Source organism: Desulfovibrionales bacterium (assembly GCA_028715605.1).
Classification (GTDB): domain Bacteria; phylum Desulfobacterota; class QYQD01; order QYQD01; family QYQD01; genus QYQD01.
Genome location: JAQURM010000006.1, coordinates 57,672 through 115,342 on the forward strand (window position 1 = coordinate 57,672; position 57,671 = coordinate 115,342).

Genomic DNA, 57,671 nt, shown 5'->3' on the forward strand with positions numbered 1-57,671 from the left:
CCGAAAAAGGCTGAGGGTGGTCGATATCAAGGATGCGGATGTCGTTCTAAAAGGTAAAATACGGTCGATTAACCTGCCGGATATATCCTTTAGCGGCACTTATCTAGGGCTGGAAAGGAAGGCGGTAGTTACGATAGAAGCGGTATTAGAAAGGCGCGACGGCAGCGTACTCTGGCAGAACAAAGACATAATCAGAGAAGAGGTCTATAAGGTAGAAAGCAGCCCCCTTACCACAGAAACCAATAAGCAGACGGCCCTTCATAAGATCGCCACTGACCTTGCCGAGATGATCCACATGCGGATATTTGAAGACTTCTAATCGATGAACTCATAAAAAGTCCAAAATATCACGCAAAGCCGCCAAGGACGCAAAAAGAATAAAATTTGGAACTCAGGAACTCATGAAAAAATCTTTTATTCCTGATTTCTTGATTTCCAGATTTTCTTTTTTCCTTCGCGGTCTTTGCGCCTTTGCGTGAGATATAGACATGGCCTGTACCCGTCTGGATACAGGCTATGTCTATATTGGTATGCCGGAATATTTTCGTCTTAGCTTTGTGAGCCGGATTGAAGGGCGTTTACATGTTTGGTCAAACGCGAAATCTTGCGAGCAGCGTTTCTGTGATGGAGTGTCCCCTTGGAAGCAGCCTTGTCGATGACCGGAATGGCTTTAGCCAAAGACTCCTTGGCCTTATCCGGTGATTTTTCTGCCATAGCAGTCTGGACTGCTTTGATTACATTTTTAACCCGGGTCTTAATAGCTTTATTAATTTCCTGCTTTTTTTCAGCCTGTTTAGCCCTCTTAATCGCTGATTTATGATTAGCCAACTTCCCGCCCTCCTTAAAAAATCCTGAATTATCGTTGAAGTAAAACACCCGTATAAATAATTGGTTAAAGGTATTATGTCAAGGTTTTTCCGACTCTTTGTCGGCGGCTTCGTAAAAAAGTCCCCCAATACCCCGTCCCCTTTTGTTAACATATATCATTTTGGTAGTGCGTATACAGAATCCTGTGCTAAAATAATTTGGAAGCAGAGATATATTTCCGCTGGCTATAGCCGTCTTGGAGATATACAAATTGAAGGCGCTGGAGCGCAGAACTTAACATGCCTGAACTTCCAGAAGTCGAGAATATAGTAAGAGACCTCCGGCCAAAGCTCTGTGGTAAGCTTATAAAAGCGGTTGAAGTTGCTCACCATAGCATAATAACAGGCCGGAAAAATAGTTTTTCAAGACTCATCAGGAATAAGAAAATCAAGGGCCTATCCCGGAAAGGCAAATGTATTGTCTTTGATCTGTCAAATGGCTATGAGCTTAGCATCCATCTGGGCATGACCGGTCAATTATTATACCGGCAGAAGGGTGGGGCGATAGACCGGCATACCCGCATGGTCTTTCATCTTAATGATAATCTACATGAGTTACGTTTTGCCGATATGCGTCGCTTTGGCTGGGTTTCCCTCCGGTCGAAGATGCGCCGGGGCGTGAGGCCGGGTGAAGACAAAAATGCCTATCTGGATAATCTGGGCCCTGATGCCCTGACCCTCGATCTGAAAGGGTTCAAAACCTGTCTCTCTAACCGAACCGGCACAGTAAAAGGTCTCTTGCTCAATCAGCATATTATAAGCGGTCTGGGGAATATTTATACGGATGAAAGTCTTTACCGGGCCGGCATCCATCCGCGAAGAAAGGTAAATACGCTCACTGAACATGAGATCAAAAGACTCCATGAGGCCATCGGGCAGATACTCAAAGAGGCTATTGTCTGTGGTGGTTCTAGTGTCAGCACCTATAGGCTGCCGGATGGAAAAGAGGGGGAATTCCAGAGACAGCATAAGGTATATAAGCGGCAAGGCAGGCCGTGCCCGCGGTGTAGGACGCCTATTGTCAGGATAAAGGTGGCCGGGCGGGGAACCTATTTTTGTCCAAAATGTCAAAGTGAAAATTAGCGTATAACTGAAGTTTTCTGAGTTGTTAGGAAACCCCTTGTGTTTCTGAGCGAAACTTGCTGGAGCAGTCCGCCTTAGGCGGATCGCGGGCGAGCAGGAAGGGGAAAGCCAGCCCTTTAGAGGCTGGAAGGGGCAAACCTTCCCCGCCTGCGAGTCCCGAAAGGGTCGCTGCGCAAGCCGTGAAGCGAAGAAACTAAGGGGTTTCACTTAAGAAATGTAAAATTATAAATAAGATCAAGTAATATGGAATGCGTCTATAAAAACTCAGGAAGATGCTAAATTAATACGAACTCATGTTCGAACCAGCCTACATAGAAACATATAAAAGTGGCGAGATCAAGCCCCGTGTCGAAAAACTTAATAGAATACTTGAAGAATGTTGCCTATGTCCACGAAAGTGCTGCGTTAATCGGATTCAGAACGAAAAAGGGATATGCCGTACAGGCAGACTTCCCATGATCTCCAGTTTTAGCCCGCATTTTGGAGAAGAGGCCCCGCTTGTAGGTCGACATGGATCGGGGGCCATATTTATAACAAACTGTAATCTCCTTTGCGTTTTTTGTCAGAACTGGGAAACCAGTCACCTCGGAGAAGGCGAAGAAATCTCCCTGGAACAATTTGCAATGGTGATGCTATATTTACAGAACATGGGTTGCCATAACATCAATTTTGTCACCCCAACCCATGTTGTGCCCCAGATACTGGAGGCCCTATCCATAGCCATTGAGGGCGGACTTTGCGTCCCCTTGGTTTATAATACGGGCGGCTATGATTCCATCGAGACGATTAAGCTGCTGGACGGTATTTTTGATATCTATCTGCCTGATTTTAAATACTGGGATGAAGAGGTGGCCATAAGACTCTCCAAGGCGCCCGGTTACCCGGAGATAGCCGGACAGGCCATTAAAGAAATGCACCGCCAGGTGGGCGACCTGACTGTAGATTCCAGTGGCATAGCACAGCGTGGACTCCTGGTGCGCCATCTGGTCCTGCCGGATGGTCTGGCCGGGACGCGGGATGTTATGCGTTTTCTGGCCCGGGAAATATCGCCGAATACCTACGTGAATATAATGGACCAGTATCGGCCCTGCGGCGAGGCGTACAAATATCCTCCCATTGACCGGCGTATAACTGCCGAGGAATACCGTGAGGCGATCACGATGGCCGGAGAAGAAGGGGTAACCAGGCTTGACCCGCGGAAACGGACATTTATCCTGTGCTGACGGCTTCGTAAGAAGTCAATTTCTCACGCAAAGGCGCAAAGACCGCGAAGTAAAAATGAAAATCTGGAAATCAAGAAATCAGGAATAAAAGATTTTTTCATGAGTTCCTGAGTTCCAAATTTTATTCTTTTTGCGTCCTTGGCGGCTTTGCGTGATATTTTGGAATTTTTACGAGATCATCAACATTGAAGTCTTAAGCTTATGAGCGATAGGCGTATATTTGCGGTTGGGGATATTCATGGATGTCTGGATAAGCTGGAAGGGTTAATGGGTACCCTGCCGGTTAACCTCGGACAGGATGCTCTTATCTTTCTTGGAGATTATATTAACCGCGGTCCGGCTTCCCGTGAAGTCATCGACTATCTCTTAGATTTAAAAGATAAGGCAAATCATATAGTATTTCTTATGGGTAACCATGAAAAGATGTTCCTCGATTATCTTGACCGGGTCAATCCCTTTTTATTCATCCTGAATGGAGGCCAGAAGACCATCGATGCCTATAGCAAAAAGGGGGAGTTTTCCCTGCCCCCGGATCATCATGATTTTTTTCGTTCGCTGCGCCTTATACATGAGACAGAGGACTATATCTTTGTTCATGCCGGCCTTCGGCCTTATTTACCGTTAGAGGATCAAAAAATAGAGGACATTCTCTGGATAAGAGAGGCCTTTTTTTCTTCTATGTACGATTTTGGCAAGAAAGTCGTCTTCGGTCACACGCCATTTGGTGAGCCGCTGGTGATGGGAAACAAGATAGGCATTGACACCGGTGCAGTTTACGGCAATAAACTGACATGCGTTGAGCTACCCGCACAGAAGTTTTATTCTTTTTGACCATATTTATACCCCTTTGTCGAGCAATCAGTATTCAGCTTAAGATGCTGTTCGTCGTATTCTTTTGGCTGACGGCGGATGGCGGATAGCTGAAAGCTTGAAGTTCGTCTCGGTAAATTTGTTCGCCCAGGGCCGGATGAGCGCTGACTACAACCCGTCAGGAATTTTCAATCAGGATTTAAGAAAAAAACTCCTCATGCCGATGCAAAAAACAGTGGTAGTCCCATTATGTATAGTCAAATAAGGAAAACCTAGAGGGATAGAGATGGACAACGAACTCAAAACCTTGCAGGAGATATTAGATGATATCGCGCTTAAGGCTATAATGCTGACCCCGGGCAATCTAGTTGAGTTAGGGGAGCTCCTCTCCAAGATCGAAGAGGTTATGGCCTATGAGGATACAACCCTCCCGGCGGCTGTAAAGAAGATAGGCGGGGGACTCAAACTTATTATAGAAAAGATCATATTGGGCGAGCTACCCGACACGGACGTAGTCTATGAAAAAATAAGCCAGGCCATCTCTATCTTACAGGATATTTGCAGAGAAAAAGACCAGGAGCAGGCCGGCGCTTCTCTTAAAAACTTTAATGGACTGCTTAAAGAATTAAATCTTGCGGATACGGAAGTGCAAACAGCGGGACAAGATGACACAACAATGGAAGAGGAGGCAACCCCTGAGGTTTCTGTGACCAAAAGCAAACCGGTTATAGACATTACTCAAGATAAAGAATTGCTTGCCGGATTTATCAGCGAGAGCATGGAACATCTTGAACAAATTGAGGTGGACATCCTCTCTCTTGAACAGTCTCCCGATGATAAGGACTGCATAAACACTATTTTTAGACCATTCCATACTATAAAAGGTGTCTCAGGCTTTTTGAATCTACAGGATATTAATAAGTTAGCACATGAAACGGAAAATATCCTGGATAAAGCCCGAAACGGCGAGCTTTCGATCTCCTCAGAAATTATTGACCTTATCCTGGACGCCTGTGATGTCCTGAAAAGGATGATAATGGACATAAAAACGGCCCTGGAGACAGGTACATTGGAGCAAAAGGATTACGACCTGGACAGTTTTATCAACCGGATAAGGGCCGCGCAGGAAGGGGTGGTAGGAGAAGAGGCCACCCTGCCGGAGCCTAAATTAGTAGGGGAGATACTGGTCAAAAAGGGTGTGGCCGATACAGAGGCCATAGATAAGGCCCTGGAAAAACAGCGAGATTCCGGTGAAAAAATCGGGGAGATTATCATCAGAGAGGCCGCTGTTAAACCCAAAGAGGTCGCCCATGCCCTGCGTGAACAAAAAGCTATGACCTCCATTGCTTCTGCCGGGACTGCCAATAGTGCCGTCAAGGTGGACATCGGCAAGCTCGATAACCTGGTAGATATGGTCGGTGAGCTGGTCATCACCCAGTCCCTTATCTGGCAGAATTCCCACGTCCAGACCATACGGGATCAGAAACTTATGCGTGATTTCTCCCAGCTAAGCCGTATTACTACCGATCTACAGAAGACAGCCATGTCTTTGCGAATGGTGCCCATAAAACAGACCCTTCAGAAGATGATCCGGTTGGTACGGGATCTGGCCAAAAAATCTGAAAAACAAGCTGATCTTCAGATGAGCGGTGAGGATACAGAGATCGACCGCAATATGGTTGACGCCATTTACGATCCCCTGGTGCATATGATACGTAACTCTATAGACCATGGCATTGAGATGCCGGATGAAAGAGCAACTAAAGGCAAGCCGGCCACCGGCACTATCTGGTTAAGGGCTTATCAAAAAGGCGGTAACATTGTGATTGAGATCGAGGATGACGGACAGGGCCTGAACCGCGAGAAGATATTAAAAAAGGCCAAGGAAAAGGGATTGATTAAAAACACCGAGGGTCTCTCCACATTTGAAATTGATAATCTTATATTCCAGGCCGGATTTTCTACAGCCGATAAGATAACCGATGTCTCCGGCCGGGGCGTAGGGATGGATGTAGTAAAGAAAGCCATAGAGAAGTTGCGCGGCAAGGTGGAGATAAGTTCGCGCCCCGGGCAAGGTTCCACATTCACCATTAAGGTTCCGCTTACCCTGGCTATTATCGACGGCATAATAGTAAAGGTAGGGGTGGAACGTTATATAGTGCCAACAGTGGTCATTAAAGAGACTATAAGGCCGCGGCAGGAAGAATATAGCACTGTCCATGGCAAGGGCGAGATGATTAAGGTCAGGGGAAATCTTATCCCGTTAGTAAGATTATATAAGATGTTTGATATTGATGCCGAACATAAAGACCCTTGCGAGTCTCTGGTGGTTGTGGTTGAAAACGAAGGACGGCAAAAATGCCTGCTGGTTGATGACCTCCTTGGCAAACAAGAAGTGGTCATCAAGAGTCTCGGAGACCACATGAAAAATGTCAGAGGACTGGCTGGAGGGACTATTTTAGGAGACGGGAAAGTAGGGCTGATTTTAGATATAAACGGCATATTTAGTGTGGCTGAAGAACAAAATTTGGGGATGCTGCATTAATTATAGTGAATGTCATTAGTCAATAGTCATTTGTCACTGGTAAAAGAGATCAATCTTCCACCTTCAACCAATGACCGATGACTAATGACCAGTGACCTTGCCTATAAGCTGAAGGCTTATATATGAAAAAGGGGAGTTAACTTATGCCAGCAGATAAGAATATGAGAATATTGGTGGTTGATGACTTTAACACCATGCGCCGTATAGTAAAAAACATTCTGAAACAACTGGGATTCGAAAATGTAGGCGAGGCCGAAAACGGTCAAGAGGCGCTTGAGGTCTTGAAAAAGGAAAAATTTGACTTCGTAATAACCGACTGGAACATGCCGGTTATGACCGGTCTTGATCTGCTTAAGGCAATCAAGGCGGATGCCGCATTAAAGGACATCCCCGTAATGATGGTCACTGCCGAGGCACAGCAACAGAATATCGTGGAGGCGGTTAAGACTGGGGCCAGTAACTATATTGTCAAGCCATTTACGGCCGAAGTTCTGGAAGAAAAGATAAGCAAGATATTCAAGTAATCTGATGTTCGACGACCTTACCGATAACGAATTCGAACTCTTCAGTAAGCTCGTCTATACTAAGTCCGGCATTAACCTCCACACAGGCAAGAAGGAATTACTGCGCGCTAGGCTGGCCAAAAGGCTGAGAAGCTCTAATTTTCAGAGTTTTCAGGAATATTATGATTACGTGTTGCAGGATAAGAGTGGGGAGGAACTGGTTCGGCTGCTGGATAGCGTGTCCACCAACCTGACCAGTTTTTTTCGTGAATCCAAGCACTTTCAATTCCTGGCAGATGAGGCGCTGCCAAGCCTGCTTGCAGATAAAAAAAGGGGCGGAAGGATAAAAATCTGGAGCGCCGGTTGTTCATCGGGCGAGGAGCCTTATTCTCTTGCAATAACTATTTTAGAACATACGGCAATTACCCCGGCGTTGAACCTAAAAATATTGGCAACCGATATATCTACAAGGGTCTTAACTACAGCCGAGCAGGGGATATACCCGGAAGAACGATGCAAAGATATTGATATTAATATCCTGAAAAAATACTTCCAAAAAGGACAGGGCCGGTGGCAGGGATACGTCCAGGTTAAGCCTGTGGTCAGGAACTGCATCCAGTTTATGAGATATAACCTCATGGAACCATGTCCATGTAAGGAACCTATGGACATAATTTTTTGCCGTAATGTGATGATCTATTTCGATAAGAACACACAGGAAAAAGTAGTAAACGGTTTTTATTCGGCGCTAGGTGAAGGAGGCTACCTTTTTATCGGGCACTCAGAAAGCCTGACGGGTATAAAGCATGCCTTTAAATATGCGCGTCCGACTGTCTATCAGAAAAAATAGAAAAAGGATCGGTTGTGGCCAGCAAACTCGTCGTCGGTATTGCAGATATGTGCGTAAGCAAGGACCCATCGGCTATTTTAATTACTTACTCCCTGGGGTCCTGCATCGGCGTGTCCATTTATGATCCTGTAGTCAAGGTGGGGGGATTGCTTCATCTAATGCTTCCGGAATCAAAGATAGCCCCTGATAAGGCAGAAAAAAATCCGTGCATGTTTGCAGATACAGGCGTGCCCTTGCTTTTCAAAGAGGCATATAAATACGGCGCTGATAAGAAACGCATGATAATTAAAATAGCCGGGGGGGGGCAGGTTATGGATGCCAGCGGCTTTTTCAATATCGGCAAACGTAACTACATGGCCCTTCGCAAGATCTTTTGGAAAAATGACGTTCTTATAAGCAAAGAAGACATAGGTGGTAATGTCAACCGCACTATGCGCCTTGAGATAGGCACGGGGCGCGTCTATCTCAAGGTATCGGACAGCGGAGAGATAGAACTATGAAAGATATCAGGACCATTACTAAAGATATCAAGGAATTGCCGCCACTTCCGGAAGTAGCTCAAAAGGTATTTTCCTTACTACATGACCCTAAAAGCAATGTTCAGGATCTGGTCAAGGTTGTACAGCTTGATCAGGCTATGACGGCTAATATATTGAAATTATGCAATTCTGCATACTTCGGCCTGAAGAGAAAGATCAGTTCTTTGCAGGAGGCCCTGGTCTTGCTCGGCCATAAAAAATTACACGAGATTATTATGACAGACAACAGCAGTAAATATTATAAAAAAGTCGGCCTGGGTTATAACCTGGAAAAAGGCGAGCTCTGGAAACATTCTGTGGCCTGCGCCCTTCTTTCTCAGATATTGGTGCGAAAAACAGGCTTACCCGAAGATCCTTTCTTATTTAACGCCGCCCTCCTTCACGATATCGGCAAGGTGATACTCAGCACTTACGTCAAGACAGAATATGATCAAATAATCAGGTTGGTTAAAGAACAGCAATATCCCTTTTTGCAGGCAGAAAAAGAGGTTATCGGGATTGATCACGCCGAATTAGGGGGACGAATCGCTGAGGAATGGAATTTCCCCGGCGCCCTGGTAGAAGCGATTGCCCAACATCATACGCCTGATGCGGAGAATTACATCTCCTGCATCGTTCATCTCTGTAATCTGATGACTATCATGATGGGTATCGGCACGGGTTATGGCCTCGCTGACTATGGGAAAGATGCTGTCATGAAAAAATTAGGTCTGAAAGAAAGACATCTCGAATCATGTATGGTTGAACTATGGCATGAACTCCAGAAGGCGGAAGACCTGCTCAAATGTTAACTCAATAAATGCCTGCCTGACGGCGGGCAGGGAGGCGGCTTCTTATGGCCTTTAATATCTTAATAGTCGATGACTCTATGGCCATGCGCAGCGTTATACGCAAGGTCATCTCGATTTCCGGCTTCGATGTCGGGACCTTTTTTGAGGCCGGCAATGGAAAAGAAGCGCTCGAAGTCCTTAATGGGCAGTGGATAGACCTGGTTCTAAGTGATATTAATATGCCGGAGATGGATGGCCTCACCTTTGTAAAAAAGATGAGAGGGCATGAGATCTATAAAAACATCCCGGTAGTTATGATAACCACCGAAGGCTCCCAGGCCTGTATAGATGAAGCCATGTCTTTGGGGGTTAAGGGGTATATCCAGAAGCCGTTTATGCCTGAGGTAATCAAGGAAAAACTCGAAGAGATTATGGAGAAGACCCGATGAATCCTACATATAGAAATATTTTAACCGTTGTGGTTCAAGAGGTGTTTGAAACCATGTTTTTTACCTTCGTTGATCCCATAGGCGAAGACGAAATGGGCCAGGTTACGTCACTCCCCGGCCCTTATTTTCATGGTAAAATCGGGGTAAAAGGCGAGGACCGGAAGAGGGTCCTGGATATCTTTATTCCCGAAAAGATGATCGGCAGCCTGACCGAAACCCTTCTTCGCAAGGAAGAAGATAAAAGTGTTAGTAAAGAAGAACTTATTGATACGACTAAAGAAATAGCAAACATGGTCCTGGGCAATATCCTGAATAAAACCAATAAAGAAGGAACCCAACGATTAACCACGCCCACTGCTGAATTAGTCGGGGACATCTCTCCCTTTGTCAAGGATTCAGGTGTGGAGCGCATATATTTTGAGACCGATTGGGGAATAATAGTCATTCTCTTTACCTGCGGTTAATATTCCGGAGTTACAAGATTATGAACACATCCAAGATAAAGGTATTGATAGTCGATGACTCGGCCATTGTCCGAAAGATATTTTCTGAAGAATTATCTAAAGAACCGGATATTGAAGTCGTCGGAACGGCGCCAGATCCTTATGTGGCCCGGGATAAGATAGTTAACCTGAAGCCGGATGTAATCACCCTGGATATTGAAATGCCCCGCATGGACGGACTGACTTTCCTGGGTAAGCTCATGAAGTACTATCCGCTACCGGTCATAATCGTAAGCTCGCTTACGTCTGCCGGCGGCAAATTGGCTTTAGAGGCCATTGATACAGGGGCAGTAGAGGTCATTGCCAAGCCCGGCTCCGCTTACAGCGTCGCTGATATGACGGTTCAACTCCTTGATAAGATAAGGGCTGCGGCCCACATTAAGGTAAACCAGCGCGCGGCCTCCACCAAAGAGAGTTGCCAGGCAACCTCGGCAGTCCCGCATCCGTCTTTAGCCCTTGCGGAGACTACAAACAAGGTTATAGCCATTGGGGCCTCTACGGGCGGGACGGAGGCCATAAAAGAGGTTCTTATCCAGATGCCGCCCAATATACCCGGTATAGTCATTGTCCAGCACATGCCGGCAAATTTTACCACCGCCTTTGCCAATCGCTTAAACGACATTTGCCAGATTCAAGTAAGGGAGGCCAAAGACGGCGATTCGGTAATAAACGGCACCGCGCTGATCGCTCCGGGAAACTACCACATGTTTTTAAGGCGCAGCGGGGCACGGTATTACGTCACGGTCAAGCAAGGGCCACTGGTATGCCATCAAAGGCCGTCTGTGGACGTGCTTTTTAGTTCAGTTGCGCAATATGTGGGAAGTAATGCCATAGGCGTAATCTTAACTGGCATGGGGGCAGATGGGGCAAGGGGTATGTTAGAGATGAAACAGGCTGGAGCAAAAACGATAGCCCAGGATGAAAAGAGCTGTGTCGTCTTTGGCATGCCTAAAGAGGCCATAAGATCCGGCGGAGTAGATATTGTGACGCCGTTAAAAGATATACCCAACGAAATTTTTAGGTTATTCGAGTAAGATGACCTTGCAAGAAGTATTTCATTCTATAAAAGTTGACATAATATATCTTATCCGACATTACGCAGGGTATGCAAAACTCTTCTTATTTCTATATTGCTCCGGCAGTTAAGTACATGAAAAATGTCATGCCGGATCCCCGGTCAAGTTGAGGACAGGCTTTATCCGGCATCCAGTTCCTTGCTGGATTCCCGCCCTGCCTCCAGCGGACCATGGGCAGGGTCGGACCTGGACGGTTTTCGCGGGAATGACGGCATCGAGTATTTTGTTGCCGGAGTAATAAGACCTCCAACTGACAGATAATCACATATTATTATTATCCATAAAATCAATATAATATCAAATATATATAATGTTATACATTATAATTCATGTTAAAGTATTTGATATTACGTTAATTAATTAATTCTATTTAAACCATGGAAAATTTTTTCCGTTTTATAAGAAAATTTTTTCCACTTTTTTTAAAAAAAATTCCTTTTAGTCGATAAAATAAGATATAGTATAAGACATGGAGACGGCATCCAGTATGGATATTATGGATATGATAGTTGGTGAAAGTGAGCCAATTACAAGAATAAAAGAACTTATTAAGCAAATAGTCGATACCGATCTGACGGTTGTAATTTACGGAGAAAGCGGTGTCGGCAAGGAATTAGTTGCCCGGTCTTTGCATTTCCAGTCTCACCGCAAGGATTTCCCATTTGTTAAGGTCAATTGTGCCGCCCTTCCCTCCGAGCTCCTGGAAAGTGAATTGTTTGGCTATGAAAAGGGCGCCTTTACCGGGGCTGACGGACTGAAACCTGGTAAATTTGAACAGGCAAATGACGGCACCATATTCTTAGACGAAATTGGAGATATGCCGTTAACATTGCAATCAAAATTATTGCAGGTACTTCAGGATGGCGAATTTTCGAGAATTGGCGGCAAAAAGGATGTCAAGGTGAATACCTGGATAGTCTCAGCAACCAACCACGACTTGGAAAACGAGGTTAAGCGAGGTCTTTTTAGAGAAGACCTTTTTTATCGTTTAAATATCATAAAAATCCTGGTGCCTCCTCTCCGCGACAGAAAGGAAGATATACCCATTTTATTTGAGCATTTCCTCTCACGCTATGGTGAGCAGTTTAATCCTGATTTCGTTCTGGATAAAGAAGTACTAGATATCTTTTCCAGTTACCACTGGCCTGGAAATGTGCGAGAAATGGAAAACTACATAAAAAGACTCCTGGTCCTGAATGATTGGGAACAATTAAAGGAAGAAATCCTCGATAAAATCCACGCGGCGCCCACAAGAAGAGATATGTCCATAGCCACGCCGGATGTAAAAGCAAAAGAAAAAATATCCCGGGATGTTCTGGAGAAGTTAATAGATCTGGGTGAAGAAAAAGAGAGGATTATTTCCCTTCCTTCCCTTAAAGAAATTAAAAAACAGGCCCTCCTGAAGATCGAAAAAGAGGTGATAGAGGAGGTTTTGAAGAGAACGAACTGGAATAAGAAGCTGGCCGCACGACATCTTAAGATCAGTTATAAGGCCCTGCTCTATAAAATAAAGGAGGCGGACATAAAAAAACCACCCGATTTAGACAAGGAAAGAAAATGAGGTAGTATTCACTATAAGACTTGCAGATGAGAAAAATATTTCCACTACCAGGAGAAAAAATTTCCACAATAAGTTACCACTATTTCCATTTACGTCTTAAACGTTTCTGTCCGGTATTTACACATATAATTAAATCATTCATAATATCCAACAGTTATTAATTGTCTATGGCCTATAAAAGTTCTGGCACCTTTTTTGCTCAATATTGGAAGCGTTCAAAATAGTTATGTCACCGGCACTCTTATGTTAAGTTTAGTCCGGACTTAAAGAAAGTGGTGTTAATATGCACTTAGATGGTGAAAGAAGAAGACATTTTCGTATCCCGTTACGGCTTCCCGTCCGTCACCGTGTTGCCGGCAGAGATTTTGAAGACAGTATTGCCTTAGATATTCATCAAAACGGGGCGTTTATTTTATCGGAAGAACTACCGGACGTTGGAACCGCCATAAATCTGAATTTTACCATTCCGGAAACGGACCAGTTAGTCAGAGTCAAAGGCGACGTACGCTGGGTCATTGATCGTCAACCCAATCATGAATCCGGTATGGGCGTTAAATTTGAAAAACCTGTCTCCTTTGTAATGCCCATAGAATTGGTCTCACAATATATGGATAATAACCTGGCGGCATTTGTTGATTATGCCCGGCATCCATTTTACCCTGAGATTCAACAACTCAAAAATCTGAATAACCACGTCATTAACTCGGTAAATAATGGGGTTATTATATTAGACGAGGAATTTGTAATCAGAAATTACAATCCAAAGCAATGTGCTGCATTCATACCGGAAAAGCAAAAAGTAATCGGCCGACCCATCTGGGAGGTGAATAAGCTATTTAATTTACGGTATCAGGAAAAGACATTTAAAGACATATTGCAGGAAGTCTTGGGTGGTAAGAGCTATAGAATTAAAAATGTTGCTTATGAACCACCTCTAAAAGAATCAAATAATCACTATCTAGACTTAGAACTAAGGCCTGTTATTGAGACTAGTGGAGCTGTTTCAGGTATAATAATCGTAATCCAGGACGTTTCAAAGGAAAGGCAATGGTCCTTACGGGAAAAAGAGCTTGAATCAGTCCTTATTGAACAATCCAGACATTCTTCCGTCGGGTTAATAATAAAAGGGTTATTGAATAATATGGTTAATCCCCTTTCTTCCATACAAGGCCGACTTGAACTGTTAAATCTCGAGATGCAGGCCGGTAAAAATAACTTGGCAGATTCTTCTCATAGCGCCCAGGGGATAGATAAACTTGATAAGTATATAGAAGGTCTGAGGATGATCGGTCATAATGTACAAATCCTCTCTGATCTATGTCGTAATTTCATGGCCAGGATAAAGAAAGAGCAGGACACGATGCCCCGGCTTCTTAATCTGAACGATATTATTATGAACGAGATTATGTTCCTGGAAGCAAACCAGAAATTCAGGTATGAAATTAACAAAAAGTTGGCCCTGGCAAAAGACCTTCCCTTTATATGGGGGGCTTATATCGATTTTTCACAACTTATTTTCAATCTCTTAGACTATTGCATCAAGGCCATGAACCTTTCTGATAAAAAGGAGCTTTTTATTTCCACCGGATTTGAAAATAATATGATTTGTCTGGATATAAAACATTCGGGTACGGCCTCAAAACAAGCACCACAAAACGATTTTCTGCTATGTCTTCTTAATCTTTTAAGAAAAAAATACAATTTTGACCTATCCGTCCAGGAACAATATAGCAACACCATATTTTCTCTACGTATCCCGGTTTCTGAAGATTAAAAGGCAGTCCCAGGAGTCATTAGTCCCAAGTCGATAGTCAGCAGTCAGAAGAAGAGTGATGGGGCATGGCTCATAGCTCAGGTTCATAGCTGAAAGCTGATCGCTGAGACATGACCTATGATCGAAATCGATGGCTCCTATGGAGAGGGAGGCGGGCAGATATTACGGACCGCTCTAAGTCTATCCTGTCTCCTCCAGAAGCCCTTCCGCATCTATAACATCCGCGCTAACAGAAAAAATCCCGGTCTGCGCCCGCAGCATCTGGCCGGTGTAAGGGCAGCAAGGGAGATCAGCCAGGCAGCAGTTGACGGCGCTACCATCGGTTCAACTACCCTTGCCTTTCGGCCTGTTACACTAAAAGGCGGCAAGTATCTCTTTGATGTGTCCGAAGAAAGAGGAAGCGCCGGATCTGTCTCTCTGGTTTTTCAAACCATATCACTTCCATTAGCTTTTGCAGGCGAGCCTTCCGATGTGACCATAAAAGGCGGCACTCATGTGCCTTGGAGTCCACCCTTTCACTACCTGGCCGGGGTATTTATCCCCACCATAGAGGGAATGGGCATGGTGGTGGATTCCCATCTTGAACGATGGGGTTGGTATCCTATGGGCGAAGGTATTGTCCATTTCTCCATAAAGCCGGTTACCCGGCTGAAGGGTATATCTAAAACCGACAATCTGCAACCGGAAGAGGTGACCGCAATATCAGCAGCTTCTAATCTTCCGGAACACATCGTAACCCGGCAGAAGAGACAATTGTTAAAGAGAATTTTCAAAGATACGCCACAGCGTGCCACTGAGGGGACAACAGTATCCTGTGAAGAGATTGCGGCGCCTTCAATTGGTCAGGGAACTTTTGTGTTCTTAAGGGTTCGGGGAGGCGATTCCTTTGCCGGTTTTTCGGCCTTAGGGGCCAGAGGGAAACGGGCGGAAGAAGTAGCCGATGAGACTGCCGATTTATTCCTCTCCTTTCTGGATAGTCAGGCGGCCGTAGATAGACACCTGGCCGATCAGCTCATTCCCTATATGGCCATGGCAGATGGGAAAAGCAAAATATTTACCGCAGAAATAACCCTGCACCTCATGACCAATATCCGTGTTGTTGAACAGTTTACTCAAGCCAAGTTTCACGTAGAAGGTACGCTTGGCACTACCGGCATCGTAACATGCGTTCCAGAATCCCCAAAAACCCCTATTATAACACGTTAGGTGCTTGAAACCTTCCTACCTACACTCAGAAAAGGCTATTAATCTGGAACTCAGAAAATCAGGAAAAGATAGACCCTCTTTATTTGGGTTTGCACTTCCCTGAGTTCCTGATTTCCAAATTTGATTGAGCTTTGACCTTCTTATTTTGTACTTAGAAGGGCCTTTTCCGCCTCTCTAGCCTCCAGGAAGGCGCGACTTATACTTAGTGCCCGATTTAGTTCTGCTTTGGCCCGGGCCTTATTTCCTTTCTTCAGATAGGCCATGCCTAAGTGATAATGGATGGTAGGATGATTAGGAATCTTCTTAATGGCATCTTCAAACTCTCTTATAGCCCTATCAACAACGTTTTTCTTATAGTAGATCCATCCCAGAGTATCAGCGATGCCCGGGTCTTCAGGGTTCTGCTCTTTGGCCATTTGGGCCAGGGTAAGGGCTTCATCTATGTTTCCGCCATGTTCCGCCAGGTTACAGGCCAGGTTATTTGCCGCCGGTGCAAATTTCGGATTGATTTTTAAGATTTCCCGATATTCTTTCTGGGCAGCGTCATATTTACCCCGGGATTCATATAAGACCCCCAGACTCATGCGGGCGGTTATAGCCTTTGGATTCCTTTTTATAGCCTCCTGAAACTCTGCCATGGCCTTATCTGTGCGTTTTGTGGCTGCATAAAGCCTCCCCAGGGCCATATACGGAGAGACAAAGTCAGGACTGATACTAATCGCCTTCTTGTAGTTTACTTCCGCAAGATCAACCTTCTGATCCGCCAGGTGGAGATTGCCGAGCAGGTTATAGATAAAAGGATTGTTGGGGGAACGTTTAAGTTGTTCTTCCGACCGGGTTATGGCCTTTTTTAGATCTCTCCCCGCCACGTGAATAGAAACCACCTGGTTCAAGGCATCAATAAGATGGGGATTTAACTTTAAGGCGTCTTCAAACTCATTTAACGCCGGATTATTCTGGCCCATCACACGGTAAGCTATACCCAGACGATAATAACCTGCCGGTGACCTGGGAGCTATTTTCTTGGCCTCCTGATATTCCGTTTGCGCCTCCTTGACCTTCTTTTGCCCCATATAACTGTCTCCTAGGAGGAGCCTGGCCTGGAGATTTCCCGGCTGAATCTTGATCGCTTCCTGCAATTCCCTTTGCGCAGCATCAACGGCCCGTTCTCCCAGATATATCTCGGCCAGTAGCAATCTTGCCTTTGTAAGGCCCGGCGACTGCTTAACGACCTCGACTAGGCTGTTTTTGGCCAGTTGCGTTTCACCTTTTCCTATATGGGCTAAGGCCTTATAATAGCGGACGTCCTGAAGACGCGGCTCCTCTTTAAGAATCCCATCAAATTCGGTCAAGGCATTGGTAAAATCTCTCTTCTTGAGATAAATCCGGCCCTTAAGTATCCGGGCCGGGATGTTCTTTTCGTTTTCGTCAAGGATGTCTTCTAGTTTTTTTTCGGCCTCTTTTATCTTTCCGAAATCATAATAGAGCGTGGCTATGGCATTTTTGATATTCAGATTGTCCGGTTTTGCCTCTGAAGCCTTCTTGAAACCGGCAAGGGCCGGTTCAAATTTATTCTGTAAGGCATAATATTGTCCCAGGACCATAAAAGGTTTCGGGTCCTTGGGATCGATCTGGGCGGCCTTTTTAAAGGTACCCTCAGCCTCTGCCGGCCTGCGTGTTGCCATATAGAAATTGCCTAGTATAATGTAATAGTCTGCCTTCTTGGGATTTAAGGAGATAATTTTTTTCAATTCGGCTTCTGCCTGGTCAATCCGTCCGGTATGGGCATAAAAATCAGCCAGTGTGAGCCGGGGGCCAGGCGCTTTTTCATCTGCCGCCATTGCCTTTTTAAGGTATTCCTCCGCGAGATCTAATTTCTTCTGCCTTGCATAAATCCTGGCCAGTAATATGTAGGCCGGGGACTGTTTAGGATCGAGAGCAATAATTTTATTCAGGGTGGCAATAGTTTCGTCAGGTTTACCTTCTGCCAATAGAATGTTGCCTGACAGATAGAGGGCGTCAATATTGTCAGGCTCCTTTTTTAGGACTAAGGCGGCCTTTTCCTTTGCCTCCGGCAGTTTTCGGCCTAACATGTATAAATTCCCAAGTTTAATCTGGGCATCGTAAAGCTCAGGATTAAGTTCCACCGTTCGGTTTAGTTCTCCAAACGCACCCCTTAGATTCCCCTTTTTGAGTTGAGCAAGGCCTAATTGATAGTGCCCATCCACATATTTGGGATCGATCTGGAGGGCGTTCTTAAATTCAATAATAGCCTCATCCAGCTTATTTTCCTTAACCAACTCCATGCCCTTTTTATAATGTTTGGCCTTTTTTTCCTCGGGAGTGCTGCAAGCGACACAAATCAGCATCATTACTGCAACCAGGGAAAACCAAAACTTCTTTGTTCTCATTCAAGTCTCCTTGTCATTGAGCCTTCAGCTTTCAGCTATCAGCCATGAGCTGTTCGTTGCCGCACTATCTCAAAGAGAATCACGGCTCCGGCCACCGCGGCATTAAGGGAAGAGACCTTCCCTGACATGGGGATAGAGACCATTAGATCACAATGCCTTCTGACCAAAGGACGCATGCCTTTTGCCTCGCTGCCGATAACTAAGGCCACATTAGTTTTAAGATCCGTCTCATAAATCGTCTTATCGGCCCCGGCATCTGTGCCGATAACCCAATATCCGGCCTCTTTTAATCTTTCAAGCGCCCTCACAATATTTGTAACCCTGGCCACAGGCACATAAGTGAGCGCGCCGGCGGCCACCTTTTCTACTGTCCCGGTGACCTGTGCAGACCGGTCCTTAGGAATTACAATGCCTTGAACCCCGGCAGCGTGTCCGCTTCTTATTAATGAGCCAAGGTTCTGGGGATCAACTATCCCGTCCAACACCATTATCAGCCCGTATGTCGCAGGAGCGGCATAACTTAATATATCTTCTAAGGTTTTGTAACTAATTTCTTGAATATATGCGACTATACCCTGATGATGGCTATGGCCGACAATGTGTTCCAGTACCTCTTCCTTCTCAAACTGTACGCTAACTGACAGCGAACGGGCCAGTTCTATGATGGCCTGCCTGGCCTTTCCCTGACCGCCGTACTTAACCAGGATCTTTTGGACTAATTCCGGATTGTTTTTGAGCTTTTCTTGGACCGGGTGTATTCCCCATATCAGATCAGGCATCATCTACCCGCTATTCGCTAAACGCTATACGCTGATTGACAACCAGTTGAGTGAAGGAACGACGCGGGAGCGGCGGCAACGTTCGGCCTGGACTATAGCTGTAAAATTACGAACTGCCTCGTCCAGGTCATCATTTATGATAACGTAATCATATTCCCGAACAGCCCTTACCTCGCTGCGGGCATTGGCCATACGCAGTTTTAAGGCCTCTTCGTCATCACTCTGTCTTTTCCTGAGCCGTTCCTCCAAAACCTCCCAGGAGGGGGGCAAGATAAATATGAGTATGGCCTCAGATAGTTGATCCCGCACCTGTCTTGCGCCCTGGACATCTATGTCCAGCAGGATGTCTTTCCCTGATCCCAGGCAGTCATTTATCTGTCTTTTAGCCGTGCCATAGTAGTTGTTATGTACAAGGGCCCACTCCAGAAAATCTTTGCGTTCCCTCATGCGAAGAAATTCATCTTCGGAGACAAAGAAATAATCAACCCCGTCCTTTTCGCCGTAACGCGGCGGACGTGTGGTATGTGAGATAGAATAGGCCAGATCCGGTATAGACTCCAGGACCCGATGGCATACCGTGGTCTTTCCGGCCCCGGAAGGCGCAGAAATTACGAACAAACTACCTTTTCCCGGCACTATTTTTCTTTCACCTCTTCTTCCTTGTAAATATCACTCGTAAAACGCTGGGCAATAGTCTCGGCCTGGATTGCGGAGAGGATAATATGGTTGCTGTCCGTAACGATAATAGAACGCGTCCTCCTACCCTGGGTAGCATCAATCAGCAGCTTACTTCCTTTGGCCTCTTCCTTTAATCTCTTCATCGGCGCTGAACTTGGGTTGACAATAGCAATTATCCTGTCCATCACCACGGAATTGCCAAAACCTATGTTGAGCAATCTTGAATCCATAGTCTTACTCACTTTTTAATGACTCCCTTACATAAAATTAGCTATCAGCAAGCTAAAAGCTGATGGCTGATAGCTACTCTACATTTTGCACCTGTTCCCGCATCTTTTCCAGTTCACACTTGATATCCACAACCTTGTGGGAAATAAACGTATCTCCTCCGGCCTTTGAACCTATGGTATTGGCCTCACGGTGCATTTCCTGGATAAGGAAATCAAGTTTTCTGCCTATAGCTCCATCGGTATCCGTTAATCCCCTGAATTGATCGAAATGACTTCTTATGCGGACCAGCTCCTCGGTAACGTCAGAACGGTCCGCCATAATGGCTACCTCCTGGGCAAGACGCATTGGGTCAGCCTCTATATCCTCTAAAAGTGTCTTAATTCTCTCCTGCAGCTTATCCCTGTACAACTTTATTACCTCAGGGACGCGATTCTGTATATCATTAACCAAAGAAGAAAGGAGGTCAAGTCGTTTTATAAGATCGGCATAAAGCGCCCTACCCTCCTCTATCCTCATTTGTTCCATAGAACTCATGCCTTCGACAAGGATTGGTTCCATAATCTTCCAATCTTTTTCCAGGTCTATCTCTTCCTCTTTTATCAAAATAAGATCCTTAAGGGAAGCCATAAGGGAGAGTTCTATCTCCCCCTTAAGGTCGAATTGTTCCTTCAGGCGGCCTAGAATCTTGTGATAGGCAGCAGCCAATCCCATGTCCAACTCGAGGTTTTGTATCCTTGTTGCGTCGCCATTAACCTGGAGCATAATTTCTATTCTGCCCCGGGAAAATTGTGAGGCTATCTTTTTCTTGATTCGTTCTTCTAGGGGTGTATATTTTTTGGGGAGCCGTAAACTGATATCTAAATATCTATGGTTTACCGACTTCATTTCGATAGTCAGTAGTCCACACGGTAGTTCACCATTGGCCCGACCAAAGGCCGTCATACTTTTAAGCACTGTTTACTCCTTGCTATCAGCTTTCAGCGTTCAGCAGTCAGCTTTATTTGACTCCCAGACTTTGACTTTTGTTTTCTGATAGCTGACCGCTGATTGCTGAGAGCTATTTTAACTGAAAAAGATATTTTCGCCGGATCTGTTCCATGATCGTCCTCACCTTCTGACTGGCATAATCCGGATATGTCCAGGGCAGGGTCTGAAACCCGCCCTTACTGTAGATGAGGGTGAGATCAGCATAAATCCCCTTGCCCAGGTAAATACGATGGGTATAGTTCTTACCCGTGGCCAGAATCAACCTTTCGGCCACTATGTACCCCGGATCAATATTTACCTGTCGCCTGCCTTCCAAGGCCCCTTCCATCTCCGCGGCATTGGTCTCATGTTTAAGGTCTGGCAGGAGATAAGGGTCTATCAGCTTTTCAACGGCGGCAAACCGCCGCACAAGAGGAGCGCCCAGCTCTGTGTTATAATAATCCGTCTGATCAAAAGGCAAAACTTCGCTTATGAAGTCCACATCGCCCCATCGGTCGGCCAAGGCCTTTATAGTCTCATTAATCAGGGCTTCGTCCTTAGCTATAATGCTCACCAAAAGTTTGGCTGGAGGGGAAGGTTTTGGCTTGCTCATATTATCTTATTTCACCGCAACGGACGCAAAGTTTTTATCTTTTTATCTCAGCGTTTCCAGCGGCAAATATCGTGAATGTCATTAGTCAATAGTCATTTGTCGCTGGTAAAAGAGATCAGTCTTTCAGGCTCAACCAATGACCGATGACTAATGACCAGTGACATCGTCTATAATTACAGGTTAGTAATGGCATTTATCAATTCCACCGCCCGTACAGTAGCCGTGCCAATTTTCCCTACCACGATGCCGGCGGCAAAATTAGCCAGGGTGGCTGCCTCGCGCGGGGTAAGGCCGGCAGCAAGTCCCATGGTCATAGTAGCAATCACCGTGTCCCCGGCCCCCGTGACATCATAAACCTCTTTGGCCACCGTGGGGATGAAATACATCCCCTGCCCTTTCTCGATAAGCGCCATGCCGGCCTCTCCACGGGTAACAAGGGCGGCCTTGCATTGGACCAGCTTCTTTAGTTTTTCCCCGGCCCGGGTTAGTGATTCGTCTGAATCAATCCTGATACCCGTTATGCTTTCCGCCTCAAGCTGGTTTGGGGTAAAAATAGTCACACCCTTGAAGAGGCGCACATCCCGCACCTTGGGATCCACGGCCCAGATAACCTTATTTTTGGACAGAAGGGCCCTTAAGCCATCCATCAACTTTGGACAGATCACTCCCTTGGCGTAGTCTGAAATTATAACGGCAGAGATATCGGCAAGGTTGTCGCGGACACAGTATAAGATTTTCTTGATACTCTCTTTTGATATTTTTTCCCGGTTCTCCCGGTCAAAACGCACTACCTGCTGTCCATGGGCTACGATACGTGTCTTGACCGTAGTCGGCCTCAATTCCTCGACCACGATGCCCTCAGTAGTACAGCCGAGTTTCCGTAATTCCCTGACCACGCGGCGTCCCATCTCATCCCTGCCCACGACCGCACAAAGAGATGCCTTTGCGCTGAGCGAGCAGATATTGTGCACTACGTTTCCCGCCCCTCCCAGCATCCGGGACTCATCCCTTACATCAACCACCGGTATCGGGGCCTCAGGAGAGATGCGGGATACCTTGCCCCATATAAATTCGTCCATCATGACATCGCCGATAACCATGATTTTTACGGCGTGAAAACGGTTAACAGCTTCCTTCAATTTTTCTTTATCAAGGCCTGTCATATCTCTAACCTAACTTTGAACGTTATATTAAGTCTTGACGGGTAACATACCATATATCCACACCGGGAAGCAATATATGTGCATGTTCAAATCAGCCCCATTAACCTAAATATCCGCTCGAACCTCATCTCCCAGGTATGTTCGCGGTGGGCGCGCCGATACCCGCTCTTTCTTATGGCCTCGGCCTTTTCAGGATTGGAAAGAAGGTCTTGAATTTTTGAAACAAGATCTTCAAGGCCGGTATATGTCACAATATCCGTGCCCAGATCATAGAATTGTTCCAGTTCCCGATTATACTCAGTCAGATATAATCCACCGCTCATGGGAATCTCAAAATCTCTGCCCTTGAGGCAGTAGGTATCCTTGTGCCCCACTACTCCGCCAAACCCGAGGTTTATCTTGCTTCTTGAATACATACGCACCATGTCTTCCGTGGATAGCGGGCCATTCGGCCAACCATAGCCGTAAGGTTCAACCTTGATGCCTTGCTCTTTAAGCCTCTCAATGACTGCTGGACGGTTTCCATAACATTGCCCTACGAAGGACACATCAATGGTTTTATCTACGTCACATGGCCTGTGAATCTCAGGGTTAGCGCCTTCCGGCAGATAAACTGGAAGAGCCCCTTCCACACAATACTTTTTCAGCGCATCCTCGGTGCTTGTCCAGCAAAGGTCGAAATAACGGCAAATGTCCCGGGAACCCATGGCCTGATCCTGTCTGATTTTTCCCACAAAATGTTCCTTGTCATTCAGGGCGAGATTAAGCATGGGAACGCCAAAGGCCCTTAGTGCCTGCATGGTCTCCGGTGTTACCAGTTCCCCGGAAAGATAAGTAAAAATCACATCGATATTATCTTCTTTGACCCACCGTCCTATGCGATTGACGAGATCCTCGTTCATAGCTGCTTTTACCGATTTGTGCCAGTCCTTTTGTTGATGGTTGAACTCATCAAACCAGTCATAATGTCGAACAGTGCCGAACTTTGCAAGGGCAGGCTTCAGGGATTCGTTCTCCCAGTTATAATGATGATAAATGGCAAGGATGTGCAGTTCACCCCTTCGTTTTGCTTTTAAACGGGGAATTTTCTGTTTTATGGTATGCCGGATAGCCCGATCATCAGGTATGGTGAGATGGCGTGATGCAAATATCGAATTATAATGGTCGAGTTCCCGTTCCAACCTCCTTTTGTTTTTCCAGGCCCTGAATTGCTTTCTATATTTCTTAAACGGATCGTTCACGATCATCTGAACTCCCGGGTTTTCTTATGGTATAAAGCCTCGGTCCCCTTGACTTATCTTCTCGACTATTCATCATATTCAAGACATGCCCGGCATCAATGGCTGGTATGGCAAACCGTTGAGCGACATCAACACATACTAAAAGGGCGCCAACACCTGCCCCAACAAGACATATATTAGTATCTGATGGTATCCGCCTTAAAATATTTTTCTTCATCTCAGGCCACCGTGTTGCGACATAGGAATCAGGAAGTTCTGTAAAGACAATTTCCGGACAGCTGGAAAATCGCTCAAACCATTGGATGCACGAGTCCATATTGCATTCCGAACTCAGGATACATACTTTTTTACGATTAACAAGACGGGCAAAATCCTCGGATGTTAGATAGGCATAAACTACATAAAACGGCAGATAATTGTCACCAGTCAGTTCAATGTGGTTCTGGTAGAGAAAATTCACGAATGTTGAGGCTGAACTACCTTGTTTGGAATTACGTAAGAAGGAGAGAAATCCTTTTGTTTCTTGATGCATATTCTCCGGGAAAATTAAAGGGGCAAACTTTCCCAATCCAGCAAGCGTTTTCAGCGCCTCGAGATGTGAAGGCATTGCCTTTTTGATAGCCCAAACAGACTCTGCCTGTTGATAAAGGCCGTTACAACCCAGTGTATAATTGTAAAAGGCATACTCACCATCGGCAAAGCGTACAACAGGGACCCCCTTCTTGTGCAACACGCCCTGCTCAATCAGCTTGTGTAACATATCCAAATAATGATCACCATATGATACGTTCTGATGAAAGAGGCATGTTTCTTGGTCTAATGCCTCGTGCCCGAATACTTTAAATACCGTTGTGTTATCGATATCCTTTAACACGAGTCTGTCGAATCGGAATATTTGACTTGCTATCATGCGGTCCAACTGACAAATCTTCTTCATAAAACTCTTCCTAAAATCATTCACTCCTTTCGTGCGACCACGGCATAACTATTACCGGAAAACCCTTTTGCAATTAATCGGGCAAAGAGACTTATACCCGGAATCTGCTCCAGCTTGTTTTTGATATACTCCGAATGATAATTCTTTGTACGGATGGTTCTAAAACCATGCTTTAATAATATGCCTTTTAACGTTTTCGGGGTAAAATGATAAAGATGGTAAGGAATAGACCAACCTGTCCACTCAGCCCAGGTCTTTTTTGCATCTGTTCCTTCATAATTGGGGACATCGACTATCATAAGCCCACCTGGTTTTAACCACACCCAGGCTTTTTTCAAGTAATCCTCTGGGCTATGGGTATGCTCCAAAAAATGCCACATTGTAATCATATCGACTGATTGGTCTTCAAAGTCGATTTTTCCAATAGATCCTATCCGTACTGGTATTTTAAGTTCATCCATTATGTAGGAAGCTGCATAATCAGAAATATCTACCCCCTCTACGTCATATCCATACATACGGGAGGCATGCAAAAAATATCCCATGCCGCATCCGATATCGACAAGTCGGCCATTCTTTTTTAATGAACGAAAAAACTTGATCCGATGGTCCTCCTGGGAGATACGGCGTCTCATTTCGAGAGAGTTAACTTGTAAGCCCTTGTCATAATGGCTTTGGAAATAACTTTCTTTATAAAGCTGGTTTAATTCTGTTGGATCTGGGCGAGGATCAAGAAAACCTAGTCCGCAATTATCACATTTGAAGGCAGTCCAATCTCCCTTTTGAATCAGAACAGATCGATTTGGACTGTTGCATAGGATGCAGTTTGAAGGGGCTGATTCCATAATTTTCCTACCTTGGTAATTGATGTACAAGGTTCTTTATTGTATGATAAATCACTCGATATTTGATCAGTTTTTCCTTTGCCCTTGCCTTGTCTTTCATAAAAGGAATCGTTAGATTCAGCGTTGCTATCCTCCAGTAGGCTTTTACTAAATGTGCTCTACGGATTTTCTCGATTGTTTCAGGAAGATAATGCTTTTTATAAAAGACATATTCTGCAAGAATTTTTTTTCTCCATTTATCTGATGATGTAACGTTTCGTTCACTCTGTCCTCCCAGATGAACAACAACGGCGGAATCACAATAACCAATCTCATATCCTAACTTTCGAATTCTTAGACACATATCCTGATCTTCGCCATAGAGAAAGAAGTCTTCATCAAACCCACTGATTTTTTTTATTATTTCTGCACGTGCTATCATGCTTGCACCCAAAACACAGGCGATAGAACCTGTTAGTCCGGATAGCTCATTAGTGGTGTATTTCTCTCCCGGATATCTGTAAGATATGGATTCTTGTAACGTCCCGTCTGGATTGATGACTTTCGTACCGGCAAGGCCGATATGAGGATTACCATCCATGAATAAAATCAGCTTCTTCAAGCACTCTGGATGCGCAATCTTTGTATCTGGATTAAGGAAAAAGATGTAGCGTCCCTGGCACCGTTCCAGTGCTTGGTTATTAGCTGCAGCAAATCCCTTATTTTCGCTGTTTGTAATGAAATGAACTGATGGATAATTATCTTTGATGAAAATAGCACTTCCATCAGTTGAAGCATTATCAACAACAAATATTTCTTTGCTGCAACCATCGATCGCCTTAATTGAGTCAAGGCAGGCTCCGACAAGGTCAACTGTGTTATAAGAGACAATGATGATAGATATTTCTACTTTTTTATAACCAGCCATCCCATGTAGTTTTAAATAGTTAATCTATTGCCCCTTCGTGAATCCGTATTATGTCGTCTTTGACATCAAAAATTGAATTTGGATACCTTCCCCCTACAAACTTTTTAAGTTGAGACAAGGTAGGGTAACCATTTTGTCCGGTGAAACTTCTTGCATCATCAATTAAGATGACATGGTTCTTAATAGGATGGCTGAAAATGTATTGCAATTCTTTCATTATCGGTGTGTCTAAATCTCCCTTACCAGTTTCTCCACCTGAATAATGTGCATCAAGCCAAAACAGAACCGGTTCTTTAATATTACTTAAAATTTTCGGTAAAATATATCCACTATCAGCATGATACAGACAAATATGATTATGACCCACAAACCTTTTAACTGCGTTTTGATACAAAGGTTCAGATACTTCTATGGAGTGTATAGATGTAAAGTGATTTCTCATCGACTCAACCATATCTCCATAATACGTTCCGGTTTCTACCATAATTCTAATTCTAAACCTATTCGCATATTTTTTTACTATCCATTGCTTCACTACATGGGGAGGGGGTACAGGTCTTCCTTTAATTATCCAAAACAATCTATCCCATGCTTTAGCAGGCAAGATTTTTTTTATCTCTCGTTTAAAATTTTTGTAACCCACTTAACACATCTCCTCATCATATACCTTCAAAACCGTATCCACTATTGCCTCCCATGTATTATGGAGTGCTGTTTTGAATGCTTCCCTGCCCATCCTGGTCCTGACTTCCTCATCCATCATCAAAACAATTCTGCTGGCGATTTCATCTGCATTGTCTGTATTATCAATAACAAATCCGTTAACCCCCTCTTTCACTAGATCCTTTGCCCCTACGTTTCCGCTAATCATGACCGGCAAGGAAGCCGCCATAGCCTCAAGTACGGACATTCCAAAGGTATCAAATTTCGAAAGTATGGAAAAGATATCGCAGGCCGGATAAATTTGATCGAGCAGCTCTTTCTGAACAACCCCTGAAAAAACGACCTGGTCTTTTATTCCTAAATTGTGAGCCAAACTTTTGTACTTCTCATCATCACCTTTTCCTACGACCAGTAATTTAACCCTTTCTGAGGGGTGTCTCAACTTGAAGTTAGCTAACCCCATCATAAGCTTATCAAGGCCCTTAATATCAAAATTCATAGAAACAAATAAGATTACCTGATCTGATAGATCCATGCCAATTTTTTTTCTTATCTTCTGGCGGCAAAGCTGTCGATCAACCGTCTGAAATCTTTGGATATCAACACCGGGATGAATGACCTGAACTTTATCAGGATCAACCTCTCGATATTCCTGTAAGAATTTTCCCTTTGCCAGGTTGGATACGGCAAGAAATGTCCGGCATCTTCTGTTTGTGACCATTTTTTTTTCGGCCCAAGCCGTTGCGTAATCAAAAAGGCTCATGCGTTTTTTACGCACTTCACGGACCCAGATTCGGTGCGGGATACCGTGCATGGTAAATATGTCAGCATCAAAAATCCTGTCATGGGCGTGGATCAAGTTAAAGTCCATTCTCGATATCTTGCGGCCTGCAAAATACGCGAAACTGACTGTGGTCAGGAATTTGGGGAGACCAATAACCGGAATGTGATGAAAGGTAATATGTTCTGAGTTTTTTTGCCATTTATTAGCAAAAACATGCACTTCAAATCGTCTGTCCTGAGCAATCCTTTCCGTCAATTCAGCGGCAAATCCCTCCGCCCCGCCCACCAGACCATATTTGGGGATGACAATGGCTATTTTGCGAACATTCGGGATCATGCAATTTCAAAATAAGCGCAGTAACGTAAACAATCTCAACTGGATGCCGATGTGATATCTAGTTGACTATCCAACTCCATATTCAGATGCCATAAAATAGTCATCATGGCGAAAATAGCGTAAAGCACAATCGCAGGCGGGCCACTGTGTATGTTTTCAAACATCCCTTGGATAAAGACGGCAACAAATGCAGCCATGAGACAAAGCCCCCATCTTCTTATAACATCGTCTTTTCCATATTTAATTTTCTTCCATCCCATTCGGACAAACGTGAATATTATATATAAATATAACGCAAGTCCCACAAGACCAAGTCTCACGGCCACATCAATCAATAGGTTGTGAGGAGCCTTATAAGTAATTGGTTGCCTATATTTAGTAGGCACCCTTGCATTGTATTTGTCTAAAAGTTTTTCATCTGCATACGTTTGCATCCCAAAACCGATACCAGTAATTGGGTAATCTTTAATAACTTCGATAAAATTATAAGCTATTCCTGTTCTAGGATCGTCCCGTAATTTATTTATAATATTTTCCATGGTGAGACGGTGACTTACAGGCAAAAACGCGATAGCGATTAAAAGAGATACAGTAAAAACCACCAATACCTTTTTATTTTTCAGAGATAATATAGTTAATGAAAAGACCATAGCAAGCAAGGTGCCGCGCGTTTGCGTTAAAAGTGTTGCCAGAGATGTTATTATTAGGCAAATAACGAGGAAGGTTTTACGATATCCATTTGTTAGTTGGCGGAAAAGGTATAATGACAGGATAATGGCAAATAAGGTTACAATGCCAATAATATTAATTGGGATTTCAGTAAAACCGAGACCAAGTTGGGTTGCTATATCATTTCCCATGAAGAAGTAAAAATAAGTGATTGCCCAAATTGAAAAAGCCGCTGCTGATAAAATTATGATCCATATTAGAACTCCGAGCCGTTTCTTAGTATTAAAAAAATTGACCAATAGATAATAGAAAGTCAGATACTTTAGTAAATGTGCATAAAAATCATGGATGCTATTTGGCTTATCAAGCGCAAAAAAGAGGCCAAAGAAACTCCAAAGAACAAACAATGTAAACGGGATGGATAAAGGTGTCTTAAAGGAAAAAGCAGTCTTTTTAAAAACCAAAAGCAGAAGTACGATGAAAGCCGAAAGATAAAAACAAATTTCTTTTATAGTAGTTGTGTGGGGAAAGGGATTGAAGAATAGGAATACTCCCATTAAGATAGGAATACTTATGTTGAGCGAGTTAATCGCCTTCCCATTTAATTTAAGTTTTCTTAACTGATACATGGGACTTTAAGCTATATCGTACATACTGTCCGTTTTTTTGATAAGTTATAATAAGAGGAGCTACGGCTCGAATACTCCGTTTATATATCATACTTTCCTATAAATTTCATTGTCTTAATGGCACCGTAGTGGTATGAAAAGTGTAAAGTACGGTCAGTTAACTTCTTATTTCTATGGATATCGTATCCATGTGGCCTGCTTACGGTCAGCGCATAGCCAGATTTGGGGAGTCACAACGCATGCGTCTCAGAATTTTCATAAAAGGCGTGCCATTTTTTGTTTTTATGAAGGGAATGCCTCTATTTTTGAAAAATTATTATGAGATCAAACGACAGGCAAAACAAACAAAAATAGCTCTCCCCTTTGGGGAAATGTATCCTTGCTTAGAGGACAGGTATAAAGAAAGCGGAATCGCATCAGGACACTATTTCTATCAGGACTTGCTAGTTGCTCATAAGATATTCAAAAATAAACCAATTAAACACGTCGATATTGGCTCAAGAATAGACGGCTTTGTTGCTCATGTTGCATCGTTTAGAGAAATTGAAGTTTTTGATATTAGGGAGTTAAATAGTAATATTCAAAATATTCGCTTTAGGCGTGTCGATCTTATGGATAGAAATTTCAATTTAACAGATTACTGCGATTCAGTTTCATGTCTTCATGCGCTGGAACATTTTGGCCTCGGTAGATATGGAGATAGGTTGGACTATAATGGACACCTGTTAGGTTGGGAGAATATTTATAAGATGCTAAAAAAACGGGGGAAGCTTTATTTTTCCGTACCTATTGGTGAACAAAGGATTGAATTTAATGCCCACAGGATTTTTTCCATAGAATATCTGTTAAACTTGCTGGGTGATAAATATAAAATCAATGCTTTTTCCTATGTAAATGATCGTGGCGATCTTATTGCAAATGCCGACTTAGAAGAAGTATCCATCAAAAACAATTTTTCGTGTCATTATGGATGTGGCATATTTGAGCTTTCCAAAACCTGATGATTTCGCAATCGCAAAAAATGGTAAGCTGCCTTGAGGGCGGTCACCTTACACCACCAAGACTCATTCCACTCCATAGGGACATTATTACAATCTGTTCGACCAATAGCGCATGAATCATACTTCCGGGGTGAGAGTTGTGGATAATCGTTTGCAATATCACAGAGAAAGACATAATCTTCCGGTTTCATCAGGGCTGCCAGATCATTTCCCAGTATGGCCTCAGTTGTGCAATTTCCATCATAGGTCTGTACCCCTGTTTCAGCAGGAGGATAAACACGGATAGGGATTTGTTCATCATCCTGGTCTTGCTTGGGATTTATCAACGCACGCATAGCCCGTTTAAGCCTTTGTTTCCAAGATAATCGAGAATTGGGGTCCAGAGGTGTTCCTTCGACTGGTGGTGCATTCCAGCAGCGGACACGTGCATGACGGGGCAAAATATCGTGCATGTGAAACAAGGCGTTTCTCCGGTTCGTGGGTATTACATGCGTTTCAATGAACCAGCGTGCAAATATCTCCGTATGGAGGCTATCCAGGAAATATATATCGTAATCTAATTGCCCCGGTTTTGACAACTTTCTCGCGTCCCCCACATGCAAGTTGACAACCTCTACCAATTGATGTTCTTTGAATAATGTGGTGGCAGCGTTTGCAGCTTTTGCGTCTAATTCATAGGTATCAAGTTTACCTTGGCCGTTCTTCTTAAGAGCTATCGCCATGAACATCGCTGAATAGCCTGAGGCAGTAGACATTTCCAGAATTTTGTCCGGCTTCAAGTATCGGATCAGGCAATACAACAGTTGACCCGAAAACCAGTCATATTGACCCGTTGTAGGAAACATAGTTTTGTTATAACGATTCTCGGGCAAAAACTCTAATGCCCCTGTTTCGGAACCGAACTGCTCAATTGCCCTATGAAATAACGTGCGGATATCTACAACAATCTCTTTCAAAGAAAAGATTACCTCTACACGAGTCAAACAAAAATCAGTGGGATACGGGAACCTTGCTATAAGTATTTTAAGTTAATATGGCTATAACTTGCCTACCCGGGTGCATGTTTCAAAGAAGCTTGATATATATCACTCCAGAGAAATTCGCCATCCAATGAATCTACTCTCTTGTATAGCTCCTCAGGTCCTACCCAGTCTGTCAATAATAGATCCTTGATTCGCCAATCGGCCTATTGATAAAAGGTAATTTCTACAATTTTTCGCGTCATAAAAATTCCCTTGTAACTTCAAAAGATATCAAAGGAATTGGTCTCGTTAACCCATTTAATACTGATTTTTCAAATCGTTCAACATCTATTTTACAGAACGCGGGGCGTCCATATAAGCTAATTAACGTATTAAGTGTCGTGGTCGATACCTGTTCTATTTTTGGTAATCTGCCCTCATTTCTACATTTATCGGACATTGTAGAAATCGTATGTTCATCCTCACATATCGCAATTTCTCCATATCCTTCATAACATCCGATTGTTTTGTCGATTATAATGACGTTTTTTGTCTTTTCCAAGCAAAAAATCATTCTTTTAATAAGATTATATCTATGTTAAGTATTATTCGAATTTCTAAAATAATAGCCAACTTATGGACAATAAGATACCTTTCTCCGTAGCTGTCATAACCAAAAACGAGGCAACTAACCTGCCCGATTGCCTCAAAAGCATAGATTTTGCCGGGCAGATTGTGGTGGTGGATTCTGGGAGCACGGATGACACGGTAAAAATTGCATCAGACTTTGGGTGCGAGGTATTTATCGAACCCTGGCGGGGATTTGGCCCTCAGAAACAAATTGCCATCAATAAGTGCAGAAATAGATGGATACTTGTGCTGGATGCGGATGAGCGAATCCCACCGGAAACCGCCCTTACCATAAAAAATATCATTTCTAACGATTCAGGGAGTGCTGTCGGGTACAGTTTTCCCAGAAAAAACTACTTTCAGGGCCGCTGGATCAGGCACTCCGGGTGGTGGCCGGACCGGGTGGTCAGGCTTTTTCAGAAGGATCGCGGCCAAATGTCTCCGGCCAAAGTTCACGAATCCATCGTGGTCAATGGCCCTGTGCAGGACTTGGATGTGCCCATAGAGCATTATACCGAAAGCCGCCTCAGCCGGATTTTACTTAAAATCGACCATTATTCCACCCTGGCTGCCCAGGAGGCCTTTGACCAGGGCAGAAAAGCCTCGGTCTGGTCTGCCACCCTGCGCGCAGTTCTTACATTTTTTCAGGACTATTTTTTACGACTCGGAGTTCTGGATGGCGCACAGGGATTTACCCTGGCCATTACCGATTCGGTGAATAAATTTTTTAAGTACGCCAAGTTGGCTGAATTAAATAGACGGGCTAAACCAGATCGACATGGTCGCTGACTATAGGCAACGTCACTGGTCAATAGTCAAAGTCAATTTCTCACGCAAAGGCGCAACGACCGCGAAGTAAAAATGAAAATCTGGAAATCAAGAAATCAGGAATAAAAGATTTTTTCATGAGTTCCTGAGTTCCAAATCTTATTCTTTTTGCGTCGTTGGCGGCCTTGCGTGATATTTTGGACTTTTTACGAGATTGTCAACTCTGTGGCTCTGTGGTAACAAATGGATATTTCAATCATTATCGTCAACTGGAACACGAAAGACCTGCTACGAAACTGCCTGAATTCCATCTACGGGAAAGTACAAGGTATCGCCCTTGAGATCATCGTGATTGACAATGCTTCTCATGATGGAAGTGTGGCCATGCTGCGTGAGGAGTTTCCGCAGGTTACGATTATCGAAAACAACACCAACCGGGGTTTCGGGGCGGCCAATAACCAGGCTTTTGGTATTATGAAGGGTCGATATGCATTGTTGCTGAATACAGATACAGTTTTAAAAGAACATGCCGTTTATGAACTATTTTCTTTCATGGAGGTCCATCCGGATGCGGCCATGGCCTGCGGACAGCTTTTAAACGCCGATGGGAGCAAACAAAACTCAATCGCCAATTTCCCCGATCTATTAACACTTTTTCTTAATACCCCTCTCCTCGAATACCTGTTTCCAAAGCGCTATCCCAGCAAGCGATATGATTATAAGGGGCCGGTTGAGGTTGATTCAGGGATCGGGGCCTGCCTTCTGGTGCGGAAGCAGGCCATAGACGAAGTTGGAATGTTCGATGAGCGCTACTTTTTCTTTTTTGAAGAGACGGACTGGGCGTTACAGATGAAGACCGCCGGTTGGAAGATTTACCATGTCCCTTCAGCCCGTATTTATCATCTCCAGGGACAAAGCATCGGCCGGAATGTTCGTTCCCGGATCGAATTTTACCGTTCCCGATACCAATTCTTTAAGAAATGGAAAAGCCGTAGCTATTACCAGATTATTTTTTTCGTTATCTTCATACGTACGATCATAAATTGGTTATTAACTTCTCTTGGAAATCTGGCTATGCTTTTTACAAATAAAAATTTAAGGAATAAATGGGTAGTCAATTCAAAGCTTATACTCTGGCACTTAAACGGTCGCCCCTGAGTGGATAGATGTTTATTAAAGGTCAACCTCTTCAAAAAAGAGATACAGAAAATATTCTCATCATACAACTGGGTGATATTGGTGATGTAGTCTGGGTTACCCCGACCTTATGGGCCGTCAAAGAAAAATATCCGGACGCAAAAGTATCTATTCTTGTGTGGGAAGGTTTTGGAACACTTTTAGCGGAAGATCCGTCCCTCCATAAGATATTTGAGGTCAGGCGTTATAAAGGAAGCTTCTTTAAAAAAGCCATCGAGCAAATACGCTTTATAAGAGGCTTGCGTAAGGAACATTTTGACCTTGTCTTTGATCTACGGGCCGGGGATCGGGGAGCCATAATGGCCTATATTACAGGCGCCCCGGTGAGAGTGTCCATGTTTTACTGTGAAGTACCGTTCTGGCGGAATATGTTATTTACCCATGTAGTCGATCCCCCGGTACCAACAAAAAAAACACTGGGAGCTGCAGAACAATCCCTCCGTATTGTGAGAGAATTAGGCATCGATACGGAAAATACCGTTCCCAAATTGTGGGTTTCTGAAAATGTTAAAGAACAGGTGCATAAGCTTCTCGACGGTGAGGGACTTTTTGGCATTAATCAACGATGGATTACATTAAATCCCTTTTCCAGGTGGCAATATAAAGAATGGAGTCATGATAAATGGGTCCAGGTCATCGACTGGATATGGGATAGACACGGCTTTCCAGCCGTCATCGTGGGCTCCCATGAGGAGAAAAATAAGGCCTTTGAATTGGTTAAAAAATGCCGGGGAAGAGTATTTAATCTTGCCGGCCAGACTACGTTGAGTGAGTTAGCCGGAGTATTAGCCCTGAGTTTTTTACATATAGGGGTAGACAGCGCGGCTCCTCATATAGCTGCGGCTGTGGGCACTCCCACCATAACCATCTATGGTCCCTCAGACTGGAGGGACTGGGCACCTCCGGGCGACGATCACCGTGTCGTCACTCCCGATGACGACTGCGCGCCCTGTCATCAGAAAGGCTGTGATTCTACGGGGTGGAGTAGATGCCTTCATAACTTAGAAACGGATAAGGTACAAAGAGCTATTCAAGAGATGATGGATATATTAACGCCGAGGTAGTATCTCTGAGTATAAAACACACATGTCGACACGTCGGCACAAGGAACAATGAAAATGTCATTCCTGCCCCGTGTGTCATTCCTGCGAAAGCAGGAATCCAGAAACTAAAACCCTGGATTCCGTGTCAAGCACGGAATGACAGATAATATGATTGTTATTCAATCTTTTTGGCCTCGTCAATCAACATGACAGGTATATCGTCCTTGATTTCATAAAGAAGCTTACACTTATCACAGATCAATCCATCCTTGGCCTCGTTCAATCTGACATTGCCCTTGCATTTAGGACAAGCCAGAATATCTAAAAGTTCCTTGTTGATCATGATAACTCCTTAATCGGACGCAGATTTGCGTTGAATTTATTATAATCTCCCTAACTATATTTTCAGTCCTTTGGCGATAGGTTGATCCTGTTCCATATCGCCTGCAAAACCTCTTCCACCTCGATTGTATTCATGCATCTCGGATCAGTACACTTTTTTTTGAAGCAGGGACTACAGGGCAGTTCCTTGCGAATAACCACATGACCATCCCCGAATGGCCCGGTTCTCCAGGGGGCGGTGGGGCCAAAAAGGGATACTACCGACGTCCCTACGGCAGCCGCAATGTGCATGGGTCCGGTGTCTGTCGTCACCATCACCCGACTGAGGCTATAGAGATAAGCCAGCTCCCTTAAGTTGGTTCGTCCGCAAAGATTAACCGCCCTCTCCTGCATATGTTCCATAATTGACTGAATCGCAGCGTCATCTTCTCTGCCGCCGGTAAAAATAACCGGGAGCTTAAGTTCCTTTATACAATGATCAGCCAGCAGGGCAAACCTTTTTTTATCCCAGAGTTTGCTGTCCCACTTGGCCACAGGATTTATGGCTATAAAAGGCCCCTCGATCCTCTCTCTTTCCAGTATTCGCGTTACAGACTCTTTATCAGCACTCGAAACAGGAATCGGAAAGTAATAACCATTTGGCTGCGCCCCCAGATATTTTGCCAGATTCATGTAACGCAGAATAGCATGTTCTTCGATATCATAAGGAGGGATTCTTTCATTCAGAAAGATAGAACTCCCCTCATCTCCACTGGCGTAGCCAACTTTTCGCTTGCCCCGGGCGAGAAAGATCAACAGTCCGCTCTTTAGAAGGGCGTGCAGGTCGAGAACAACATCGTATTCAGTATCTCTTAGCTCATGAATGAAGGATTTTATCTCGCTTATAGCCCTTTTTCTATTACCTGCGTGGCCGAGGGCCTTAAGCCAGCTTTTGCGTTTTGACACAATAAGGCGATCCAGCAAAGGATGGCCTTCGAGTAAACTGGAGGCGGCTTCCTCTACCAGCCAGGCAATGTGGGCCGAGGGAAATCTCTGGCGCAATGCGTAGAGGACAGGCAGGGAATGAACTACGTCGCCGATGGCGCTTAGTTTGACGATGAGGATATTCATATCTCACCGCAAAGGCGCAAAGACCGCGAAGACAACATATTGTTATCAAAGAAAAAACTTTGCGTCCTTGGCGGCTCTGCGGTGAATACTTTCTTATCTTCTTCTTTTATCACTTCAGGTCCTTCTTTGCGTCTTTGCGGTGAGATGATATGTCCTGGAGTATCCACCGGGCTGCTTCATAAAGGTCTTCGGCCACAAAATCCGGCCTTATAGGACTTGAGTCATCCAGATACATCAACTCACCTCTGCCGTAACCGGTCAGCACCAGGATACCTTTGGCCCCGGCATTATGGGCAAGTTCTATGTCCAGGAAGCGGTCGCCTATCACATAAGATCTCGAGAGATCAATAGCCAGCTCTTGAGCCGCTTTTTTTAACAGGCCGGTTTTGGGCTTGCGACAATCGCAGGCCACCCGGTAAGAAGGAACAACGGCCTCGCGGTGATGCGGGCAGTAATAAATCCCATCAAGACGCGCATCCTGTTCTTTCAGGATGTCTATCATCTTGTTATTCACTACACCAATCAACTCCTCCGGGAAATATCCCCGGGCCGGGCCGGACTGATTGGTAGCCACAACTACCTTTAATCCGCTATTGTTTAAGAGCCTTATGGCCTCAGCGGCACGCGGGAGGATATGAAACCGCGAAAGGTGATTAATATATCCCATCTCTTCATTAATGGTCCCATCCCGATCCAGAAAGACGCCGATATTCAATTTTCATACTCCTCGTAATAGTCCACGCGAAAGCGCAAAGACCGCAAAAAGAATAAAATTTGGAACTCAGGAACTCATGAAAAAATCTTTTATTCCTGATTTTTTGATTTCCAGATTCTCTTTTTTTTTCTTAGCGCGTTTTGCGTCCTTGTGGTGAGACGAACGGTTACTGTTTCTCCAGCATTTTTAGCGTAGCCTCGTAAACCTCTTTCGTCGTAATCTCTTTCATGCAGCGAAAGTCTGCCGGACAGACCGTTTTCAGGCAAGGGCTGCAATCTATATCCTTGCGCAGGATCACGGCCCGGTCTGAAAATGGCCCGGTAGTCACCGGATTGGTAGAGCCGAAGATGGCCACCAGGGGAACATGCAGGGCTGCGGCTACGTGCATCAGGCCTGAATCGTTGGTAATGAAGACCCGGCAACAGGCCATCAAGGCCATGGCCTGGCCCAAGGTGGTCTTCCCTGCCATATTGATCACTCGCCCCGATGCCGCGGCTAAGGCCCCCTCCCCTACTTTTCTATCCGCATTAGTCCCAAAAATGACTACCCTGGCATCCGCCTGTTTTGTAAGCATCCCGGCCAATTCCACAAAACGTTCCGGCAGCCACCTTTTGGCCGGGCCATAAGAAGCGCCGGGGTTGATACCGATCAGTTTATTCTCATCTGAAAATCCCCCCTCACCCCCCATTTTTAAAGTGGGAATTAGAGGGAGGAGCGCCTTCCGTGCCCAGGCGATATCATCAGGTGCGGGTTTTAAAAAAAGCTGCGGCTTTTGCTCCACCTCCAGGCCCAGGCCTTCCAGCATACGGAGGTAGTAATAGACCTGATGTATCTTCTTTGTCTCTTTTTTCAGAGGTACGCTATGTGTCAGTAGAAGACTTCGTGCATCCGTATTATAACCGACACGCCTTGGGATGTGCGCCAGATAGGCCAACCAGGCCGCTTCAAAGGCATTTTGCAGTAGGAAAGCCAGGTCAAAGCCTTCGTCGGCCAATTCCCTGGCCAGACGTGCCTGCCCACGCAAACCCTTGTGGCTATGCATGCTGTCATAGACAATAATATGATCGATATAGGGATTGGCGGCAAAGACATCTTTGACCCAGGGCTTGGCCAGGATACTTATCTTCGCATGAGGGAAATTTTGCCGGATGGTCTTAACCGCCGGAGTGGTTATTATGGCGTCGCCAATCCAGTTGGTGGATCGGATAAGGATATTCTTAATGTTTTTGTCTTGTTTCAGTTGCATTAGATGCCCATACACTCATCAATAAAAGAAGAAAAATCAGATTCAAAGGTAATTTCTGTCCTTAATACTCCGATAGGGATCTTTGCTCCAATCCGTTTATCAATTTTAACAGCGTCTTTTTCTGTAGTGATTATAAACTCCGCGCCTTTTCTGGCGGCCCTCTCCTCGATCTCTTCCAGGTCACCTCTATGATAATCATAGTGGTCACGATAAGCTATAAGATCAACCAGATCAATATCTAAACGAATCAGCATCTTTCTGAAAGACTCGGGATGGGCTATACCACAAAAGGCAAGGGCCTTCTTTCCTTTTAGTTCTGATAGGTTATGTGATGCCTTTTCATCTGAAAATCCCCCTATATCCCCCTTTTCCAAAGGGGGAATTGATGGGCCCCCGTCTTTCCCCAAAGGGGGACTTAACGTATCCCCCCCTTTACTAAAGGGGGGTGAGGGGGGATTTTCATTGTCCTTTGTCCGCCCAAGGCGGATGAATGTTTCGTTCAACAAATAGAAGGAAACCGGTTTGCAATAACTTATAAAAACCGGCCTATCAGGGAATTCTCTATGTAAAAAGAGCCTTAATTTTTCAACGGTAGATTCAGTGCCTTCCTCCGCATAGGTCAAAATAAAGGCATCCGCACGCTTAAGCGCTGAAAGGGGTTCGCGTAAGGTTCCGGCCGGAAATACCTGCCCATTTCCAAAGGGGTTGACGGTCCGGAGAAGGAGGATATTTAGATCTCTGGCCAATCCCAAGTGTTGGTAGCCATCATCAAGTAAAACCACATCAGGGCTAAAATCTTCTATGGCCCTCATCCCCACCGGAAACCGCTTTTTACCGATAAGAAGCGGGACACCCGGAAGACTGCTGGCCATCATGAACGGCTCATCTCCGGCCTCATCCGGACCAAGAAGGATGTGCCGGCCGTCAGAGACGACGGATACGGGGCCCTTATTTTTCGCCTTATAACCCCGGCTCACTATGGCAACCCTTTTACCCCTGCCTTGCAGGTATCTGGCCAGCCATATAGTCAGGGGCGTCTTTCCCGTGCCCCCCAGTGTCAGGTTGCCGATGCTAATGACCCGGCAGGGCAGACTCCGGGTCTTAAAGAGACCAAAGTCATAAAGTTTTGCTCTCAATCTCATGATCTGGCCGTACAGATGGCCAAAGGGTAAGAGTAGAGTTACGAGTTGCGAGTTTCGGGTTGCGAGTTTTGGGTTCATTAATGCTTAATGCCTTGTTCCTTTGAGGTTTGATGTGCGCAGGAAAGTTCCAGAAATAAGGTCAATGGCCTTCTCCACTGCGCCTCTATTTTCCTCGATAACCTGAAAGGCCCTCTCCCCTGACTTTTGGGCCAAAACATCGTTAGACAGGATAATTTCTAAAATATTTACAAGTTCGTTTGCACTATTCACCATGTAGCCACCACCCTTCCTTATAAGAGCCGTGGCCGCCTCTTTAAAATCCTCTGTGTGAGGCCCGAATACTACCGGCTTGGCATGGGCAGCGACCTCCAGGACGTTATGTCCCCGTTCCGGCGCCAGACTGCCGCCGATAAAGGCTACCGTGGCCAGGGCATATAATTTCGAAAGTTCCCCAAGCGTATCAAGAACAACTATCCGCACCGTGTTACTTTCCGGCAACCCCGGGAGTTCAGTCTTTTTATAGGCATCAAGACCGGCAGATTGGGCCAGCCCCTTCACATCGTCCGCCCGCCCCGGGTCTCGTGGAGCCAGTAAGAGAAAGAGATCAGGATAAGTAAGAATTAACTTACCATAGGCCGAAAGGATTATCTCCTCTTCTCCTGCGTGGGTACTGCCGGCGATAAAGACTTTACTTCCAGGAGGTATGTGCAGATTACGTCTTAACTTCCCGGTCTCCTTTTCTCCGACCTGCACGCCTTCCTGATCAAATTTCAGGTTACCGATCCTGAATATCTTCCGGGGACTTATGCCAAGCTCTATCATCCTTTCTTCGTCGGCGCGTGACTGCATGGCAAATTTGTCTATTAAAGAAAAAATAGGGCCAAAAAACAGGCTGAACCTTTTATAATTATTAAAAGAGGCGTCTGATATACGCCCGTTCAGCAGGATAATTGGTGTCCCACGGCGTGAAAGGGCGCTCAGCATATTGGGCCACAGGTCGGTCTCAATCAGGACAAAAAGGTCAGGCCTGATGTCTTTAACTACCTGCCGCACCGACCAGAACAGGTCGAGGGGATAAGTAATCAGGTAATCGACCATGTCACCGAGTTTTTGCCGTGCGATACCCGCTCCTGTGGCTGTGGAGGTAGAGTAAATTATCACCCAATCCGGAAATCGCTGCCGTATCTCCCTGACCAAGGCTATTGAAGACATCACCTCACCCACGGACAGGGCGTGAATCCATATCCTGGGGCCGGAGTCATTTACCGCATCCATGGAAGGGGGGCGTAGCCCCAGCCGGTTTAAAATCCTCTGTCTGTACTTTGGCGTAAAGGCTATTCTAAGCAGGATGAACGGCAGGAATATAAAGATGAATATTAATTGTAAGACGTTATATAATGTGAACATGTTACAAGCTATCAGCTTTCAGCTATCAGCTCTCTGTATCCTTTGTGCTCTCTGCGGTGAGATCCGACTCATCCCGGAATTGCATATCGTGCAATTTACGATATTCACCGCCCAAAGCCAAAAGCTCATCATGTTTTCCTTCTTCCACGATGGCTCCATCCTTGATGACGATAATCCGGTCAGCATTTCGAATAGTGGAAAGCCGATGGGCAATGACCAAGGTGGTCCTTCCCTGCATCAAATTATCCAGGGCCTTCTGCACCTCAAGTTCAGACTCAGTGTCCAAAGAAGATGTGGCTTCATCCAGAATTAAAATAGGCGCATTTTTAAGAAGCGCCCTGGCGATGGAAATCCGCTGCCTTTCGCCACCTGAGAGCCTGACCCCCTGTTCACCGATTGCGGTATCCCATCTCTGAGGTAACCTCTCAATAAAATCGGAGGCATAGGCGGCACGAGCGGCCTCTATTATTTCCCCTTCAGACTTCCTGACGTCGCCATAGGCTATGTTGTTACGTACTGTGTCATTGAAGAGGATCGTCTGCTGGCTCACTATGCCTATTTGGGAACGGAGGGAAGAGATGGTAACGTCTCTGATGTCTGTGCCGTCAATATAAATTGCGCCATCGGTTACGTCATAGAAGCGGGGAATAAGGTTGACCAGCGTGGTCTTGCCTCCGCCGCTAATCCCGACAATGGCCAGGATTTCACCGGCCTTCACCTTAAGATTTATATCCCTGAGCACAACCGCCTCGTCATATCTAAAGGATACATTTTTAAACTCAATATGCTGCCGGATAGGCGGTAGCGCTACAACACCCTCTTTGTCTCTTATCTCAGGGGGGGTATCTAAAAGGTCAAAGACCCGGATAGCGCCAGCCACCCCTTGCTGTATCGCACTGTTCGCGCCGCTGAGGTTTTTCACCGGTTCATACAGCATTATCAGGGCTGTTAGAAAGGAAAAAAATGTACCCGGCGTTGAGTCGCCTTTTATGACCTGTAAGCCTCCGTACCACACTATAAAGGCAATTCCAATACCACCCAATAATTCCATAAGGGGATGGGCGACAGCCTTTACCTTAACGTCGCTCATGATAATGTCGTAAAGTCTTTTAATCTGCTTTCTGAATCTCTTGATTTCATACTCTTCCATAGTAAAGGCTTTTACGATACGACTGCCGGTAATACCCTCGTGCAGCAATACAGTTACATCTCCCACAATCTGCTGGCTTTTGGTGCTGATGTTACGCAATTTTCTGCCGAATTTAACGATAGGAATTACCGCGACAGGAAATATCGTCATGGCTATAAGCGCCAATCTCCAGTCTTGATAGAAGATGACAAAGGTCAGACCTATTACAGTAAAAGTATCTTTTAAGATGCCGACAACGACATTTGAAACCGCACCCTGAATCATACCTACGTCGTTTAGAACTCGTGAGATAAGGACGCCGGTCGGCGTACGATGGAAATAGGATAGGGATAGGCAATTTAAGTGCCTGTATACCGCTTCCCTGAGATCCGCCACAATCTTTTGTCCCACGGAGTTTATAAGGTAAAAATAACCATAGTAAAAAATACCTTTGCTCAAGAAAAGAAAAACTATGGCCAGCGGAATCAAATGGATCATGGTCATGTCTTTCTTAAAGAAGACCTCATCCAGCATGGGCTTTACTACATAAGCCGTGGCTGAAGTAAGAAGGGCCACTCCCACCATGCAGGTCATGGCTACGGCCATTCTCTTCCAGTAAGGAACGATCAAATTAAATAGACGTTTATAAATTGACATAGAGACCCGAGTAACGGCTTAACCTGTTTAAACGGTTCAAGCCGTTTGAACTGCTTAAACTGTTTGAACTTCCGACTCCCTCACCATCTGACATATAATTTCCGCCGCGCGGGTAGATGCACCCGGCTCGCCCAGCCTGTTTTTTACTCCTTCAAGTTCATTTTTCATAGTCCGGCGATACTTATCATGCACTATAATTTTATAGACCTCTTCCGCTATCCTCTGGCCGTTAACCTCTTCCTGGACCAATTCAGGGACGATCCTTCGACCGGCCACCAGGTTGACCAGGCCAATATGAGATACCCTTACCATTATTTTTCCCACAAGATAACTCAATCTTGAAACCTTATAGACGATTATCATAGGCACACCTATAATAGCCGCCTCCAGGGTTACCGTACCCGAAGCGGCGATAACGGCACGGGCCGCCTTCATAGTATCATAGATCCCGTCTTCAATAACCCTAATTTTAAGCCCGGTCGAATGGATAAAATCTTCAACGCATCTTCTATCGATAGTTGGAGCCAAGGGCAGGACAAACTGAATGCCCGGGATCTTTTCTTCTAATCTTCCGGCTGCATCTATAATAGAAGGCATAAGCCTGTTTACCTCCTGCAACCGGCTGCCGGGAAAGAGACCAACAACAGGCCGGCTGCGGTCAATCTCAAAATGTTTATAAAAATATTCCTCTTCAAAAGCCGGTTTAACCACGTCCAGAAGTGGATGCCCAACAAAGTCCACCTCCATCTGATGCCTGCGGTAAAACTCTACCTCAAAAGGGAGGATGACCACCATTCTATTTACAAGGCGCCTTATCTTTCCGACCCGCCCGCTGCGCCAGGCCCATACCTGCGGGCTTATATAGTACATAACCGGAATTCCCAGACCCTTGGCCTTGGCCGCTAAGAGGAGGTTAAAATCCGGATAGTCAATCAGTATAACCAGATCCGGCCGCTTATCACGCATGGCCTTTCGTAAAATACGCTGGGCCTGAACAATCTGCCATAGATGTGTGAATACTTCAGAGATGCCTACTACGGCCAACCGGGTAGAATCGAGGAGTGTTTTAACCCCGGCCTCGCGCATCTTTTCCCCGCCCAGCCCCCAAAAATCTATTTCGGGATTAATATCATGCACGGCCCGGACCAGACTGGACCCGTGCATATCACCGGAGGCCTCGCCGGCTACTATGAGGATGTTGTTAGCTGACCCGGCAGGCATGTTCCGGCAAGGACATATTTAGTGAGCGACCAAGGTTCTCTATAGTCCGATTTATTTGTTTCATAATCTTTAAGGCCACATGGAGGGCCCTTTGGCCATCCTCGCCTGAAACAACCGGCGGCTTCCTGGTTCGGACAGAAGAGACAAAGGCCCTGAGTTCTTCTGCCAGAGAGTCACTCTCAGGGAAAGAAGCGACCTGTTCCTCAATGCCCGGGAAACCATACATACCGTTTTGAGCAGTTTTCTTAATAACTACGATTTCCCTGCGTGCATAATCGACGGACAGGTAGGCGTTGGGCTGGAATATTCTTATCTTCCGCATATTTTTATTAGAGATGCGGCTTACTGTGACATTAGCCGTGCAGCCGTTTTCAAATTCCAGACGCACATTGGCTATATCTGTATTAGGCGTGATAACCGGTACTCCGACCGCATGGATATCCTTAAGCTTTGATTTGACGATATTCAGGATAATATCAATATCATGTATCATGAGGTCCAGGACCACGTCCACATCGATTCCCCGGCCCTTAAAAGTTGAAAGCCGGTGAGACTCGATAAAAAGCGGATTCTCAAGGTGGTCCCTTAAGGCCACTACCGCCGGATTAAAGCGTTCCAGATGGCCGACCTGCAAGATAAGATTTTTTGCCTTCGCCAGTTTAATCAACCGGCCTGCTTCGGACAGGGTACAGGTCATGGGCTTTTCAAGTAAAACGTCTATCCCCTGTCTGAGAAAATGGCCGGCGACCGGGTAGTGCAGAGTGGTGGGGACGACCACACTTACCGCTTCAACCTTTCCGATGAGATCCTTATAGTTAGTATAGGGTTTAGCCCCATATTTTTCTGCAATTTCATGGGCCCGTTTTTTGTCGATATCCACTACCCCAATCAGATCGGCCTCTGCCATAGATGCATATTTTTCGGCATGGTACTGGCCTAAATAGCCTACACCTACAACCCCGACTTTAACTTTCTGCATAAACTCTCCAAAAATGAATTTCACCGCAACGGGCAAAGGGCAAAGAGAAAAACCGTATCTTTCCTTAGCGTTCTTTGCGTCTCTGCGGTGAATAATTTACGATAAGTTTACAGGGCAATAACGGCGATTTTACTGCGGTCGGCCTCCCGCAGCATCTCCTCTTTTTCAAAAATCAATACCTTGTCCGATTCGACGGCCAGACAGGAGGCCCGTACCTCCTGCATAGTGCGGATGGTCTGAAGACCAACCGCCGGTAAATCAAAACGAAGATCCTGTTTCGGTTTAAGAACTTTTACCACGACCGCCCCTTTATTAGCCAGTTGCCCGCCCCGCCGGATAGTTTCATCCGTCCCTTCGATGGCTTCCACTGCCAGAACGACCAGATCTTTAACCACAATGCATTGCCCGATATCAAGTCCACCGATCTCCTTGGCCACTTTCCATCCGAATTCTACGTCGTTCATCTCCTCTTCCGTGGGCTTACGCCGGGTCAAAACACCCTTCGGCGACAGAAGAGACCGGAGAAACAGGGTTGATTCGCGGACTGTTATGCCCTCTTCCTCCAGGACACCGGCCAATGCCCGCAAGATGCCGTCATCCAGCCGGTTCTTTAACCTCGACCATACAGAAATGGCCTTCATATCCGGCCAAACCTTTCTATAGATATTCTTTTTATCTATACCCCCGGCCATGACCACATCGCGCACCCCTTCTTGCTTGAAGATATCGATTATCTTCCCCAACTGGCCCAACTTTAACCAGAAAATCTTATCTACAGTCTCAGCCAGTTCCGGCCTGGTCTCTCCTTTGTGCGCAATAGCTATGACCTCAAAACCTTCCCGGCGCGCCGCCTCGGAAAAAATGAGCGGGAACCTGCCACTGCCCGAGATGATCCCGATTTTCCTGGTCATTTTCTTGGAATGCCCCTCTTAGAGTTCTTAATAAAATCGATAAAGTATTGAACCTCTGGCACCTGCAAAACCTCTCTTTCTGCGGTTTCAACGGCCTCTTTGAGAGTGAGCGGCGAACGGACTATTAATTTATAAGCCGACCTCAGGGCATCTATGGCCTCGGGCGAAAAATTATGCCTCTTTAAGCCGATAATATTTATACCAAAGAGCTTGGCCCTCTCCCCTGAAGCTATAACGTAAGGCGGGATGTCTTTAATGATACCGGATAAACCACCCACAAAGGCATAACCTCCGATACGGGAAAATTGGTGGACAGCCACCAGGCCGCCCAGGACGGCATGATCCTGGATTTCCACGTGCCCTCCCAAGGTGGCGCAGTTGGCGAAGATAACATGGTTTCCGATCTTACAGTCATGAGCTATATGTGTATAAGCCATCAAAAAGTTATAGTCGCCGATCCGGGTGACTCTTCCACCGTTTTCTGTCCCCCTGTGAATGGTGACATACTCCCGTATAATATTGCCGTTGCCGATCTCAACCGCGGTAGGGTTCCCTTTATATTTCATATCCTGGGGAGCCGCACCGATAGTCGCAAATTGCGCTATCTTGCAGTCTTCACCGATAGTGGTGCAGCCCTCTATGGTAGTATGGGGACCAACTGTAGTCCGGGCCCCGATCTTTACATCATTGCCAATTATGACATAAGGACCGATTTCGACACCCTCTGCCAAAACAGCGTTTGTATCGACAATAGCTGTAGGGTGAATCTTCATGTGATCTCCTTTTTTCTATGCAGAATACAGATGTCAGAATCCAGAAGCCGGAATTAGAGGTAGTATTACGTTCGAATGTTATTCTGACTCCTGACTTCTGTCTCCTATCTCCTATCTCCTGTATTCCCAAGATTAAGCACCGGTATCATCCGACATAGCAGCCATCAGTTCGGCTTCAGCCACCAGCTTGCCGTCGACCGTGGCCCGGCCGGCCATCATGTACATCTTCATTTTTCGTTTCAGCATGGTTAAATCAAAGACAATCTGATCTCCGGGGACTACCGTCTTCCGGAAACGAACCTTATCCAGGCCGATAAAATAAAACAGCCTGTTTTTCATTTCCTCCTCGTTGGAAAGATAGGCCAGTATCCCCCCTACCTGGGCCATAGCCTCTAAAATCAGCACCCCTGGCATGATCGGCTGACCCGGAAAGTGGCCCTGAAAAAATGGTTCGTTAATAGTGACATTCTTAAGGCCTTTTATCGATTCTCCCGACTTGCACTCCAGGATTTTATCTACCAATAAAAATGGGTACCGATGCGGTAATATCTTCAATATCTCTCTGATGTTTATCTTGTTTGTTTCCATGTTCATTTCTCATGTCCCCCTGCATTCTTTTCCAGGTTGGCGATTCTCTTCTTAAGATCACGGACTTCTTTAAGAAGATCAGGTAAACGTCGATAGACAGCGCTGGCTTTTAACCACTCCTGGTGTGAAATGGCCGGGATGCCGGAGACTGTCGAATCTTCCGGCAGGGAACCCGGCACGCCTGATTTTGCCCCGACCATAACCCGGTCGCCGATTTTAATGTGTCCGGCCACCCCTACCTGTCCGGCCAGAATGACGTTGTTGCCGATCTCCACGCTGCCGGAAATACCCACTTGAGAAATGAGAAGCGTGTCTTCTCCGACTATCACATTGTGAGCCACCTGGACCAGATTATCAATCTTTGTGCCACGCTTAATCCACGTCTTTCCCATGGCGGCCCGGTCAATAGTGGTATTGGCGCCAATCTCTACTTCGTCATCAATCTGCACAATGCCAAGTTGCGGGATCTTAACATGTTTAGCCTCATCCCTGGCATAACCAAAGCCATCGCTGCCGATTACCACCCCACTGTGTATTATGACCCGCGCGCCGATAATACACCTATCCATTATGGTTACATTCGGATAGATAGTACTCCCCTCGCCGATAGAAACCTCGTTTCCGATATACACTCCGGGATAAATGGTAACTCCCGACTCAACTCGCACATTGTCTCCAATATAGACAAAGGGATATATGCTGACGTTGGGATTAATCCGGCAGTCTTTGCCCATCCAGGCCTCTTTACTTATGCCCCTTGCCTCAAATGGCCTGGTGCTGAAAAGGGCGGCTGCCCGGGCATAGGCCAGATAAGGGTTCTCTGTCCTTATAATGGGTACACGAGCCCCGGTCACCTCCATAGGCACAATGAGGGCCGATGCCCGGGTGGTTTCCATCTTCGTCAGGTATTTTCTGTGGGCGACAAAACTGATCTGGCCGTCCATTGCCTCATCAAGGCTGGCTATACCGGTGATGATGAGATCGCCATCTCCTACCAGTGACCCATGGCAATATTCGGCTATTTCTTTTAGTGTTTTCATTACGTAAGGGCTTTCAGCGATCAGCCCTCAGCTTCCCTTCATATCCCACAGGTGCACCCATCATAGCTGATAACTGAATGCTGATCGCTGAAAGTTTATTTAAAAGGCCCCTCCAATTGTAAAATCCCAGCTACTCGATTTTTCACCCGGCTCAGGGTCTATGTTATAACCCCACTCCAGGCGCAGCGGCCCAATGGGTGAAAACCAGCGAAAACCGAAACCAACGCTGGTTCGGAGGTCGGTCAGGTTGTAACTGTCCTCTTCCCGAAAGGCGTTACCGGCATCAAAAAAGACCACACCCTTTAGCCCGGCCTTCTTTATCAGGGGGAATATATACTCAACGTTGAAGAGCAGCATCTTTTCACCGCCGATACGCTCACCGGTAGCCGGGTCGATAGGGCTGACATCCCCGAACTTAAACCCGCGCACTGAATTTAGACCGCCCAGATAAAACTTTTCATATACAGGCAGCTTACCGTCCGGATTCTCCTTCACATAACCTATAGCCCCGTTAATGTGCCCCACTGTATCCCAGAAAAGCGGATAGTACCAGCCTGATTTGGCCGTGTACTTAGTATAGGCACTGTCACCCCCCAGGAATCCGCCCGCATACTCGACGGAAAAGCTGTTTATCGACCCGGCAGTGGGATCGACGTAACTGTTGCGTGTATCCCTCTCTATAGCGGCATTTAAGGCGCTGGTTACATGGATGTCCATGGACTCAACTATCACCCATGAGGCTGTGGAACTAACGTCCGACATGGTGGCATCTTCGAATCTATAACCGCCAAATACCCTCAGATTGTCGGTTAAGGGATAGCCCAGCCTTAATCCTCCGCCGGTACTCTTCTTGGTATAATCATCGTACTCCGTTTCCCAGTTGAAAAGGTCGACGCCGGTGGCCAGTTTGGTATCAAGAAAATAAGGTTCTGTAAAACTAAGGTTATAACGGGTGGAACGGCTGCTGGTTTGGGCCCGCAGGCTCAACTCCTGGCCGCGGCCAAAAAGGTTTCGCTGTGATATCTCGGCCATACCAATAAAGTGCTCCACAGAGCTGTAACCGCCGCCTATACTGAAGGCCCCGGTAGGCTTTTCTTTAATCTCGACCTTGAGGTCCATTTTAGTTTCGTCAGCGCCTTTGACCGGGGCTATATTCACATCCTCGAAGAAGCCAAGCCTCTGCAACCTCTGATTGCTCTTACGCAGGCCTTCGGCGTTAAATTGATCTCCTTCCGCTATCCTGAGTTCACGTCTTATAACCTTATCCCGCGTCTTGGTATTTCCGGATATCTCTATACGATCGAAATGGACTTTTCCCCCGGGCTGAATAAAAAAAGTTATATTTACCTTTTTCCCCGTATCATCCTTGGCGATCTCGGGTGCGACCTCGGCATAGGCATAACCGGCGTCCGCATAGACATCTGTTAAGACCAGGATATCCTTCCTTAAGACATCACGACTGTAGGTCTTTTCCTGGCGAATCTTCAATATCGACAGCAACTCCTCTTTTGGCTTTATGAGCTTACCTTCAATATCCACCGACCCCACTGTAAATTGAGAACCTTCCTCTATAGGGATAGTGATAAATATGAATTTCTCCTTGTGTTCGATCTCAGGCTCTCCGATCTTGACCTCGATATACCCGTTGTTATAGTAAAATGAAGTTATCTTGGATAAATCACGCTCCAAAACATCCCGGTTTAAAATGCCGGAGGATGTGAGCCAGGATAAAAACCCCTTTTCCGTAGTTTCCAGCATATCTTTTAATTGCTTGCTGCCAAAGACCTTGTTTCCAACGAACCGGATCTCCTTTATATGCACCTTTTCGCCTTCTTTAATGGAAAAGGTCAGTATAGCCTCATTATTAGGCAGGTCTGATAACTTGTGATCCAGAAGTGTCCCGTAATAACCTTTCTCCCGATAGAGAGATCTGATCTTTTCCTCAGACTCCTGGATATCCTTGAGCTTTAAAATTGAGTTTGTCCGGACGCTGATTACTTCTTTTATTTTCTCCGTTTCGACACCGATATTCCCTTCTACCTTGATGTCTTTTATAACCGGCTTCTCTGTAACCAGAAAGGTCACAATTTTCCCTTCAGGAGAGTCTTTAACATCGATATTTATCTCTGTAAAATAACCCATCGCAAAAATGGAGCGCATATCTTCGCTCAACCTGTCCTTGTTAAAAATATCGCCCGGTTTGGACTTGATATGGGTACGGATGGCCTCAGATTCAATCCTTCGATTACCGGAAAACAAGACCTCTCCTATACGTTCTTTTTTTAAGACGGCGAACTGGATGTTGCCCACTATCTTATGCAGCGCCTTATCCAATTGTTCGGCCCCGGTGGTTTCGGCATAAAGCGGCACGGGAGCTTTAGGGTCGGCGACTTCAAGTAGCCAGACATCCAGGCTCAGGCGCTGGCCGATTTTAGTAATGCTGCCCCATACGATGCAATCCGCCCCCAGCTTCACTGCCGCATCCCGCATGTATCTGGCATCAAAAAGCCTGTTTCTGTCGATCTCTCCGGCTACCCGGGCCGGATCGATTACTCCAAAGCCCGCCGATGTCAGAGCAGACATCAGGTTCTTTTCCATCGAAGCGACCAGGGAACTGATGTCTTCTTTACTGTGCACGATAAAAGGCGCAGCCGCTATAGCCTTTTTTTCTGCGGCTATGGCCGGTTGAAAAATAGAGCTCATCATGAAAAACAGGATCAATGACCTTAAAAATATCTTCATATCAAGAAAATCTCCCGGGATCAGATTGTTCCAGGCGTCCGTCAACTATAGTCAGGCAGCGTCCCATGCACTGCGCCAGCCGCAGATTATGGGTTACCACGATTGTGGCCATATTATTCTTTTCCCCCAGGCCCAAGATGAGATCGTGTACCTTTTGGCCTGTTTTTGTATCCAGATTCCCTGTGGGTTCATCTGCCAGAAGGAGCCGGGGGGACAGGACTATGGCCCGGGCCAGGGCCACCCTCTGCTGCTCACCTCCGGAAAGTTCTCCAACCCTGTGCCTCAGGCGGTCTTTTAACCCGACCTCACAAAGAACGCCTTCGGCCAGGGCGCGGGCGCTCTTTTTCTCCTGGCGGGCGATAAGCGCCGGGATCATCACATTTTCAATAGCGGTAAATTCAGGCAAAAGGTGGTGGAACTGAAAAACAAAGCCTATATATCTATTTCGAAAGGCGGCCAGATTCTCGTCACTTAACTTCGATACATCCAGTCCATTATAAAGAATACTGCCGCTATCCGGTATTTCCAGGGTGCCAAGAAGGTGTAACAGTGTGGACTTGCCTACTCCGGAAGCGCCGACTATGGCCAAAGACTCTCCAACCTTTACGGTCAGGTCGATGTCTTTCAGCACTTCTATCCTTTGCCCGTCTGTGGCAAATGATTTATGGATGTTACGGGCCTCTACGACCGGTCCGGTTCCCTGGCCCATGGAGAAGCCGGTGAGCAAGTCCTTGCTATTCATATCTCAAAGCAGTCGCCGGTTCCAGCCTTGAAGCCTGCCAGGAAGGATAAAGGGTAGCCAAAAAACTGATAACTATAGCCGCAAATGAAATTAAGGCCACATCCAGCGCCTCCACCTTTACCGGCAGGGTGGATATGTAATAAACATCGCTGGGCAATTTAATGAACTTATATTTTTTAAGCAGGCTCGTGAGGCCAAAACCACCTATAATTCCAAGCATGGTCCCGGTAAAGCCGACGATTACCCCTTCCATGACGAAGATTTTCATGATGCTCTTCCGCGTAGCGCCCATAGACTTTAAGATGGCTATATCCTTGTTTTTCTCCATAACCACCATTATCAGCGTACTGACAATGTTGAAGGCCGCCACCAGGACAATCAGGGCCAGGATTATGAACATGGCTATCTTTTCCAGTTTTAAGGCCGAAAAAAGGTTCTTATTCATCTTCATCCAGTCCCTGGTCCAGTAAGGATAGCCAAGCGTGTTGTTGATAGCGGCAGCCACCTGGTCGGCCTTATAGATATCTGCTACCTTTACCTCCAGGCCGGTTATTCTGCCGCCTAAATCCAATAAAGATTGGGCCGCTCTCAGGGATATGAAGGCCATGGAAGAATCATATTCAAACATACCACAATCAAATATACCGACTACCCTGAAGGCCTCCATCCTGGGTATGACCCCCACAGGCGTAATCATGCCGGTCGGGGACATAAGTTGTACCCGGTCGCCCCTTATCACACCCAGATTTTTGGCCAGTTCCCTGCCGATTATGATACCCGGAGTCCCTTCTGTGTTTCCCCCCGGCGCTTTCTGCCCGGAAGGAATCTCCAGATTTTCCAATGAACCTTCGACCATGTATCGATGCAGGTTAATGACCTTTTTGGATGACTTAAGATCAATTCCTCTTAAGACCACGCCTGAGGCCCCGAGCTGCGAGCTCAGCATGGCCTGAGAATAAATAAAAGGGGTAGTAGCCACTACCCCTTTTGTCTTTTCTGCCTTTTCCTGCAGACCCTTTACATCCCCAATGGAATCACCATATTTAAGCACCATGACATGGGCATTAAGGCCCAGTATTTTGCCCTTCAGATCCTCTTCAAAGCCGGTCATAACCGCCAGAACGACTATCAGGGCCATTACCCCGACCATGACCCCGGCCACGGAAATAAAGGTAATAACCGAGATAAAGGTTTGCTTTCTCTTTGCCTTCAGATAACGAAGGCCGATAAACCATTCAAAGTTCATACTTGGTCGCAGGCCATAACCTATGAATTTAACGCTCAGGACGCAGATGCGGGAATAAGATTACGTCCCGGATAGAAGGTGAATCCGTAAAAAGCATAACCAGCCGGTCTATCCCGATCCCCTCCCCGGCCGCAGGGGGCATGCCGTACTCCAGGGCCCGGAGAAAATCCTCATCCAGAATAGGGACGATTTCCTCGTCCTCATCTACCGTATCCCTGTTCATTATCTGTTTAACCAACCGCTCCCGTTGATCAACCGGGTCATTCAACTCGGAAAAGGCATTGGCCATCTCCCGGCCGGCGATAAACAGTTCAAAACGATCTACCACCTCGTTATCCGCCTCATTCTTTCGGGAAAGCGGAGAGACCTCCAAAGGATAGGCATAGATAAAGGTTGGTTGGATCAGCTTCGGCTCTACCAGATGATCAAAGAGCTTTACGAGCGTCTTGCCGAGGCCGTCTTTTTCACCCAGTTTGATACCCAGGGAAACGGCATAGGCCCTGGCCCCTGTCTCATCATGAAGAAGCTCATCCTGCAACCCGCCGACTTGCACCAGGGCATCCTTCAGGGCATACCTCTTCCACGGTGGGGTGAAGTCTATCTCATAATCCTGGTAAGAAATGACCGGCTGACCACAAATCTTCCCGGCCAGCATAAAAAACATCTCTTCGGTAAGGGCCATCAGATCTTCATAGGTGGCATAGGCCTGATAAAATTCCAGCATGGTGAATTCAGGATTGTGCTGGATAGAGATGCCCTCATTACGAAAGTTGCGATTAATTTCAAAAACCCGTTCAAACCCGCCCACGACCAGGCGTTTCAGATATAATTCCGGGGCAATTCTCAGGTACAGCTCCATATCGAGGGCATTATGGTAGGTCTTAAATGGTTTGGCCGTGGCCCCACCGGGAATGGGCTGCATCATCGGCGTCTCAACCTCCAGAAAACCCCTTTCAGCAAGAAAATTCCTCACTTCCTGGATTATCCGGATGCGTTTCAAAAAGACTTCCCGTACCTGGGGATTGACCATTAAATCGACATACCGCTGGCGATAGCGCGTTTCCACGTCCGTAAGGCCATGGAACTTCTCCGGTAAAGGACGGAGTGATTTGGTCAAAAGGTTTAGTTTCTTAGCCAGAATCGTCAATTCGCCGGTTTTAGTCCTGAAAGTTGTCCCTTCAATACCCACAACATCGCCGATATCCAGACGCCTGCACACCTCATAACTTTCACTACCCAGGACATCCTTCCGCAAATAGACCTGAATCTTTCCATTCCCGTCCTGGACATGGGTAAAGATGCTCTTTCCAAAGTCCCTCAGTGCGATCATCCGGCCGGCTATAACGAACTTCTGATCCTCGCCGGGGAGGTCATTAACCTGGGCATATTTACATATTATGTCCCCTATCCTGTCCTTGCCCCTGAAGTTATTGGGATAAAGGGGGACTCCCATTTCTTTCAGGTCACTGGCCTTTTTTTGTCTCTGCTCTATCAGCTTATTAAAATCTTCCACTTTTCGCACCGTATTGAACAAAAAAATTAACCGTCAACCACAAGTAACTAATTTATTTTCTTTGAATAGTCAAGCTAAATAGAGGCGATATAGCGCAGCCCTTCAAGTAGAACAAATCGTCCCAGAACAACCACTTCACAGGGCATGCTTTTGACAAAGACAGGATTTTCAGAAAGGCCGCCGGAGAGGTAAAGCTTGGGTGGAGATCCGGCAAAACGGTAGGCGTTTAGGGCGATGCCTTTAATGAAAGAGGCCACCGCCTCTTCCGGCCGGGCGCCCTGAATAATGGCATCAAAGATATGGCTGAGACCCAGTACCCCGCAGGTCACCGGTAAGTAGGTAGATGGTACAGGCATCCGGCGGTGATCGAGATCATAATACCTCTCCAGTAATTCTATGGTAAACCCCAGGGAGGCCCCGCACTCGGCATTCCATCCGGTGTCCCTGACCTTATCCCTGCTGAAACTCACAAATTTCAGGTCCCGGCTGCCGCAATCCAGGATGACAAAATCATCCTCTTTAATCAGCTTCTTAGCGCCGCGGGCCAGGGCCGTAAGCTCATTAACGTAGCGTTCTCCGAACCGCGCCCCATTATGGCCGGTGGCCAACGTAGTACGGAGGCCACCAGCTATATCCATACTGCGCACAATGCGCGGGACAGGTTCTTTTTCTATATCCCATAATTTTGTATAAGATGTGCCGAAATCACCTAATATCAATCTGTTGCTCCATTTAATTCAAGGAATGCCTGAACTTTTGACTTGGTGCTATGCCCCATATATACATCAGCATCCACATAGAGTCCACAGGGATGTCTTTTGGCCAGATAATAGGCTAAGGCCGTCTTCTGACAAAAAGACTGGGCAAAGAATACGGTAGGGACATCAGGGTTGGCTATTTTTTCCAACTCTGCATCAGCCGGGGTCTTATTCTCCATACACCTTGTCCAGCCAAAGACATGGGTGCGGGCCGGGAACAAAGTTAAAATAGAAAAGTCTCTCGGCGGTACGCCCCAGAATCCGGCCATCGGCTCACATCGAACCGGGTCATTTCTCATTGCCTTCGGCTCCAACACACTCTGCGTTATCAGCTCCATTTTTTCTACCAAAGGCAGGTCGCTCTCGCAGACCGGGTTGCCGAAACGCATCTTATCTTCGTTGCGTGTCTGAATAATCGGGATATTAAGTTCTACTTTTAAGATATCAGCAAGATAAAGGGCCCCGCTGCACTTTCCCTCGCCCACATCTATATAAATGGCATCTAAAGACATCTTCTTGGCATTGGTCAAGACCGTGCGCAAGATGGCACAATAAACCCGCGGTATATACGAAGCCGTAATCTCCAGGTCAGGTTTTACATGCAGGGCGTCAAGATCATAAATCTTTGCGCCTTCCCCTTTAAGGCGAAACATGACCTCCCTCGGAGGCATACCCACTATTCCAACGTTTCTATCCATAACATACTTTAAATACGTTATTAAATCATATTGCCTTGGGGACGAGGACCAGAACCTCGGCAAATCCGCCTGAGGTGGACTGTCCTACCACTAGACGATCTCTAAGGATTTCGAGTGGTGTTTTCTTTGCTATCGGTTCTTATCCAATACCTCGCGGATGATCTCGGCCAAATTACGCATCACAAACGGTTTCATGATAAGCGCTTGAATGCCCCCCGTTTCTTTCGTGATTCGTTCACTGTATCCACTACAAAGAATAATCGGAATATCGGGTCTTATCTTCAAGAGTTCTTTGGCCAGCATGTCACCTGTCATACGAGGCATGGTCTGATCGGTGATGATTAGATCGAATCTGTCCGGCTGTGACCGAAAGGTTTCCAGAGCCTCGATGCTGCTTGTCGTGACAACGGCCGTGTAACCCAAATATCGCAGCATCTCTCGTCCGATGTCGATCAGCGTTTCCTCATCATCTACAAACAGGATACGCTCGTTCCCCCGGGGAAGATCCCCAAACTGTGCGGTTTCTTCGCTAGGCGGCATGTCAACTCTGGGCAAATAAATATGGAATGTCGTTCCTTTTCCGGGCTCGCTATAGACGACAATCTTTCCCCCACAGCTCTGTATTATGCCGTGGATTACAGCCAATCCAAGCCCGGTTCCCTCACCTTTCTCTTTGGTAGTAAAATACGGATCGAAGATTCTTGCCATGACCGAAGGGGTCATACCACAGCCCGTGTCGGACACCGTGAGCCTCACATATGGACCAGGTTTCATGTCCGGACATTGGGCCACGCCGGCAGCATCAAGAACCACTTCTACGACGCTCACCTCCAGCACGCCTCCCCTTTCTCGCATGGCATGGGCCGAATTGGTGCAAAGATTTATCAACACCTGATTTAGTCGGGTGGGGTCAAGCAGCACCCTGCCCGAGTCCGTCCGAATGTCCTGACGAATCTCAATGGTAGCGGGTAAGGTTGACCGAAGCCACTTGAGGGCTTCTTTGGTAGCGGCGCCTATTTGCAGCACCTTTGGTTCCTGTTCGCCTTGGCGACTGAATGTGAGGATTTGCCTTACCAGGCCTGTCGCCCGTTCCGCAGCCTTGAGCACCTCATCAAGCTTGGCCTTCGCCGGACTCCCTTCCGCAATAATCAATTCGGCGAGTTCCGTATACCCGATAATGCCCGCAAGGATGTTATTGAAATCGTGGGCGATACCTCCGGCCAGCGTGCCTATGGCCTCCATCTTCTGCGCTTGTCGGAGCTGGGATTCAAGCCGCTTGCGTTCAGTTTCATCGCGGATGATGCCCTTATATCCCAGGATGCTTCCGTCCGCGGCGCGGCGAACTGTTGAGGTGAGCAAACAGTCTAACTCGGTGCCATCCTTCTTGATGAACTTCATTTCATAGTCTCTCACAGATCCTTTTTGCTCTATTTCCTGCTGAAAGCGGCGCCTATCGTCAGGGTTCACATATATCTTCAGGACGTCCATCCCTATCATCTCT

56 protein-coding genes (2 of these 56 cut by a window edge) are annotated in these 57,671 nt (G+C 46.0%); 19 read left to right on the forward strand and 37 right to left on the reverse strand.

The annotated features are described in order from the left end of the window. On the forward strand, positions 1-319 hold the 3' portion of the coding sequence (locus PHT49_07830; GenBank protein MDD5451784.1) for an LptE family protein. The gene continues 197 nt to the left of window position 1, outside the view; only the last 319 of its 516 coding nucleotides appear in the window; its start codon lies beyond the left edge, outside the window; its stop codon occupies positions 317-319. 230 nt (positions 320-549) lie between these two features. Here the strand turns inward: PHT49_07830 and rpsT are convergent, their stop codons facing one another. Further along, entirely contained in the window at positions 550-828 is a 279-nt protein-coding gene (gene rpsT, locus PHT49_07835) for a 30S ribosomal protein S20 (protein ID MDD5451785.1), read from the reverse strand. A 278-nt stretch (positions 829-1,106) separates the two neighbouring features. Here rpsT and mutM point away from each other — a divergent pair, with 278 nt between their 5' ends. The 14 genes from mutM to rtcA all read left to right on the forward strand — a co-directional run bounded on the left by mutM (position 1,107) and on the right by rtcA (position 15,758). After that, positions 1,107-1,949 (forward strand): bifunctional DNA-formamidopyrimidine glycosylase/DNA-(apurinic or apyrimidinic site) lyase, encoded by an 843-nt coding sequence (gene mutM / locus PHT49_07840; GenBank protein MDD5451786.1) that lies wholly within the window; start codon positions 1,107-1,109, stop codon positions 1,947-1,949. A gap of 293 nt (positions 1,950-2,242) precedes the next feature. Continuing rightward, on the forward strand, positions 2,243-3,172 hold the full coding sequence (locus PHT49_07845; protein MDD5451787.1) for a radical SAM protein: 930 nt from the start codon (positions 2,243-2,245) through the stop codon (positions 3,170-3,172). A gap of 201 nt (positions 3,173-3,373) precedes the next feature. Further along, positions 3,374-4,003 (forward strand): metallophosphoesterase family protein, encoded by a 630-nt coding sequence (locus PHT49_07850; protein ID MDD5451788.1) that lies wholly within the window; start codon positions 3,374-3,376, stop codon positions 4,001-4,003. 265 nt (positions 4,004-4,268) lie between these two features. Beyond that, a complete protein-coding gene (locus PHT49_07855) occupies positions 4,269-6,527 on the forward strand; it encodes a chemotaxis protein CheA (GenBank protein MDD5451789.1) in 2,259 nt (752 codons plus the stop codon). 143 nt (positions 6,528-6,670) lie between these two features. Then, positions 6,671-7,051: a chemotaxis response regulator CheY gene (locus PHT49_07860; GenBank protein MDD5451790.1), complete on the forward strand. Its 381-nt coding sequence runs from the start codon at positions 6,671-6,673 to the stop codon at positions 7,049-7,051. Between the two features lie 4 nt (positions 7,052-7,055). Next, the gene (locus PHT49_07865; GenBank protein ID MDD5451791.1) at positions 7,056-7,880 is read left to right on the forward strand and encodes a protein-glutamate O-methyltransferase; all 825 of its coding nucleotides are present in this window, start codon (positions 7,056-7,058) and stop codon (positions 7,878-7,880) included. A 14-nt stretch (positions 7,881-7,894) separates the two neighbouring features. Beyond that, positions 7,895-8,380 carry a chemotaxis protein CheD gene (locus PHT49_07870; protein ID MDD5451792.1) on the forward strand — a complete coding sequence of 162 codons (486 nt, stop codon included), beginning with the start codon at positions 7,895-7,897 and terminating at the stop codon, positions 8,378-8,380. After that, positions 8,377-9,210: an HDOD domain-containing protein gene (locus PHT49_07875; protein ID MDD5451793.1), complete on the forward strand. Its 834-nt coding sequence runs from the start codon at positions 8,377-8,379 to the stop codon at positions 9,208-9,210. Before PHT49_07870 ends, PHT49_07875 begins: the two co-directional genes overlap by 4 nt. Positions 9,211-9,254: 44 nt before the next feature. After that, a complete protein-coding gene (locus PHT49_07880) occupies positions 9,255-9,638 on the forward strand; it encodes a response regulator (protein MDD5451794.1) in 384 nt (127 codons plus the stop codon). Continuing rightward, a complete protein-coding gene (locus PHT49_07885; protein MDD5451795.1) occupies positions 9,635-10,102 on the forward strand; it encodes a hypothetical protein in 468 nt (155 codons plus the stop codon). The genes PHT49_07880 and PHT49_07885 overlap by 4 nt, the downstream gene beginning before the upstream one ends. A gap of 20 nt (positions 10,103-10,122) precedes the next feature. Beyond that, complete coding sequence (locus PHT49_07890; protein MDD5451796.1) at positions 10,123-11,175, forward strand: chemotaxis response regulator protein-glutamate methylesterase; 1,053 nt, start codon at positions 10,123-10,125, stop codon at positions 11,173-11,175. A 529-nt stretch (positions 11,176-11,704) separates the two neighbouring features. Further along, the gene (locus PHT49_07895; protein ID MDD5451797.1) at positions 11,705-12,778 is read left to right on the forward strand and encodes a sigma-54 dependent transcriptional regulator; all 1,074 of its coding nucleotides are present in this window, start codon (positions 11,705-11,707) and stop codon (positions 12,776-12,778) included. A gap of 283 nt (positions 12,779-13,061) precedes the next feature. Beyond that, entirely contained in the window at positions 13,062-14,552 is a 1,491-nt protein-coding gene (locus PHT49_07900) for a PilZ domain-containing protein (protein ID MDD5451798.1), read from the forward strand. Between the two features lie 117 nt (positions 14,553-14,669). After that, on the forward strand, positions 14,670-15,758 hold the full coding sequence (rtcA, locus tag PHT49_07905) for an RNA 3'-terminal phosphate cyclase (protein ID MDD5451799.1): 1,089 nt from the start codon (positions 14,670-14,672) through the stop codon (positions 15,756-15,758). Between the two features lie 140 nt (positions 15,759-15,898). Here the strand turns inward: rtcA and PHT49_07910 are convergent, their stop codons facing one another. The 14 genes from PHT49_07910 to PHT49_07975 form a co-directional block, all read right to left on the reverse strand. Beyond that, positions 15,899-18,169, reverse strand: coding sequence for a tetratricopeptide repeat protein (locus PHT49_07910; protein MDD5451800.1), 2,271 nt, complete (start codon positions 18,167-18,169; stop codon positions 15,899-15,901). Between the two features lie 38 nt (positions 18,170-18,207). Further along, the gene (gene rlmB, locus PHT49_07915) at positions 18,208-18,948 is read right to left on the reverse strand and encodes a 23S rRNA (guanosine(2251)-2'-O)-methyltransferase RlmB (GenBank protein ID MDD5451801.1); all 741 of its coding nucleotides are present in this window, start codon (positions 18,946-18,948) and stop codon (positions 18,208-18,210) included. Between the two features lie 24 nt (positions 18,949-18,972). After that, on the reverse strand, positions 18,973-19,566 hold the full coding sequence (gene gmk / locus PHT49_07920; GenBank protein ID MDD5451802.1) for a guanylate kinase: 594 nt from the start codon (positions 19,564-19,566) through the stop codon (positions 18,973-18,975). A 17-nt stretch (positions 19,567-19,583) separates the two neighbouring features. Further along, the gene (locus tag PHT49_07925) at positions 19,584-19,856 is read right to left on the reverse strand and encodes a DUF370 domain-containing protein (GenBank protein MDD5451803.1); all 273 of its coding nucleotides are present in this window, start codon (positions 19,854-19,856) and stop codon (positions 19,584-19,586) included. 73 nt (positions 19,857-19,929) lie between these two features. Continuing rightward, positions 19,930-20,811: a YicC family protein gene (locus tag PHT49_07930; protein ID MDD5451804.1), complete on the reverse strand. Its 882-nt coding sequence runs from the start codon at positions 20,809-20,811 to the stop codon at positions 19,930-19,932. Between the two features lie 103 nt (positions 20,812-20,914). Continuing rightward, the gene (locus PHT49_07935; GenBank protein ID MDD5451805.1) at positions 20,915-21,436 is read right to left on the reverse strand and encodes a DUF4416 family protein; all 522 of its coding nucleotides are present in this window, start codon (positions 21,434-21,436) and stop codon (positions 20,915-20,917) included. Between the two features lie 173 nt (positions 21,437-21,609). Beyond that, positions 21,610-22,599, reverse strand: a complete 990-nt coding sequence (gene rfaE1 / locus PHT49_07940; GenBank protein ID MDD5451806.1) for a D-glycero-beta-D-manno-heptose-7-phosphate kinase — start codon at positions 22,597-22,599, stop codon at positions 21,610-21,612. 86 nt (positions 22,600-22,685) lie between these two features. Beyond that, positions 22,686-23,846 carry a glycosyltransferase gene (locus PHT49_07945; protein ID MDD5451807.1) on the reverse strand — a complete coding sequence of 387 codons (1,161 nt, stop codon included), beginning with the start codon at positions 23,844-23,846 and terminating at the stop codon, positions 22,686-22,688. Further along, entirely contained in the window at positions 23,824-24,777 is a 954-nt protein-coding gene (locus tag PHT49_07950; protein ID MDD5451808.1) for a hypothetical protein, read from the reverse strand. The genes PHT49_07945 and PHT49_07950 overlap by 23 nt, the downstream gene beginning before the upstream one ends. Before the next feature lie 20 nt (positions 24,778-24,797). Next, positions 24,798-25,622 (reverse strand): class I SAM-dependent methyltransferase, encoded by an 825-nt coding sequence (locus tag PHT49_07955; protein ID MDD5451809.1) that lies wholly within the window; start codon positions 25,620-25,622, stop codon positions 24,798-24,800. Between the two features lie 7 nt (positions 25,623-25,629). Beyond that, on the reverse strand, positions 25,630-26,529 hold the full coding sequence (locus PHT49_07960) for a glycosyltransferase family 2 protein (GenBank protein ID MDD5451810.1): 900 nt from the start codon (positions 26,527-26,529) through the stop codon (positions 25,630-25,632). A 19-nt stretch (positions 26,530-26,548) separates the two neighbouring features. Beyond that, entirely contained in the window at positions 26,549-27,172 is a 624-nt protein-coding gene (locus tag PHT49_07965; protein MDD5451811.1) for a hypothetical protein, read from the reverse strand. Beyond that, entirely contained in the window at positions 27,173-28,312 is a 1,140-nt protein-coding gene (locus PHT49_07970) for a glycosyltransferase family 4 protein (protein MDD5451812.1), read from the reverse strand. It lies immediately after the preceding gene. Positions 28,313-28,347: 35 nt separating this feature from the next. After that, positions 28,348-29,610, reverse strand: a complete 1,263-nt coding sequence (locus PHT49_07975) for an O-antigen ligase family protein (protein MDD5451813.1) — start codon at positions 29,608-29,610, stop codon at positions 28,348-28,350. Positions 29,611-29,783: 173 nt separating this feature from the next. Between PHT49_07975 and PHT49_07980 the strand changes: the two genes are divergently transcribed. After that, positions 29,784-30,611, forward strand: a complete 828-nt coding sequence (locus tag PHT49_07980; GenBank protein MDD5451814.1) for a DUF268 domain-containing protein — start codon at positions 29,784-29,786, stop codon at positions 30,609-30,611. On the opposite strand, the gene PHT49_07985 is transcribed toward PHT49_07980, so the two are convergent. Then, a complete protein-coding gene (locus PHT49_07985; GenBank protein ID MDD5451815.1) occupies positions 30,575-31,567 on the reverse strand; it encodes a class I SAM-dependent methyltransferase in 993 nt (330 codons plus the stop codon). The two genes, PHT49_07980 and PHT49_07985, sit on opposite strands and share 37 nt — an antisense overlap. A 265-nt stretch (positions 31,568-31,832) precedes the next feature. Next, complete coding sequence (locus tag PHT49_07990; protein MDD5451816.1) at positions 31,833-32,135, reverse strand: hypothetical protein; 303 nt, start codon at positions 32,133-32,135, stop codon at positions 31,833-31,835. Between the two features lie 74 nt (positions 32,136-32,209). On the opposite strand from PHT49_07990, the gene PHT49_07995 reads away from it, so the two are divergent. The 3 genes from PHT49_07995 to rfaQ all read left to right on the forward strand — a co-directional run bounded on the left by PHT49_07995 (position 32,210) and on the right by rfaQ (position 35,232). Next, the gene (locus tag PHT49_07995; GenBank protein MDD5451817.1) at positions 32,210-32,992 is read left to right on the forward strand and encodes a glycosyltransferase family 2 protein; all 783 of its coding nucleotides are present in this window, start codon (positions 32,210-32,212) and stop codon (positions 32,990-32,992) included. 222 nt (positions 32,993-33,214) lie between these two features. Continuing rightward, positions 33,215-34,129, forward strand: a complete 915-nt coding sequence (locus PHT49_08000; protein MDD5451818.1) for a glycosyltransferase family 2 protein — start codon at positions 33,215-33,217, stop codon at positions 34,127-34,129. 8 nt (positions 34,130-34,137) lie between these two features. Then, entirely contained in the window at positions 34,138-35,232 is a 1,095-nt protein-coding gene (rfaQ, locus tag PHT49_08005; protein ID MDD5451819.1) for a putative lipopolysaccharide heptosyltransferase III, read from the forward strand. A gap of 154 nt (positions 35,233-35,386) precedes the next feature. On the opposite strand, the gene PHT49_08010 is transcribed toward rfaQ, so the two are convergent. The 20 genes from PHT49_08010 to PHT49_08105 all read right to left on the reverse strand — a co-directional run. After that, on the reverse strand, positions 35,387-35,557 hold the full coding sequence (locus PHT49_08010; GenBank protein MDD5451820.1) for a Trm112 family protein: 171 nt from the start codon (positions 35,555-35,557) through the stop codon (positions 35,387-35,389). Between the two features lie 59 nt (positions 35,558-35,616). Then, on the reverse strand, positions 35,617-36,663 hold the full coding sequence (gene waaF / locus PHT49_08015) for a lipopolysaccharide heptosyltransferase II (protein ID MDD5451821.1): 1,047 nt from the start codon (positions 36,661-36,663) through the stop codon (positions 35,617-35,619). Between the two features lie 109 nt (positions 36,664-36,772). Further along, the gene (locus PHT49_08020; protein MDD5451822.1) at positions 36,773-37,378 is read right to left on the reverse strand and encodes an HAD family hydrolase; all 606 of its coding nucleotides are present in this window, start codon (positions 37,376-37,378) and stop codon (positions 36,773-36,775) included. 166 nt (positions 37,379-37,544) lie between these two features. After that, positions 37,545-38,624 (reverse strand): lipopolysaccharide heptosyltransferase II, encoded by a 1,080-nt coding sequence (gene waaF, locus PHT49_08025; GenBank protein ID MDD5451823.1) that lies wholly within the window; start codon positions 38,622-38,624, stop codon positions 37,545-37,547. Continuing rightward, positions 38,624-39,844 carry a tetraacyldisaccharide 4'-kinase gene (lpxK, locus tag PHT49_08030; GenBank protein ID MDD5451824.1) on the reverse strand — a complete coding sequence of 407 codons (1,221 nt, stop codon included), beginning with the start codon at positions 39,842-39,844 and terminating at the stop codon, positions 38,624-38,626. Before lpxK ends, waaF (PHT49_08025) begins: the two co-directional genes overlap by 1 nt. 6 nt (positions 39,845-39,850) lie before the next feature. Beyond that, a complete protein-coding gene (locus PHT49_08035; GenBank protein MDD5451825.1) occupies positions 39,851-41,173 on the reverse strand; it encodes a 3-deoxy-D-manno-octulosonic acid transferase in 1,323 nt (440 codons plus the stop codon). Between the two features lie 25 nt (positions 41,174-41,198). Further along, positions 41,199-42,959: a lipid A export permease/ATP-binding protein MsbA gene (msbA, locus tag PHT49_08040; GenBank protein ID MDD5451826.1), complete on the reverse strand. Its 1,761-nt coding sequence runs from the start codon at positions 42,957-42,959 to the stop codon at positions 41,199-41,201. A 54-nt stretch (positions 42,960-43,013) separates the two neighbouring features. Next, positions 43,014-44,180 (reverse strand): lipid-A-disaccharide synthase, encoded by a 1,167-nt coding sequence (lpxB, locus tag PHT49_08045; protein MDD5451827.1) that lies wholly within the window; start codon positions 44,178-44,180, stop codon positions 43,014-43,016. Beyond that, the gene (locus tag PHT49_08050) at positions 44,161-45,159 is read right to left on the reverse strand and encodes a Gfo/Idh/MocA family oxidoreductase (GenBank protein MDD5451828.1); all 999 of its coding nucleotides are present in this window, start codon (positions 45,157-45,159) and stop codon (positions 44,161-44,163) included. Before PHT49_08050 ends, lpxB begins: the two co-directional genes overlap by 20 nt. A gap of 107 nt (positions 45,160-45,266) precedes the next feature. Continuing rightward, the gene (gene lpxI, locus PHT49_08055; GenBank protein ID MDD5451829.1) at positions 45,267-46,070 is read right to left on the reverse strand and encodes a UDP-2,3-diacylglucosamine diphosphatase LpxI; all 804 of its coding nucleotides are present in this window, start codon (positions 46,068-46,070) and stop codon (positions 45,267-45,269) included. After that, positions 46,067-46,843 (reverse strand): acyl-ACP--UDP-N-acetylglucosamine O-acyltransferase, encoded by a 777-nt coding sequence (gene lpxA / locus PHT49_08060; protein ID MDD5451830.1) that lies wholly within the window; start codon positions 46,841-46,843, stop codon positions 46,067-46,069. The genes lpxI and lpxA overlap by 4 nt, the downstream gene beginning before the upstream one ends. Before the next feature lie 132 nt (positions 46,844-46,975). Continuing rightward, a complete protein-coding gene (fabZ, locus tag PHT49_08065) occupies positions 46,976-47,437 on the reverse strand; it encodes a 3-hydroxyacyl-ACP dehydratase FabZ (protein MDD5451831.1) in 462 nt (153 codons plus the stop codon). Continuing rightward, positions 47,434-48,471: a UDP-3-O-(3-hydroxymyristoyl)glucosamine N-acyltransferase gene (lpxD, locus tag PHT49_08070; GenBank protein MDD5451832.1), complete on the reverse strand. Its 1,038-nt coding sequence runs from the start codon at positions 48,469-48,471 to the stop codon at positions 47,434-47,436. The genes fabZ and lpxD overlap by 4 nt, the downstream gene beginning before the upstream one ends. A 99-nt stretch (positions 48,472-48,570) precedes the next feature. Then, the gene (bamA, locus tag PHT49_08075; GenBank protein ID MDD5451833.1) at positions 48,571-51,213 is read right to left on the reverse strand and encodes an outer membrane protein assembly factor BamA; all 2,643 of its coding nucleotides are present in this window, start codon (positions 51,211-51,213) and stop codon (positions 48,571-48,573) included. Position 51,214: 1 nt separating this feature from the next. Next, entirely contained in the window at positions 51,215-51,955 is a 741-nt protein-coding gene (locus PHT49_08080; GenBank protein ID MDD5451834.1) for an ABC transporter ATP-binding protein, read from the reverse strand. Further along, complete coding sequence (locus tag PHT49_08085; protein ID MDD5451835.1) at positions 51,948-53,201, reverse strand: lipoprotein-releasing ABC transporter permease subunit; 1,254 nt, start codon at positions 53,199-53,201, stop codon at positions 51,948-51,950. The genes PHT49_08080 and PHT49_08085 overlap by 8 nt, the downstream gene beginning before the upstream one ends. Positions 53,202-53,229: 28 nt before the next feature. Further along, positions 53,230-54,723, reverse strand: coding sequence for a lysine--tRNA ligase (gene lysS / locus PHT49_08090; protein MDD5451836.1), 1,494 nt, complete (start codon positions 54,721-54,723; stop codon positions 53,230-53,232). A gap of 65 nt (positions 54,724-54,788) precedes the next feature. Then, entirely contained in the window at positions 54,789-55,433 is a 645-nt protein-coding gene (locus PHT49_08095) for a hypothetical protein (protein MDD5451837.1), read from the reverse strand. Continuing rightward, entirely contained in the window at positions 55,430-56,170 is a 741-nt protein-coding gene (locus tag PHT49_08100; GenBank protein ID MDD5451838.1) for a hypothetical protein, read from the reverse strand. The genes PHT49_08095 and PHT49_08100 overlap by 4 nt, the downstream gene beginning before the upstream one ends. A gap of 129 nt (positions 56,171-56,299) precedes the next feature. Next, positions 56,300-57,671, reverse strand: the 3' portion of a protein-coding gene (locus PHT49_08105; GenBank protein MDD5451839.1) for a PAS domain S-box protein. Its footprint extends 965 nt past the window's final position; 1,372 of the gene's 2,337 nt are visible here — the last part of the coding sequence; its start codon lies off the right edge, out of view — the gene reads right to left on this strand; its stop codon occupies positions 56,300-56,302.

Coding starts and splice junctions, on each gene's coding strand:
- mutM (MDD5451786.1), top strand. CDS start 1,107: ATGCCTGAACTTCCAGAAGTCGAGAATATAGTAAGAGACCTCCGGCCA.
- PHT49_07845 (MDD5451787.1), top strand. CDS start 2,243: ATGTTCGAACCAGCCTACATAGAAACATATAAAAGTGGCGAGATCAAG.
- PHT49_07850 (MDD5451788.1), top strand. CDS start 3,374: ATGAGCGATAGGCGTATATTTGCGGTTGGGGATATTCATGGATGTCTG.
- PHT49_07855 (MDD5451789.1), top strand. CDS start 4,269: ATGGACAACGAACTCAAAACCTTGCAGGAGATATTAGATGATATCGCG.
- PHT49_07860 (MDD5451790.1), top strand. CDS start 6,671: ATGCCAGCAGATAAGAATATGAGAATATTGGTGGTTGATGACTTTAAC.
- PHT49_07865 (MDD5451791.1), top strand. CDS start 7,056: ATGTTCGACGACCTTACCGATAACGAATTCGAACTCTTCAGTAAGCTC.
- PHT49_07875 (MDD5451793.1), top strand. CDS start 8,377: ATGAAAGATATCAGGACCATTACTAAAGATATCAAGGAATTGCCGCCA.
- PHT49_07880 (MDD5451794.1), top strand. CDS start 9,255: ATGGCCTTTAATATCTTAATAGTCGATGACTCTATGGCCATGCGCAGC.
- PHT49_07885 (MDD5451795.1), top strand. CDS start 9,635: ATGAATCCTACATATAGAAATATTTTAACCGTTGTGGTTCAAGAGGTG.
- PHT49_07890 (MDD5451796.1), top strand. CDS start 10,123: ATGAACACATCCAAGATAAAGGTATTGATAGTCGATGACTCGGCCATT.
- PHT49_07895 (MDD5451797.1), top strand. CDS start 11,705: ATGGATATTATGGATATGATAGTTGGTGAAAGTGAGCCAATTACAAGA.
- PHT49_07900 (MDD5451798.1), top strand. CDS start 13,062: ATGCACTTAGATGGTGAAAGAAGAAGACATTTTCGTATCCCGTTACGG.
- rtcA (MDD5451799.1), top strand. CDS start 14,670: ATGATCGAAATCGATGGCTCCTATGGAGAGGGAGGCGGGCAGATATTA.
- PHT49_07910 (MDD5451800.1), bottom strand. CDS start 18,169: ATGAGAACAAAGAAGTTTTGGTTTTCCCTGGTTGCAGTAATGATGCTG.
- rlmB (MDD5451801.1), bottom strand. CDS start 18,948: ATGCCTGATCTGATATGGGGAATACACCCGGTCCAAGAAAAGCTCAAA.
- PHT49_07925 (MDD5451803.1), bottom strand. CDS start 19,856: ATGGATTCAAGATTGCTCAACATAGGTTTTGGCAATTCCGTGGTGATG.
- PHT49_07935 (MDD5451805.1), bottom strand. CDS start 21,436: ATGAGCAAGCCAAAACCTTCCCCTCCAGCCAAACTTTTGGTGAGCATT.
- rfaE1 (MDD5451806.1), bottom strand. CDS start 22,599: ATGACAGGCCTTGATAAAGAAAAATTGAAGGAAGCTGTTAACCGTTTT.
- PHT49_07945 (MDD5451807.1), bottom strand. CDS start 23,846: ATGATCGTGAACGATCCGTTTAAGAAATATAGAAAGCAATTCAGGGCC.
- PHT49_07950 (MDD5451808.1), bottom strand. CDS start 24,777: ATGAAGAAGATTTGTCAGTTGGACCGCATGATAGCAAGTCAAATATTC.
- PHT49_07955 (MDD5451809.1), bottom strand. CDS start 25,622: ATGGAATCAGCCCCTTCAAACTGCATCCTATGCAACAGTCCAAATCGA.
- PHT49_07960 (MDD5451810.1), bottom strand. CDS start 26,529: ATGGCTGGTTATAAAAAAGTAGAAATATCTATCATCATTGTCTCTTAT.
- PHT49_07970 (MDD5451812.1), bottom strand. CDS start 28,312: ATGATCCCGAATGTTCGCAAAATAGCCATTGTCATCCCCAAATATGGT.
- PHT49_07975 (MDD5451813.1), bottom strand. CDS start 29,610: ATGTATCAGTTAAGAAAACTTAAATTAAATGGGAAGGCGATTAACTCG.
- PHT49_07980 (MDD5451814.1), top strand. CDS start 29,784: ATGGATATCGTATCCATGTGGCCTGCTTACGGTCAGCGCATAGCCAGA.
- PHT49_07995 (MDD5451817.1), top strand. CDS start 32,210: ATGGACAATAAGATACCTTTCTCCGTAGCTGTCATAACCAAAAACGAG.
- PHT49_08000 (MDD5451818.1), top strand. CDS start 33,215: ATGGATATTTCAATCATTATCGTCAACTGGAACACGAAAGACCTGCTA.
- rfaQ (MDD5451819.1), top strand. CDS start 34,138: ATGTTTATTAAAGGTCAACCTCTTCAAAAAAGAGATACAGAAAATATT.
- waaF (MDD5451821.1), bottom strand. CDS start 36,663: ATGAATATCCTCATCGTCAAACTAAGCGCCATCGGCGACGTAGTTCAT.
- waaF (MDD5451823.1), bottom strand. CDS start 38,624: ATGCAACTGAAACAAGACAAAAACATTAAGAATATCCTTATCCGATCC.
- lpxK (MDD5451824.1), bottom strand. CDS start 39,844: ATGAACCCAAAACTCGCAACCCGAAACTCGCAACTCGTAACTCTACTC.
- PHT49_08035 (MDD5451825.1), bottom strand. CDS start 41,173: ATGTTCACATTATATAACGTCTTACAATTAATATTCATCTTTATATTC.
- msbA (MDD5451826.1), bottom strand. CDS start 42,959: ATGTCAATTTATAAACGTCTATTTAATTTGATCGTTCCTTACTGGAAG.
- lpxB (MDD5451827.1), bottom strand. CDS start 44,180: ATGCCTGCCGGGTCAGCTAACAACATCCTCATAGTAGCCGGCGAGGCC.
- PHT49_08050 (MDD5451828.1), bottom strand. CDS start 45,159: ATGCAGAAAGTTAAAGTCGGGGTTGTAGGTGTAGGCTATTTAGGCCAG.
- lpxI (MDD5451829.1), bottom strand. CDS start 46,070: ATGACCAGGAAAATCGGGATCATCTCGGGCAGTGGCAGGTTCCCGCTC.
- lpxA (MDD5451830.1), bottom strand. CDS start 46,843: ATGAAGATTCACCCTACAGCTATTGTCGATACAAACGCTGTTTTGGCA.
- fabZ (MDD5451831.1), bottom strand. CDS start 47,437: ATGAACATGGAAACAAACAAGATAAACATCAGAGAGATATTGAAGATA.
- lpxD (MDD5451832.1), bottom strand. CDS start 48,471: ATGAAAACACTAAAAGAAATAGCCGAATATTGCCATGGGTCACTGGTA.
- bamA (MDD5451833.1), bottom strand. CDS start 51,213: ATGAAGATATTTTTAAGGTCATTGATCCTGTTTTTCATGATGAGCTCT.
- PHT49_08080 (MDD5451834.1), bottom strand. CDS start 51,955: ATGAATAGCAAGGACTTGCTCACCGGCTTCTCCATGGGCCAGGGAACC.
- PHT49_08085 (MDD5451835.1), bottom strand. CDS start 53,201: ATGAACTTTGAATGGTTTATCGGCCTTCGTTATCTGAAGGCAAAGAGA.
- PHT49_08100 (MDD5451838.1), bottom strand. CDS start 56,170: ATGGATAGAAACGTTGGAATAGTGGGTATGCCTCCGAGGGAGGTCATG.